The organism is Acinetobacter sp. SH024, from assembly GCF_000163635.1.
Lineage (GTDB): Bacteria > Pseudomonadota > Gammaproteobacteria > Pseudomonadales > Moraxellaceae > Acinetobacter > Acinetobacter pittii.
Map to the genome: position 1 here is coordinate 233,009 of NZ_GG753604.1, position 41,704 is coordinate 274,712.

Genomic DNA, 41,704 nt, shown 5'->3' on the forward strand with positions numbered 1-41,704 from the left:
ATTTATTATCGGGTGTATGGTGGCATGGTCGGCAGCCAATACGGTTTTTGAAATTCTGACCGTCAAAAAGTATGCTTCAATTGATGATATTTTATTATTATTTATTTACTTAGAGCTTGGAGCAATGGTTGGAATTTACTTTAAAACCAATCACATGCCTGTACGATTTCTTATTTATGTCGCGATTACGGCCTTAACCCGTCTACTCATTTCAGATATTCAACATGATCATAAAGCGGATATCGATCAAGTCATTATTACGGGCTCAATTTTGATTTTAGCCTTATCTATTTTAGTCGTTCGATTTGCTTCATGGCACTACCCATCAGTGATGAAAGAGAAACATGCAAAAACTTCTAATAATTTGAAAACCCCTCAACCGCAAGATGACGAGTTGGCATAAAAAAGGCCTCAATATCGAGGCCTTTCTATTTTTACATTTAACGAACTCGGTAAATGTTATGTCTTGAGTCTACTAATAAGTATTGATTAGGGGTTTTAACCCAGTGGTATCCACGTGGTGGCGCGTATAAACGGTGCGCTCTCCAGTCCGAAACATAATAACGGCTATGGCGATATTGGGTAGGAATACGTTCACCACGTTTAAAAGCAACATAGTTACCATAATGCTTACCACGATCAGCATTTGACCAAACTGGTGCTCGGTGATCATTACGATAATCATGACGGCGGTCATCACGATGCTCATATCGATCATAGTTTTTGCCATGGTCATTGTTCCAACGGTGTCCAGAATCGGCCATCGCGGTAGCTGATATACCTAACATTAATGTTGAAAGTACAAGAACGATTGGCTTTTTCATGGCCTATTTCCTTTTAATCTTGATATGAAGCTAGATTAAAAGAGACTCAAGGAGAAACCATGAATAAAACCGCTTTGATTGCTAAACTTTGTAATGACTATAAAGAAAATATGAAGAATCTGTATCTGTGCTACCATTAGCATTTTTCAAACTAGGTCAATTGCTGTGTCTGAAATCAGTTTTGAGCGTCTTCATCAATTTTTTTGCAAAGTTCCAAGTGTACAAGAAGCCCGTATTATGGCTCATGGAGCAGATGGCGAACATGCTTGGTGGTTTAAGTTCAGTATTGACGTAGAGCATGCGCTTGCATGGCAAACAGTTCAAGAACTAGGTCATGTTTTAAATTATCTATCGACGAATGAACGCCTACCCACATTATTCTTTCCTGTTTCACCACCACCTTATATGAACGGTGAAGCGAAAGACTTTTTATCATGGATTATTCAATGTAATCATCCTGAATTCTCTCCGGATGTGGTTTGTGATTGGCTTGAAGCGCGTTTGCCGAATCCTGTTGACGATGAGTCGCAGTGGAAAATTAAGACGGATTTGAGTGAAATAGAAAAGTTAGATGATAAAGCGTTGGATCAATTGATTCCGCCAGCGCCTTAAAATATTCAAAGTTTTATTTTCTATTTTTAATTAGCACGACAGGGTCTTACCGCTTTAATTTCTATTTGTAGTAGCTAATTCGTTACTTTGGTTTCGCCCAAAGTAACCAAAAGCATTTGTCATCCACAAAACCTGTTCACTGTTTTCGCTTATCTAATTTTATTGCAAAAACAATTTAATCTCAGATTTTGGGCAGGTTGTGGATGACTCTAGGCACAAGCCATTTTTGGAAAACTCCAAAGATAGTGATTAAAAAGTCGATAACCCTGACCATTCCATAAAACGATAAATCCAATACTTCACTTTAGACTCATCTGCATACTTCGCGTAATCCACGCTCATCTGTCTATCTTTTAGGTTTGACCACGAGGTATTGAAGTAATCTTGCGCATCTTTAAAAACTTGATCTTGAACTTTGCCAATGACCAACATATCCGTTTCAAGGTTGTAATTTTTTAAATTACGGGCCGTAAAGTTGGCGGATCCTACAATCAACTCAGCGTGTTGGGCGTTATATTTCAAGATCATTTTGCTATGGTTCTGCTCGCCATGAGTATCACACCAACGGATTGGAATACCGACAGCATGCAACTCTGAAGCCACCTGACGGTTTGGAATACCATTCTTTTGTCGACCAAATGCATCTTTATTTGGATCAAGTAAAACACGAACAATAACACCTCGTTCTTGAGCACTTTTTAGAGCTTTAATAATCTTACGTTCAGACAAATAGAACATACTTAAATCAAGATGTTCTTTAGGTTTAGCCGTATTAATTAATTTTAATACAGCTTCATAGATTGCGCCTTCAGTTAACACCTGCACTTGAGGCTTGCTAACGTCTTTTTCAAAGTCACCTAAAATGAGCGATGGAGAGCTACTGCCTGACATTTGTGCAACGGCAGCTTCAGTTTGGAGAACATCAGCAGCTGTTGCCCCTGTTACAACCAACGCGACATTAGAGTGTCTAGAACTACCATCGTGTGGATTTGCTGAGGTCACCAATGACTTCCAACCAGCATCGGTATCGACCACAACAGTCTTACGGTGATTGGCCTTAAAATTAAATAAGTTTAGATAGCTGCGCAGTGTAATTTTTTCATCACCGAATGGATTCGGTAACCAGCCCTTTTCAGGGTTATTACCAATATTTTGACAGCAGATGTACCAGAAGCCTGACCAGAATGGGTTAGAAGCTCGTAAAGGGGCTAAATTCGTTTCAATCACATCAACACCTGCCTGACGTAACTGACGGTAGTGTTCAGGGCTGATACCACCATAAACCGAGTTAATCGGGTCGGTAATCATAACGATCTGAATTTGGCGGTTCTGTCTTTTCTTACTTACTAATGCATCGGTTAGCTCTTGCATTAATGGTCTTTGCTTGAGTTTTGAGTCACCCACTTCTGAATTAAACAAGAACATATCCACCACAATCGTGGTTTTTGCCTCATCAATCATTTTCAAAATTTCATCAAAAATATGCTGGTCAACCTGCTGTTGTCCTTTTGCATCAAGATAAGTTTTGTCTGCTAAAAATTTGACATCGGCATGTCTAAGCTTGCCACTAAAGTTAATCCCTTGTGGTAATGGTTTTACTGTGTGGTAAATCGCTGATGCAAGATATGCAATAGCAACAACGCAAAGTAATACCGCCATATAACGACGCCCTGACCAATTTATTTTTTGATGAATTCGTTGAAAAATACGCATAAAAAAGACCTAACTTGATGCTTTCAAATTAGGTCTTTTGGATTGATTTTTCAAGTTTAGTTTCGTGTTAAAACCTTAGAAACTAAAATCAACACCTACAGTAAAATTACGTCCAACTTGTGGAATATTTGATAAGAATGAAGCATGTTGATAAACCGTGTCATCCAACAAGTTATTTGCTTTCATATAAACACGATAATCTGTTTTTGCACCATATTGTCCAGAGTATGCCACGCCAAGATTAAGCATGTTATAGCCTTCTGTTTCGGTCTCGTAAGCTGCGATCTTATCTTGGTTAAAGACATGATAGTACTCGGCAGAACCACTAAAACCATCGCCAAAGTCTGCATCAACTTTAGTACCTAAACGTCCCGCTGGAATACGTGGAGCGTTACCCTCTGCATCAATTTTACCGCGTACATAGTCACCGAAAGCACTGATCTTGTACATTGGGGTAATTTGATAACCAATTTCACCCTCTGCACCATAGAAACGAGCTTTATCTTGAGTATATTGAACTAAACGGAAGTCTTTATAACGGTCAAGGGTTTGCGCATAGATGTAGTCATCAAACCAGTTATGGTAAACATGAAGATGGTAATCAAGTTTGTTATTATCAAAATGCAAACCTAACTCAACATTATTCGATTTTTCCTTACTGAGTTGATCATTTCCTAACTCATAAGTATTTGTCGCAAAGTGCCCACCATTTGCATATAACTCTTGAGCTAAAGGTAAACGTTCCTGATGTGAAGCGACAAAAGAAAGTTTATAGTTCGGTGCAAACTCCCAATTTGCAGCACCTGCGTAAGAAAATGCCGAGCCATCAAAATCCTGTTTAGAATTATCGTCTACATCAATTTCTTGCTGATCTGCACGGGCAGAAAGCTCAAAATGTACGTCTTTCCATTGTTTATGTTCTAAAGCAAATACGCTCCACTTTTTGGTAGTGGTCGGGGCCATAAATGCTTCTTCACCAGTTAAATCTAATTTCTGTTGACCTAACTGTGCGCCAATTACCCCTTCCCAACTTGCAATCGGGTTATGTACTAACTCAATGCGTCCATCATAGCCTTTGTTTTGGAATCGGGTTGCAATTGCGCCCTCTTCAATTTCATCATGCTGATAGTCAGTATAGCTTGCTTGCGCACGTAACTTTTGGAAGCCTGCAAATGGATCATTTAACTCAGTTTTAAAATCATAACGCTCAGATTTTAAGTCAATCCATGGGCCGCCGTGTTCGTGCTCATGTTCTTCATGTTCATGATCGTGAGCTTCTTCACCCTCTTCATGTTCATGGTCTCCACAATGCAAATGCGGTCTTCCACCTAGATGAGCGCTACAACTTTCATATTCATGGCTATGCCCCGGTAAGCCATATTGATCCCGACGGTTGCTATAAGAAATACCCGTATAACCACGGTCATAAATCCAAGACAAACCAACGTTAACTGAATCACCCTGCGCAAAGGTATTGTCTACACGGCGCTCTTTTTCACCTTCATGAATATAATTGGGCGCAATATAATTATTCGCATCACGAGTTAACCCCTCAACACGTAAAGCAACTTGGCTGCCCAAGCCAACAGTTACGCCAACACTCGCTAGTTTTTCATCACTTCCAGTGTTGTAACGTAAGCCAACTTGTCCTTCATAACCATTTTCAGGCATTTGCGTAGGGATCTTGTTATCAATGACGTTAACTAAACCACCGACAGTCCCCGCACCAAACAATAAAGTTGAAGGGCCGCGAATAACTTCGACTTGTTTCGCAAGCACAGGATCTACAGTGACGGCGTGGTCAGGAGACAACGTCGATACATCAATATTTTCTGATGAATTTTGAAGAACTTTAACACGTGGTCCATCTTGTCCACGGATGACTGGACGGCTCGAACCAGCCCCAAACTGATTCGCGTAAATTCCCACTTCACTACTGAGTGCATCCCCAATGGTAGCAGCGCCTTGCGACAGATGCTTTTGATCAACCACAGTATCTGCAACAGCAAAATCTTGTGACGTTTGCTCAAGTGGATGAGCCTTAATTCGAATGGTTTCTAGCTTTTCAACATTTTCACTTTCTGCTGCAAACGAAGGTACGGATATGACAGCTAAAATGGATAAGGTCAAAATATTTTTATAGAACAACATGAGGTGATTCTCTGATCGCTACGCCTTTTTGTTTTGTTATATTATAACATTTCAGTCTTTTTGCAATAAAAAACATTTCCAATCGGCTGATTCGTTAGACTGGGCAATTAAATGATGTGAGTAATCTCTGTTTTATAATGCCTTTTACAATCTCTCATGCCGTTATAGCTCCTCCTCTTTCAAAGCTTAGCCGAAACACTTTACCAGTTGCAGCTCTAGCAATTGGAAGTATGACACCCGATCTTTACCGCTTATTTACAATGCAGTCAGGGATGTTGACACATCAATGGAAAGGACTTTTCTACCCAAATCTTGCATTAGGATTATTATTCTGTGCTATTTGGTATTTACTTTACCGGCCTGTAATTTATCGTTTTTTGGGCATTCAACATGATCTTGACCTCCACTCTTTAAAACGTATGTTTTTATTTTTGATTGGAACATTACTCGCGCTTATTTTAGGGATTGCCACTCATTTAATTTGGGATGGCCTAACACACTCAGACTTTCGGACTTTTATATTTAAAGATGTATTAGCGACCACAGTTCATCTTTTGGGACACCCTTATCCCTTACATCGTCTTTTACAGCTAGGCTCCTCTGCTCTTGCTTTACCTTTTATTGTTTGGATGTGTGTTCACTATTATCAGCGCTATAAACAACACTGGAAAGTAAGTAAAAAAATTAAAATTTTTGCATGGTGTCTGTTGATTTTATCTACATTGTTAGGCCTATTTTCTTTTTGGGATTATGCCCGCTACATTCCTCATGAAGTTTGGCATGCCGATACCTATTATTTCACTGGTCGTTCTATTAATGAATTCATGCAAGGTTGGTTAAGTACTTTTAGCTTAGGATGCTTACTATTCTTGGTTTTAGATCGACAACAAAGAATGGGATGAATAACTAAAATCGCTGCCAAATTGCTCATTTTCAGGTTAATTTCTGCGGTTTTTTGATCTAGTTCTTGTGACAAACCATCCAACAAGGCATAATCGAAAACTTACTTTTTTGACGGTGCGCGGTTTACGCATCCGTCCTTTCAGCCAATATAGTTTGGATAATCTTCATCATGATGCGAACTCATTACTGTGGCTCTTTAACTGAAGCCCAAATCGACCAGACCGTTACACTATGCGGTTGGGTACATCGTCGCCGTGACCATGGCGGTGTTATTTTCCTTGATATGCGTGACCGTGATGGTCTCGTTCAAGTGGTTATTGACCCAGATACTCCAGAAGCATTTGCAACAGCAGATAAAGCACGTTCTGAATATGTATTAAAAATTACAGGTCGTGTTCGTCGCCGTTATGAAGGTACTGAAAACCAAAATATGGTGAGTGGTCAAATCGAAGTTTTAGGCAAAGAAATCGAAGTTCTTGCTGCTTCTGAAACTCCGCCATTCCCGTTAAATGATGACACCATTAACGTGTCAGAAGAACACCGTTTAAAATATCGTTTCTTGGACATCCGTCGTCCCGAAATGTTAGATCGCTTACGTTTCCGTTCTAAAGTAACTAACTTGATCCGTAATTATTTAGACGATCACGGTTTCTTAGACGTTGAAACTCCGATTTTAACTCGTGCAACTCCTGAAGGTGCGCGTGACTATTTAGTCCCAAGTCGTGTACAAAATGGTAGCTTCTACGCACTTCCACAATCACCGCAATTGTTTAAACAATTATTGATGGTGGGTGGTATTGATCGTTACTACCAAATCGCGAAATGTTTCCGTGATGAAGACTTACGTGCTGACCGTCAGCCAGAATTCACTCAAATCGACATTGAAACATCGTTCTTAAACGACGATGAAATCATGGATTTGATGGAAGGCATGACTGTTAAATTATTTAACGACTTGCTTGGCGTAAAATTTGAAAAATTCCGCCGTATGCCATATAGCGAAGCAATGCGTGACTATGCATCTGACAAACCAGATTTGCGTATTCCGTTGAAACTCGTTGACGTTGCAGACTTAATGCAAGAAGTAGAGTTCAAAGTATTCGCTGGTCCTGCAAAAGATCCTAAAGGTCGTATTGTTGCTTTACGTGTTCCTGGTGCAGCTTCATTGCCACGTAGTGCAATCGATGAATACACTAAATTCGTTGGCATCTATGGTGCTAAAGGTTTAGCGTACATTAAAGTTAATGAACTCGCTAAAGGAATTGAAGGTCTTCAATCTCCAATCGTGAAATTCATTGAACCGATTGTACTTGAACTGTTGGAACGTGTTGGCGCACAAGATGGCGATATCGTATTCTTCGGTGCTGATAAAGCTAAAGTTGTAAATGACGCAATGGGTGCGCTTCGTGTCAAGATTGGTCACGATTTGAATCTTTCAACTTGTGAGTGGGCTCCACTTTGGGTTGTTGACTTCCCAATGTTTGAAGAAACTGACGATGGTAAATGGACTTCTGTTCACCACCCATTCACACTACCTAAATCTAGCGTAGAAGACGTGAAGAGCAATCCAGGTGAAGCACTTTCTGTTGCTTACGACATGGTATTGAATGGTACTGAAGTTGGCGGTGGTTCACTTCGTATTTACACATTAGAAATGCAAAAAGCGATTTTTGAAGCGCTTGGTATTTCTGATGAAGAAGCAGAAGAGAAATTCAGCTTCTTACTTAACGCGCTTCGTTATGGTGCTCCTCCTCACGGTGGTTTGGCATTTGGTCTTGACCGTTTAGTTATGCTTATGACTGGCGCGACTTCAATTCGTGACGTTATTGCGTTCCCGAAAACTAAGACTGCTGAATGTCCACTTACTCAAGCACCTGCTCCTGTTGAAGCAAACCAGCTTCGTGACTTGGGTATCCGCCTACGTGAAAAGCCAAAAACTGAAGAATCTAAATAATTTTTAGATTTTCTCAATAAGAAACCCTGCTTATGCAGGGTTTCTTATTAGACAGTATTAAACAAACATTCAATTTTCATAAGCTATGCTTTGCGAAAAAGCACGTCAGTGGCATAATAGGCTGCTTTTAATTAAGAGGTCAGCTTTATGGCTATGCGCCCTGATGTACGTCGACATGCTTTAGTCGTGATTGTATTCTCCCTCGCACAATGGTTTTTCATGCGCTATATTCTTGCAAATGAATTATTTAACATGACTACAAATCAACGTATTTTATTTTTCTGTGTAAGTAGCTTGGTTGGTGCATTGCTCATTTTTGTTGCATTGATTTATATGGTTTTAAAAGGAAATGCGGACAAAGAGTAATGCAAAAGAAATTACTCATTCTTGGTAAACGTGGGGGTATATTGCAATGGTTCGAAAATATTCTTGCCACTTCTCACCGACACCCTAATTATGTGATTCAAGGCTTTGCTTTAAATCACAATAATACCTGTGAACGATTTCTTAAGAAAATTTTACCAAATAAAGATATATATACAGCTAATTTACTAAAGAAAAAGTTACAAACATTTCAGCCCGATCTAATATTGATTGCCGATCTCTTTTATTTTAATGATTATCTACTAGAAGTTTTAGCTGACTTTCCATGCAAAAAAGCTCATTGGATCGGAGATTTTTTTGATTCAAGGCTAAAAAAAACAAAAGAAATTATTGACTTATACTGCTTTACCGACTTCAGTTTTATTAAAGATGCTAAAGATATAGGATTAGATCATTCAATCTACCTTCCACTAGCTTACAATCCTGAAATCTTTTTTCCGAAGGATGAACAAAAAAATGACAGACTTTTATTTGTAGGAGCTTGGTCTCCTGACAGACAAGAACTAATTGAACGAATTCCGCTCCCAATTACTATTTATGGTAAAGGCTGGAATAATCTTGTAAAAAATGACAGTATTATTCATCCACATAATATTAGTCTACCCAATGTCGCTGAACTTTACCGTAAACATAAGTATGTTCTTAACCTCATTAATAAAGTAAATATACGACAAGGCATGAATATGCGTTGTTTTGAAGCACCTGCTTGCGGTTGCATTTTAGTCAGTGAATATGTAAAAGATCTTGAATTTGCATTCAGCATAGAAAATGAAATTATAACTTTTTCAGACCCTTCCGAACTGCAAAGCAAACTCAAAGAAAATTCTATTAATCCCTTACTAGCAATGGACAAGGTTCAACGAGATCATACCTATAAAAATAGGATAGATACGATTGTTGACCTATTGCTTTAAGAGTATCGTTACCAGTATTCATGTTATAGGTTCTACTCAGTGTTTGTTAGTATCATTGTCCCAAGTTATAATCATGCTCAATATTTAGAAGAAAGAATTAATAGTATTCTTAATCAAAGCTATTCACAATTTGAATTAATCCTTTTAGATGATTTGTCACCAGATCATAGCGCTAAAATTTTAGAAAAATACCGAAAACATCCTAAAGTTTCTCATTGCATTATCAATGAAAAAAATTCAGGCTCCACCTTCTACCAATGGAACAAAGGGATGCATTTAGCGAAAGGAGAGCTGATCTGGATTGCTGAATCCGATGATATAGCAGATCCTCGTTTTTTAGAAAAATTAGTACCACAGTTTGAGAAAAACCACAATTTAGTACTGGCGTATAGCCAATCATATCGAATGAACGCTAAAGGAGAAATAACTGGTTCTTGGAAAGATTTTACAGATCAAGTAGACCCAAAACTTTTCGAAAACAACTTTGAAATGAAAGGGCTTGAATATATAGAAAAATTTTTAAATACTCAAAATACTATTCCTAATGCGAGTGGGGTTATTTTCAAAAAACAAACTTACTTTGATGTGGGAGGGGCTAACCCGAGCTTACGCTTCATTGGCGATTGGGAAATTTGGGCAAAGATCGTAACACAAGGCGATATTTTTTTTACTCATGAATGTTTAAACTATTTTCGTTATCATAATACAAGCGTTATTGCGCAGGCAAAAAAGAAAAAAGATCATTTTGAAGTTAGACGTCAAGTCATTTTGTTCCGCCAAAGCATGTCACAGTTTTTAAAAGCCTATTCCCATCAACGTCCAGAAGCGAATAAGGCTTATCAAATTAACCAAAGATGTCTATCAAAAGAATTAAGAAAAAATGCTTCTTTAGCTATTCGTCGTCGTTATTATAATCGGATTATGCCAACCTGTATAACAGCGCTGGAGACTTTACCTTTCTACATTGTACCTATTTATATTCTAAAACTACTTATACAACTTATTTTATCAATTTGCTTCGTTGCTCCTTATAAAGCATTATTAAAGCAAACAAAATAAAAAAGAGGAGATTCCTGCTCTTTTTATTTTTTAAATTTATCTAGAATTTGATATATTGAATGATCAAGTTGGCGATTATTAAAAAATAAAATCTAAATATTTAGTTTATTTTCCCAAAATATTATTCAATTTTCGAGTCATCTCTCCCGTATGGTCTTGTACTTTTAATTTTTGGACAGCCTCAACAATTTGATGAGCATCTAAAAAATTTAATAAATATAACCACCGCTGTTGAGCTAAGGAGTTTAATTGTTGTTTGATAGCCACATCCTGTACTGCAACTTCATCATAAAGTACTAGCAATTTGCTTCCGGACATAATAACCTCTGCAACCATCGAGGTTGAGTCTGGGCTCGCTAAAATCCAATCAGCTGCTTTAATGTAGTCTTTAATATCACAACTTTGCCCTTGTGCAACCCATGTTAGCAAGTCATTTGCCTGAAAAATATCGTACTGTTCAGTAAGCTCTTGTAACTCTTTTTCGAAATTAACTGACGTTCTACGCGATGTCGTAACTAATAATCTCGCTGTTGGATATTGCAACCGAATCTGTTGTAAAACAGTTGCCCATTGTACAGCATCACCGATTTTGACTGTTTTGGTATTCGCACCAATTAGAACTGCTATCACTAATTCAGCACTGTGAATTCCTAAATGCTCACGTGCCTGATCACGTGTCAAAGGCAAAGCACACATTTTATTAGGTGCAACTGGGTAGTAAAAGTAATGTGGCAATGTAGCTTGTTGATCATGAATGGTAAATACCACATCGAATAAATCAGCACGAATTCCTCGTAATGAACTCGCTACTAAATTTTTAATGGCTTGATTATTGCGTAAATGTTGTTTTAACAACAAATTGGCGAGCAAGGTATTTCCCCCCGCTGATACAATATATGCAACTTGTTTCTGTTCTAACGACTTGATAGTTTTCATATCAAGGAAATAGCATAACCAATGAGTATTTATTGAAAAATTGGACAGAAACTTAAGAACACGGTATAACCATTTCTTAGGTAAATTTAGTTGAATCCATTCCACTTGATAGTTTTTCTGTTGATTCAATAGCTGAACCATTCCCTGAGTTTGAGTTTCGTGACCAGGTTTACCATCTGTCAATGCAAGAATAAAATCCTTTTGTTGTGTCATCAATACATAATCCTATACTGAAAACAGTGACTGATATACTTGTACTGTATGATCAATCATTTTCGTGAAAGTAAGTTGTTCTTGTGCTAGTACATAAGCAGTTTTAAAACTACTCTCTGGATCAGATATTTTTAAATAATTTTGGATGAGCTGCTGTAAAGCCAATATATTATTAGGTTCACATAAAAATTCTGTGGGAATAAATTCAGACATCATCCCGACATTTGTACCAATAACTGGTCGCTCAAGCAACAAGGTCTCAGCAAGTGTATAAGGACCGCCTTCACGTAAAGATGAAACAATTAAGGCTTCATGTTCCGCAATCAATGGATGAATATTATTACTATAACCATATAGCTTAACACGATCAGCTAACTGATATTCTTTAATCAATTTTTCCAGTCTGTCCCGTTCTTCACCATCACCAATAATAGTTAATTCACAAGGAATGTTCTGCCAAGCGGCTAATAAAAGATTAAAACCTTTCACTTCATTTAAACGGCCTATTGCAATAAATTTTCTATTCTTTACAAATGGTTGAGCAGTTATATTTAAGGAAATCCCATTATAAACCACACTTACTTTATGTGGTTGCCCTACTATTTGTGCAAGACGTTTACTTACACAAATAATATGATCAAATGCCAAATAGGTTTTAATATTCTTTTTTGCACCATGCATGGTTACAACACATGGAAAATTCAAACTATTCAATATACCTTGTAAAAGTTTTGCTGTTTTCGAAGCATGAGCATGTAGCACTTGTGGCTCTGTCGTCAATATTAATTTTTTAAGCCGATATTTTGTCCATGGGTTATAACGGCTACCACTCATGTCGAAAGCCACAAAGTTCACCGCACTTTTCACCTGACTTTTATATTTCTGATGTGCAATTAAAGATACTTCATGTGATTGTGACAAACCAGCAGCCAACTCAAGTACATGCTTTTCTAGTCCCCCTTCCTCATCACTCGCCATTACAAGAGTAATTTTCATGCTTATCCCTCACGCTTACCAAGCTTTAAACGGAGCTTGACAGCAAATAATGAATCTTTACCACTGATTTTAATACGTTGTAGTTGAAAAAAGTCTGGCTGTTCGCCTTCAATTCCTTCTACAGTCGTTACAGCATTGCTATACCCTGACTGTTTTACCAGTTTGACATCGCGGTCTGAATAAATCCCAAATGGATATGCAAAACTGGTCACGGGTTTGCAAATTAATTGCTCAAGTTGTTGCTTTGAGTCAGTCAATTCTCTTAAACAATCGGCATCACTGAGTTTATTTAAATTGGCATGCGTCAATGTATGTGAACCAATTTCAATCAGCCCACTGTCTGCGAGTTGCTTGACTTGGGCATCATTCAACTTAGCTTCACGCATAAGTTCACCACTATTGTGATGTTCTTTTTTATAAGTTGACCAATCTCTATCATGACGGTCAACCACCACATAAACTGTTGCTTTTGCTTGATATTTTTCTAAAATTGGATAGGCATTTTGTAAGTTATCTAAATAACCATCATCAAATGTAATTGCTATTGTTTTAGCAGGGTGTTCCCCCCAACCATTTTGTAACTCTTGCATAGTTACAAAATGGAATCCTTGTGATTTCATCCAGGCAATCTGCTTTTCAAATTCAGCGGGTTTCACACGAAGTTTATTAAATTTAGCACCATCAATATGGTTTCTGACCATGTGATACATCAATATACGAGGCTGATTCCAACTTATTTTCGGCTTCCACCAAGCATACTTATAACTTAATACGAAGATAAGCAGAACCAATAAAATCAGTATATATAGCACAATCTCAAACTCATTATTTTGCTAAAAGATATGTTGCCACACGGTCTGCTTCTTTAAAAGCATAAGGTTGTGGTAACTGTACAACATAAGTCTGCTGTGAGATTAATTTTGATTCTAACATTTGGTCAACTGAGTGCGTAATCCGGTCGTCTTTCAAACGGTCCATTGCCATCACCCCGACTCGACAACCCGCGGTAAGCGCCTCAAAAATCATAGAGACGCTGTCTTCTGTCACCCAAACTGCTTCCGCTTTTTGCATTTCTTCGAAAATCCAGCCTTGGGGTGTTTGATCAACTGGAAATATGTGTAAATGCTGGGCAAAACTTTGTTGCCTTAAAATATCGACAAACTCTGCTGGGGTTCGACGTGAAGTGGTCAGAATAATTTCAGCATCTGGATTATTCTCAACAATTTTTTGAACACTGGTTAATACTTTATTTTGGTTCCATTGATGTCGTTTAGATGAACCACCTAAAGCGATTAAAACTCTCGCGGTTTGATGACGATTTTCATTACGGATAGGATTTAATGCACCACGCGTGACAATCACATGGTTATCGGCGTGAATACCATCATGCTCCGGAATAACAGCATAATCAAAGCAACCAATAGGTAAACTCGGCTTCATTAAAATAATCGTTTTAGCCTTTTTAAAAATTCTACCGAGCAACAAAACACGAAAATGTGTGTGGCTTCCCACGCCAAATACAAAATCAGGCGCTTGTTTAAATAAGGAATTTTTCGAAGAGAAGAGTGCCTGAATTAAGGAAATAATAGGTAAATCAGAAATTAGGACCTCTTCAAAAGTTGTTTCTGGCTGTTGTCTTTGCATTGCCTGAAACAAGCCTAATGCTTGTGAGCGGTGCCCTGCCTTACCATCAGACACATAGACAATATGCATAGAAGCTCCCTAAGCCAAAAAATAAAAAAGGCGAAACCGAAGTTCGCCTTTTTATGTTAACGGATTAACTTATTTTACGTAAGTTAACCAGTGTTCATATTTCGGATTTCTACCTTGAACCGCATCAAAGTAAGTTTTTTGGATTTCAGTGGTAATTGGACCACGGGTACCCGAACCGATTGGACGGTCATCGTATTCACGAATTGGTGTTACTTCAGCAGCAGTACCTGTGAAGAATGCTTCGTCTGCAATATAGAATTCGTCACGTGTAATACGGCGCTCAACAACTTGGTAACCAAGATCTCTAGCGATTGCCATCACAGTTTGACGTGTAATACCATCAAGCGCACCACCAGCGATATCTGGAGTGTGTAAAACGCCATCTTTAATCAAGAATACGTTTTCACCTGAACCTTGGCATACATAACCTTGTGGGTCCATTAACATTGCTTCATCGTAACCTGAGTGTGCAACTTCTTGGTGAGCAAGAATTGACAACGTGTAGTTACCAGATGCTTTTGCTTTACACATAGTCACGTTTGGATGATGGTGAGTAAATGATGAAGTTTTAACGCGAATACCTTTCGCCATCGCTTCATCACCAAGGTATGCACCCCACGCCCACGCAGCAACAGCAGCATGAATCGTGTTATTTGTTGCTGCAATACCTAGTTTCTCTGAACCGATCCAGATCAACGGACGTAAATAGCAAGAAGCTAATTTATTTTCACGAACAACATCGATTTGTGCTTGTTCAAGCGTGGCTTGATCATACGGCACTTTCATTTGATAAATTTTTGCTGAATTTAACAAACGTTTTGTGTGGTCTTGAAGACGGAAAATGGCAGTACCTTTAGGAGTTTCATAAGCACGAACACCTTCAAATACGCCCATACTGTAGTGTAATGTATGGGTTAAAACGTGAATCTTTGCATCACGCCAATCAATTAATTTTCCATCTTGCCAAATAAAACCATCACGATCAGCCAAATTCATGGAACACTCCAAATTGTTATAAAATCATTCACTATCCAACTCAACCGAGGCGGTTGGGTCTATTAATCTTTGCCATAAATTGCAAACGACCGCACGGGTACTACGCCAGTCCGCTGCGCTGACTTGCATGGATTGATTTGCAAGGGCTAAGCGGTGGCTTTCGGCACGTTCACTAAGATAGGCTCGAATTAATGCTGTGGCATCTTCACTGGATAAGCAGTCTGCTTTAGCAGCATCTTCTAATATTCTTACATTATCAGAATAATGGGCGAGATCGGGTTTCGTCCCGCTCCATGCAAGTACAGCATACTGTGCCATAAATTCGATATCGACGATACCACCTGCGTCCTGTTTTAAATGAAAAATACCATGTTTTTTTTGTTCAGAAGACGAACCTAGGTGGTCTTTCATTTTCTGACGCATTTTCAACACTTCCTCACGAACATAAGCCTCATCTCTAGATTGAGTCAATATCTCGCGTCGAAATATTTCAAATTTCTGGCAAAGCACCTCATCACCTGCAATAGAGCGGGCACGTACTAATGCCTGATGTTCCCAAAGCCATGCACTTTTCAACTGATAGTGTTCATAGGCTTTCAGACTCGTTACCAATAAACCTGCCTCTCCTGAAGGTCTTAAGCGTGTATCAATTTCATAGACACGGCCATCTAGCGTTTGCGTAGTCATCAAAGACATAAACTTTTGAGCAACACGCATAGCAAATTCAAAACCACTAATTGACTTGGTTCCATCCGTATCAGATTGTTCATCTAGATAATGAATAAAGACAAGGTCTAAGTCAGAACCATAGCCAAGCTCAATGCCACCCACCTTGCCATAACCAATAACAGCAAAAGCTTTATAGTCGAGTGAGCAGCGTTTTCCATCAACATCGCAAGGGTAACCATGACGTTTTGCTACTGTTTGATAAGCTAAATTAAGTGTTGCATTAACACTAACTTCAGCAATATCAGTTAATGCATCGGAAACCTTCATGAGAGGGCTCTCAGCTAAGACATCACTTGCAGCAACAGTGAGTACATTGCTCTTTTTAAACAGGCGAAGCACCCGCATTTGGTCTTCGACCTGATCAATCTCAATACGAAGCAACTGCTGACGTAATGAATCTTCTAAGTCCTTACGTTTTGGTAACTCAAAATCCATCGATAAGAACTCATCCAGCAGTACTGGATATTGCGTTAGCTCTTCACAAATCCACGGACTCACCGTCGCCATTTTCACTAAGCGTTGCAATGCGCCTTTACTTTCAATCAACATCACCAAATACACTGTTCGACGCATGACCGATTCAATCAGTGGCATTAAGCGCAACAGTGCAGTTTGTGGTTGTTCAGACTGTAAGATCGCTTCGATTAAATGAGGCCAAAACGTTTTTAAACGCTGCACAGCATTTGAAGGAAGTTTTTTAAGTGCATGACCATGCCAAAACTCATGAATCAGATTTTTCGCATTGTCATCTAACACTTCATCTAACTGCTGCTCTAACTGCCCAAAATTTTCAGTTGCTGCATTAGAGCTGGTATCTTCAATCAGTTGCTTAAATTGAACTTTTACTTTTTGACGTTTTTCATTAAGAACATCGAGAAACTCATTCCAGCTCGTAAAACCCAAAGTATCTATAATGCGTTGTCTTAGATCTAATTCTTCCGGCAATAACTGAGTTTGTTGATCGTTTAGAGCTTGAATTGCATGTTCAACACGGCGTAAGAATAGGTAAGCATCTTCAAGCTCTAATACAGCTTGTTTTTCTAATAAGCCAGCTTCCCCAATGTGCTCAAGACTGACTAAACATTGACGGTCTTGTAACTCACGTTTAGACCCGCCATAAATAAGTTGAAATACCTGAACAATAAACTCAATTTCGCGAATACCACCCGCCCCAAGTTTAATATCATCCTCAATATGACGACGTAACACTTCACGCTCAATCATCGCTTTCATGTCACGCATAGCAGCAAAAGCGGTGTAATCGACATAACGGCGGAATACAAAAGGACGTGTCATTTCTAACAAATCCTGCCCTTCTTTACCTCCAGTCACTACACGCGCTTTAATCCATGCATAACGCTCCCACTCACGGCCATGTTGACTTAAATATTTTTCTAAAGCGGCATGACTAATCGCTAATGCCGAACCATCCCCCCAAGGGCGCAAGCGCATGTCGACTCGAAACACAAAACCATCGGCAGTAATGTGTTCAAGCAAATAAATGAGTTTTTGTCCCCACAAAATACAGAACTGCTGTACATCAATACATTTGCGACCGTTGGTTTCACCTTGCTCATCAAAGGCAAAAATTAAGTCGATATCACTCGACAGATTAAGCTCTTGAGCACCAAGCTTACCCATGGCAACAACAATCAAATCTTGAACTTTGCCAGAGTAACTCACAGGTTCACCATGTTTCGCCACAAGTGCGACACGTGCAAAATCTTTTGCAGCACAGATACTGACATCTGCAAAATCAGAAAGTTCGCGAGTGAGTGTGACAACATCGGTCAGCTGGTTGGCATCCTGCCAGATCCAGCGGAACATTAAACGGCTACGTAAAATGCGCATTCCGCGCATCCAAGACGTTTCGTCACCAATTCCATCTAATGTAGTTTGTACAAATTGATAAATCTGTTCAGTCGAGAGCGGTGCAGTAAATTGATCTATTTGATAATCTTGTTCTAAAACAGCTTGATGCAAGCCTAAAACTTGTTCTGCGTACTGACTCGCACGCAATGTTTTTTGTAACTGCTCCGCATTCATATAAAAAGCTCTTTTCCTCGTACTCTGTTTTTAGTTATAGCAGTTCGAGTAGTGTTAGGAAAAGGGATTAGACTAATTTTGCTTCTGATGAAGAATGATGTTCGGTATGAACCTCATGACTTTCTTGAACTGAAGGTAATTGAACCTTAAATGTCGTTCCCACCCCTTCTTTGGAACTAACAGTAATTTGCCCCTGATTAATCTCGACAAAACGCTTGCAAAGACTCAAACCTAAGCCAGCCCCTTTTTCCCCCGCAGTGCCTTTAAAGCTAGCAGTAATACGTGGATGGAATAAATTTGCCATTTGTTGCTCGGTCATACCCAAACCTGTATCTCGAACTGTGATTTCTACATTTGTATCCACTTGTCGAGCTTCAATAAAGACTTTGCCCGATCCATCGACGTCGGTAAATTTCAGCGCGTTTGACACCAAGTTTTGAATTACAGAGGTCATCATATTGATATCGGCGTAGATATTTAAATCATCTGGAACGCCATTAACCAGTTCAATATTTTTCTTTAAAGCTAAAGTGTGCAGTACATCGCAAACGATATTGCTGACTTGTCTAAGCTTAAAGTTAATCGGGTGATAGACAAAACGCCCTCCCTCGGCCATCGCCCATGTCAGCAAACTTTCAAGCAAGTTATAGGTCGATTGTGAGGTGTCGTATAAATAATCTGCAATATTTTGAATACTAGATTCATCTAAAGTTTCTCGCTCTTTGGCGAGTACCTCAGAAAATCCAAGCAATCCATGAAACGGTGCACGTAAGTCATGTGAGATAATCGAGAAAAATTTTGTCTTACTCGAATTAATCGCTACCTGTTGTTCATAGAGCTCGTTTAACTCTTCATAGTTAAACTTCAACTCGACTTGCTGCATAAAAGTAGAACAATAATCGAGCAATAATTGAATATCATCATCTTCAAATGTTGCAGCATCGTCATCAAAAAAGACAGCAAAGCCCATCGAGGTTTTATCAGGGTGTAAAAGATGCACAGCCAATGCCCTGCTGCACTCAATATTTAATTCTTTTAAATAGTTGATTAAATTTTGATATGAGGGATGTAAGTGATTAATAGTCTGTTGTTTGGCGAAGCACTGTTTTAAATGCTTTGATGGTTTAAATGAAATGGCGGTCATGCCTTCAGGGCAACGGTGCCAAAAGTAGGGTTCCTGATTAAAAGTCAATAAGGCTTTTTTACAATTCAAAAGACGAAGACTAAACCGGAAAAATTGCTCGATGTAGTTCTGCTCGGCATTTAATCCAAGCAACAGGGATATCCTACAAGCACTTAACTGCTCAACCTGATTTAGTTCTAAACGTTGGAATGTCATTGCCCGCCTCACAGATTATGTCGTTTTTGGTCGGAACCGCTCTCAAGAAATGTACTTATAATCATTATGATCTACTACAAACTTTAACACAGTACATTAAAAGAGCAACGTTCTTTTCAAAATAGAAATGTGAAGTTTCAATTAAAGGTTTTCAGATACATAAAGTGGGTATGCTTGAGAAAAATACAACAAATATTTGAAGGTAGACAGTTGTAAGATGTTAGAAATGCGAGTTCATAATATTATTAAAAGATGGACAAAAATATTAGTTGAATAAGAGTTTAGATTCTTGCTCAGTTTCGCTTTTATCAAAGATGTTTGGTATTTAAAGAAGAACTTCTTAAGCTTAAAAAATGAAAGATTTTTATAAGCTCTAAATTTATAGCTAGAAATTCGAGTCCGACCCCCGGGATCAAATACTCATTTCATAATTTCTTAAGCTCTATCCACTTTTTTATACCTTTATGCCCAACTAAAAACCCCTAAGCCGTTAGCTTAGGGGTTTTCGTAGAATCTTACGATTCTGAATCTTGGTCCCGAGGGTCGGACTCGAACCGACACGTCATCTCTGACAGCGGATTTTGAGTCCGCCGCGTCTACCAATTTCACCACCTCGGGAGAGGAAGTATGTTTGTGTTGCGTATATTAGCGCGTTTGTAAAACTTGTCAAACCCTAAGTGAATATTATCGTTCACTTTTAGATCATTTAAACATTTTTCATGATTTAGATCAGAAGCACAGCCATAAAAAAGCGAAAAAGTTTATACTAGGCCCAATTTTTGTGGTGTTTTTTCTCAAATATGCAACTGTCTGACTTTTCCTTTGAATTACCTGATGAACTTATTGCTCGTTATCCTCTCGAATCACGTAGTGCTTCGCGGTTGTTGCAACTAGACTCAAAGGGTCAATATCACGATCACATGTTCACAGACATTATCGATCTGTTCGAAGAGGGTGATTTGTTGGTGCTTAATGACACCAAGGTCATGAAAGCTCGACTTAAAGGAAAACGCTCTACAGGCGGTGCTATTGAGATTTTGGTTGAGCGTATGCTGAACCACACCACGGCGTATTGTCATATCAAATCGAGTAACTCACCTAAAGCAGGTGCGGAGCTTTTTGTTGGTGCAGATAATATTCCTGTGATTGTACGTGGCCGTCACGAAAATTTATTTGTGGTTGAGTTTTCACAGCCGATCTTGCCTGTACTTGAGCAATATGGTCAGTTGCCTATTCCGCCTTACTTTAACCGTGAAGCAGAAGAAATTGACACTGAACGCTATCAAACGGTTTTCCATAATCCCGAAAAAATTGCCAGTGTTGCCGCTCCTACTGCGAGCTTGCACTTTGACGAAGAGTTACTAGCAAAGTTAGAGCAAAAAAATGTTCAAAAATCTTTTGTGACTTTACACGTCGGTGCTGGCACATTTATGCCTGTTCGTACTGATGACATTACCAATCATGTCATGCACAGTGAATGGTGTGATGTTCCTCAAGAAACTATTGATTTAATTTTGGCGACTAAAGCACGCGGCAATAAAGTGATTGCCATTGGTACAACCGCGACACGTGCTTTAGAAAGCGCAGCTCAAGCTCATGGCGGTAAAATTGCAGCTTGGACGGGCGACACACAAATCTTTATCTATCCAGGTTATGAGTTCTGCATCGTAGACCGTTTAATTACTAACTTCCATTTACCAGAGTCTACCCTGCTCATGTTGGTATCAGCGCTATCAAATAGAGACAACATTTTAGCTGCCTACGAACATGCAGTTAAAAGCCGCTATCGTTTCTTTAGCTATGGCGATGCAATGCTGATTGATAAGCTAAAAGTTTAAAAATTAAATTCTGATCGATATTGTTAATTATCTATACACATCTTCTATCATAAGGATGCAAATATTTACCAATATCGATTAGCTTTTCCAAGTCGATTATAATTTTTATAAGCCTGAATTTTAGATATTCCCTTCATTAAAATATCTATGCCATAAAACCTATTCTTAGTTTCTCCCATCTTTTTATATAACAGCTACATTTAGTAGTAGAACTACGTCGCAGAATCAAGGAAAATAGCCCTCTTTTTAGCAGCGAACTGTTTCTTCGCCTCTGCTCGTGTTCAGGATTTTTAGATGAAGTTTGAAAAATTAGGTCAGTCGGGGCGCGCCCGTCGTGGTCGTTTAACTTTAGAACATGGTGTTGTTGAAACACCTGTTTTTATGCCAGTGGGGACTTACGGTACAGTCAAAGGCATGTTACCTCGTGACATCGAAGACATTCAGGCACAAATTATTTTAGGAAATACATTCCATTTATATTTGCGTCCGGGTCTTGAAGTGATTAAAGAACACGGCGGTTTGCATGACTTTATTAAATGGAATAAGCCAATTTTGACTGACTCTGGCGGTTTCCAGGTTTTTAGTCTTGGCGCAATGCGCAAAATCAAAGAGGAAGGTGTTACTTTCCGCTCACCGATTGATGGTTCAAAAGTATTTTTATCACCTGAAATTTCTATGGAAATTCAGCAGGTCTTGAACTCTGACATCGTTATGATTTTTGATGAGTGTACGCCTTACCCTGCAACACATGAAGAAGCTCAAAAATCATTGCAGCTTTCTTTACGCTGGGCAAAACGTTGTAAAACCCATCATCATGATGAGCTCAAAAATCACAATGCGTTATTTGGCATTATTCAAGGTGGCATGTATGAAGACTTACGCGATGAGTCTTTAAATGGCCTTTTAGAAATCGGCTTTGACGGTTACGCAATTGGCGGTTTATCTGTAGGTGAACCTAAAGAAGAGATGATCAAAGTTTTAGATTATCTACCGAATAAAATGCCACATGACAAACCTCGTTATTTGATGGGCGTTGGTAAACCAGAAGATATCGTTGAAGCGGTGCGCCGCGGTGTCGATATGTTTGACTGTGTAATGCCGACTCGTAATGCGCGAAACGGTCATTATTTTGTCACTGATGGTCTGGTACGTATTCGTAATAGTAAATATCGCCATGACCAGAGCCCGCTCGATCCACATTGCGATTGCTACACTTGTAAGAACTTTACCCGTGCTTATCTATTCCACCTTGAAAAATGTGGAGAAATGTTGGCATCTATGCTCGGTACTATTCATAACTTACGTTATTACCAACGTTTGACTGAAGGTATGCGTGATGCATTAGACAATGGCACATTTGATGAATTTGTTCAGGACTTTTATACCCGTCGTGGTTTAGAAGTTCCACCATGTCCGGTTGATGAATAAGCCAGATTTGCGCTCAACCTCAAGACAAGGTAAATTGCAAAACGAATTAGGATTATGTCAGTTATCTGACTCATATTTTTAACTTTAGGAAATCAAAATGAGCTTTTTAATTTCTGCTGCTCATGCAGCACCGGCAGCTGGCCCAACTAACGGTATTTTGCCAAACATCTTGATGATTGTCGTATTCGTTGCAATCTTTTATTTCTTAATTTGGCGCCCTCAAGCAAAACGTGCTAAAGAACACCGTTCTTTGATCGAGAGCTTAGGTGTTGGTAGTGAAGTTGTTTTCGCTGGCGGTTTAATGGGCAAAGTAACCAAAATTGAAGGTGACTATGCAGTTGTTGAACTTAGCCGTGGTGTAGAAGTAAAAATTCAGCGTGCCAGCGTAATTTCAGTATTACCTGAAGGCACTCTAAATAACCTTTAATCATAAAACAGTCGTGCTTTAGCACGGCTTTTTCATTTAAGAAGAAAGCGAATGCGTTACCCTGCATGGAAATATTTACTGATTCTGGTTGTTCTGGTAATCAGTACATTATACGCACTGCCTAGTCTATATCCGGATGAGCCCGCTGTTCAAATTTCCGGTGCCAAAGCTGGTACCCAAATTGATCAAAGTGTGGTGAAAAAAGCAGAGCAAATTTTAAAAACAGCAAATATTGCGAGCCATGACAATACTTTTACAAATAATGCTGCCCTATTGCGTGTCAGTTCATCTGAAGCGCAGTTAAAGGCAAAAGAAGTATTACGTCGTGACTTAGGTGATGAATATGTTGTCGCCCTAAACCTTGCACCAACCACACCGGAATGGCTGCAAAAGATTGGGGCAAAACCAATGAAACTTGGTTTGGACTTACGTGGTGGTGTCCACTTCTTGCTTGAAGTAGATATGGACAAAGCCGTTGCCCAACGTATGGAAACCTCTGCCACCGATTTGCGTCGTCAGTTCCGTGAAAACAAGATCAAATTTAACAGTCTTGCATTAACAAATAATGTGATCACTGTTCAATTTGCTGACAATGCTGACCGTGATGTAGCAATGGATTTTTTACGTCGTAATGGGAATGAATATACCCAACAGGCATTAGCAAGCTCTACAGGTTCTACTTTAAAGCTTACTTATACCGATGTACGTCGCCAAGAAATTCAGTCATATGCGGTAAATCAGAACTTAACAACATTACGTAATCGTATTAACGAACTTGGTGTTGCAGAAGCATTGGTACAAAGTCAGGGTAGCAACCGTATTGTTGTTGAATTACCGGGTGTACAAGATACAGCTGAAGCTAAACGTGTTTTAGGACGTACTGCGAACCTCGAATTCCGTTTAGTTTCTGACTTAAATGATCAATATATCGATCCATATACGGGTAAATATAATGGTCAACCTTTACCTCCGGGTACAGAAGTATTTGCTTATGAGTCTTTAGATAGCGGTCGTCAGCTCTTGTTGCAACGTAACCGAATCTTGACTGGTGAGCGTGTTCAAAATGCAAGCTCTGGCTTTAGTCAGGACTCTGGCGGTGCCGAAGTAAATATCACGCTCGACAGCGCTGGCGGTAAGCTAATGTCCGATGCAACCCGTAATGCAGTTGGTAAACGCATGGCGGTATTGTTCATCGAGAACAAGCAAAAAATTAACTATGTCACAGATCCAAAAACTGGTGCACAAACAGAAGTTCGTACGCCATACACTGAGTCTGTAGTCATTAACGCTGCAACAGTTCAAGCTGTTTTAGGTTCGACTTTCCGTATTACCGGTTTAAGTTCTCCTCAAGAAGCATCTGAACTTGCATTAATGCTTCGTGCTGGTGCTTTAGCTGCGCCAATGTACTTTGTTGAAGAGCGTGTAGTAGGTCCAAGCCTTGGTCAAGAAAACATTGATAAAGGTGTATTGTCTACTCAAATCGGCTTCTTGCTCGTTGCAATCTGGATGGTGGTTTTCTTCCGCGTATTCGGTTTAATCGCGAACTTTGCTCTTGTGTTTAACTTGGCAATGATTTTAACCGTGATGTCATGGATTGGAGCTTCCCTCACCTTACCGGGTATTGCCGGTATCGTTATTACCATTGGTATGGCGGTCGATGCGAACGTATTGATATGTGAGCGTATCCGAGAAGAAATGCTCTGGGGGGCCTCACCCAAACAGGCCATTGTGGCCGGTTATGATCGAGCCTATAACACCATTTTTGACTCGAACTTAACCACGTTCCTTGTTGCATTCATTCTGTTTGCAATTGGTACAGGCCCAATCAAAGGTTTCGCCGTGACATTAATGATCGGTATTATTTGTTCGATGTTTACTGCAATTACAGTAACTCGTGCAATCGTACAAATCATTTATGGTAAACGCCGTAATTTGAAAAAGTTGAGCATTTAAGGAGATCAATGATGACTAAAGTGACTCAACAAGATTCAAAACAATATGGTCGTCCGGATGATGCAAAAATCATCCCGTTCATGAAGATTGCCAAACCTGCAGCGATCTTCTCGATCCTGATTACTTTGGCAAGTATTTTCTTTATTGCGACTAAAGGTCTTAACCTCGGTTTGGACTTTACAGGTGGTGTTTCAGCTGAGCTTAACTATGCTCAACCAGCCAATCAGTCTGAAGTTATTCAGGCACTCGATAAAGCGGGTTTTAAAGATGCTGTAGTACAAACCTTAGGCAGTAATAAAGACTTACTTGTGCGCATGCCAGTACAAGAAGTTAAGGTTGAAGACCTTAGTAATGCGATTACTAAAGCAGTGCAGTTACCAAATAATGCTGCCGAAGTTCATAAAGTGGACTCTGTTGGTGGTCAAGTTGGTAATGAACTCTATGTCCGTTCTGCTGGTGCAGTTGCACTTGCCCTTATCTTAATGTTGATCTACGTAACCATCCGCTTTGAGTTTAAACTCGCGATGGGTGCCGTAATGTCTTTATTCCATGACATCATCATTATTATTGGTGCTTTTGCATTATTCCAATGGCCATTTGACCTTACAGTGTTAGCTGCGGTACTTGCTGTTATTGGTTTCTCGCTTAACGATAACATCGTAGTGTCAGACCGTATCCGTGAAAATTTCCGTAAGATTCGCGGTGCGACTCCTCGTGAAATCGTCGATATTGCGTTAACAGAGACTTTACGTCGTACCATTCATACCTCAATGACATTATTACTTGTTGTACTTGCAATGATGTTCTTAGGTGGTGATGGTCTACACTGGTTCTCTGTGGCAATGTTTGTTGGTGTATTTGTCGGTACTTATTCTTCGATTTATATCGGTACTGCATTTGCATTATGGCGTGGTCTTAACCGTCAAGACTTCATCGTTCAGGTTAAACCTGAATTTGAGGATGAAATTCCTTAAGTTGTCTAAAACAAGACAAATAAAAAACCGCGATTCATTCGCGGTTTTTTATTTGATTCAAAAATTATTTACGGCGTAATGCATCCGAAATAGCTTCAACCAATTGTTGAGAAATTTCCTGTTTAGATGCTTTCTCCAACTCCCGCTTTTTCATGTGATAGCTTTCAGCAAAGAAAACTGTCATCGCATTCTCATCGGAAGCAAATCCAATATCAGCACGTGATACATCGTTACACGCAATCATGTCTAATTTTTTAGCAACAAGTTTACCTGCCGCATATTCTTCAACATTTTGCGTTTCGGCTGCAAAGCCCACCATAAATGGACGTTTTTCCTGACCTGCGATTGTTGCCACAATATCTGGATTTTTAACCAGGGAAACATTCAACTCATCCCCTGCTTTTTTAATTTTATGCTCAGCAACTTCTGCTACGCGATAGTCTGCAACTGCCGCAGTCGCAATAAAAATATCGCAGCCTGTTTCTAGTGAACTCATACTGACGTCAAGCATTTGTCGTGCTGAGGCAACATTTACACGTTGAACACCATTAGGCGTATCTAAACTTACAGGTCCCGCAATCAGAGTCACTTGCGCGCCAGCAGCATAACAAGCAGCGGCTAAAGCAAAGCCCATTTTGCCAGTACTATGGTTTGAGATATAACGGACAGGATCAATCGCTTCACGTGTCGGCCCAGCAGTAATAACTACTCGCTTACCTGCCAACAGTCCAAATTTCTCAGCGATGGCACGTTGAGCTTGATGGAAATAGCCAGCGACTTGGCGAGCAATTTCTTCTGGCTCAGGCATACGGCCTAAGCCAACATCACCACAAGCCTGCTCACCCGCATCCGGCATGATCACATGTACGCCATCTTCGACCAAGGTTTGCAAATTACGTTGAGTTGCTTTAGCCGCCCACATTTGCTGATTCATCGCCGGAGCTACCCAAACAGGAGATTTTGTTGCCAAAAAAACTGTACTGAGTAAATCATCTGCCAAACCATTCGCAAATTTAGCCAATGTGTCACAACTTGCAGGTGCGACTAGTAATAAATCAGCCCAACGTGCTAATTCAATATGTCCCATACCCGCTTCAGCCGCAGGGTCTAAAAGTTCAGTATGAACAGGATTACCAGAAAGAGCCTGAAAAGTTAGTGGTGTAATAAATGCCTGAGCACCATGTGTCATCACCACTCGCACGTCAAAGCCATAATCTTTGAGACGGCGGACTAAGATGGCACTTTTATAGGCAGCAATTCCGCCAGTAACAGCTAAAACAATGTTTTTATGAGGAATAACGCTTAGATCAAAGCTCACGAACAGGATACCTTTCTGTTGCAGTGGCGCTCACAATAGCATTAAATACGCGCAGACCCAAGATTGATTGGGCAAACAAAATAAAATTTTAAGCGAATAATGTTGGGGAATATGAATACTTCTATTAAAAATTGGCCTGAACAAGAACGGCCAAGAGAACGGTTATTACAACAAGGTCCACAAAGTTTATCAGATGCTGAGCTACTCGCGATTTTTCTTCGCTCAGGTTCACGGCAATATTCAGCAGTCGAGTTATCTCGTTTACTCATTCAGCACTTCGGTAATCTTAATGCCGTGTTTGATGCCTCATTTAGTGAGTTAACTCAATTTAATGGCATTGGGGCAACGAAATATTCACAATTACTGGCAGTCAAAGAACTTGGACGGCGTTATCTCGATCATCACTTCCAGACAAATAATCTCAGCCTTCATTCATCAGATTTAGTTTTGGATTATCTGCGCTATGAATTAAAAGGCGAAAAACAAGAAGTCTTTGCTGTTTTGTGCCTAGATCCCGAATTAAGAAAGCTTCATTTTAAAAAGCTATTCTTTGGTTCAGTTCAGCATTGCCCAGTTTCGGTCAATCAAACCTTACGCTATGCCTTACAGCAACATGCTTGCCAGCTCGTTATTGCACACAATCATCCATTTGGTTCAGCGCAACCATCTTCCCAAGATATTGCCTTAACTCAGCAACTTGAACAGGCTTGTCAGCTTGTCGAAATTCGTTTGCTTGACCATTTTATTATCTCACCAGAAGGGAGCTTTTCCTTTGCTGAACAACAACTGCTCAACCCAACAACAATATCAGTTCAATGATATTGACAAAGTACCACTAAGCCTAGAAGATCAAAACAAAAATAGCGATGTTTAAAATAAAATGATTGTTCGGGAACAGCCTAGTATTTTCAAAGTATTATTCTCTTGGCGAGGCACAATTTTACCCAAAATTTTGCCATCCCTAGGCGTTGTGATGCTGATCTCGGCAATCATTGGTGGAGTAGAATACATCAATCTTTATCGCTTTCCAGAGATTCCTTTGGTTGGCTTCACACTCATTGGTGTCGTACTTTCGATCTTCCTAGGATTTAAAAATACTGCGTGTTATGACCGTTGGTGGGAGGCCCGAAAATTATGGGGCGTTCTAATCGCAACTTCACGCCATTTTGACCGTGACTGCCGTATTTTAACTCAAGCTCGCCGTGAGCGTGTTATTCAACATGTGATTGTTTTTGCTAATGTATTACGTGACCGTTTACGTCGTCAGACGGCGAACCCAACTGAGTTGATTCAAACCAGTGGTATGAGTCAGCAAGCACTCACTCAACTCTACCAACAAAATAATGCCCCTCAGTACACGCTCAGTCTCATTCACTGGGAATTGTTGCAGGCACTTAAAGAAGGCGAAATTTCTGACATCATTTATGCACAAATGAATAAGAATGTTGCCGACTTAAGTGTCGTACAAACTGGCTGTGACCGAATTGCCAATACACCCATTCCATTTGCCTATTCGGTTTTGCTTAACCGTACAGTTTATTTTTTCTGTTTTATGTTGCCATTTAGTCTGGGTTCATTGCTTGGATTAGCAACACCTTTACTCGTCGGAATTTTGGCATACACATTTTTGGGTCTGGATGCTCTAAGCTCTGAAATTGAAGAGCCTTTCGGTACGCAAAGTAATGATTTACCGCTAGATGCAATGGTACGTAGTATCGAGATTGAATTATTAGGGACTCTCGGTAAACCAACACCTCCTCCAATTCAAGCTCAAGATAACAACTTACTCTGAGCTCGATTAAACAAAACGTTCCCAAATCCCATGCTGCTTATCAGTGGGTTTAGGTGTATTTCCTAGTTTAATCCATGGCATATTTTCACCATGAAAATCACTGCCAATTGAAACTGCCAACTGATATTGTTCAATCATTCGATCAATCATCTGGCGAGTAGATAGAGGTTCCATTGGTGGAGGTAACTCAATTGCGTCTCCACCTAAAGTTGCGAATAATTCAATTAAATAACGAACGTTAGTTGCAGATAAATCATAACGGGTCGGGTGTGCTAATACTGCGAAGCCTTTACTTTGATGAATCACATCAATCGTTTCTTTTAAGCTTAGTCCTTCAAACTTTACAAAAGCACGTTTTCCTTCTTTTAAGAAACGATCAAATGCTTGTTGAGGACGAGTCACGACATTTTTCTCGACTAATGTTTTAGCAATGTGAGTTCTTGTTATCCTATCCGCCTGATGTTCTACTTTAGCAAGAACATCATCATAAATCTGAAAACCAATACATTTTTCTAATAGCTCACAAATCACTTTAGCTCTTTGCGCCCTAATTCTTTTTTGTTGTTCTAATGCTTCTAAAATTGGTGCTTCATCTTGCATATTTAAAGCAACAATATGTACACCATAACTCTTCTTAGTGGTTGGGCGCGACCACTGACTAGAAATCTCTGCACCAGAAATAATATTTAAATCATGGCCTTGTGCAGCAATTTTTGCACGCTGCAACCCATCCATTGTATCGTGGTCAGTCAAAGCCAACGTATGCAAGTTCACATCTATAGCAGCTTGCACCAGCAATTCCGGAGACAAAGTTCCATCAGAAATATTGCTATGTGTATGTAAATCTATGCCTTGCATCTTTTATACTATGCCATTCGCCAAACCTGATCAGATACTCTAACATGAAAGCACTTCTGGACTTTGTTCCATTAATTATTTTCTTCTATTTATATAAAACAGTTGATCCAACTGACACCCAGCATCCTTTACTGAAACTGATCGGGTCTGCTGGTGGTGCCGATAATAATAATATTCTTGTAGCGACGACTGGCTTAATTATTTCAATGCTTGTGGTATATGGTGCCCTATTCGTTTTCCAAAAATTCCGTCTTGATAAACAACAGTGGTTTGTATTGTTTATGACTGTCATTTTTGGTGGCATCACCCTCATGTTAAGTGACGATTTCTATATTCGTCTTAAAGCTGCGATTTTAAATTTAGTTTTTGCAGGCGCATTCTTGGTTTCACCTTGGTTTGGTAAAGACCGTAAACCACTCATTCAACGCTTATTTGACCCGATTTTAGATTTGAGTGAAAAAGGTTGGAAAAACCTCAATTTTGCTTGGGCTGCGATGTTTGTCGTGATGTCTTGTCTCCATGTATTCTTCGCGTTTTTATTTCACGGTGGAAAATATTGGGGCGAATTTACTGCATTTGGTGACATGATCGTGATGTTTTCATTTATCATTATTCAGTTCATTATTTTACGCAAACATTTTAAGTCACCAGACGCTTAAAGTGCTTCCAGATTGATTATAGAGATACGATTACATGCCTTTTTTTGTTCTAAGCTGTACCGATAATGAAGGAACTTTAGAAAAACGCTTGGCAGTACGCCCTCAGCATATCGAACGTCTACAAAAACTCGATGATGAAGGCCGCCTTGTTACAGCGGGTGCTATGCCAAAAGATCCTAATGATCCGCAAGCAGGCTTCTATGGTAGCACCATGATTGTTGAATTCGACAGTCGCGAAGCATTAGATGAATGGTTAAAAGAAGAACCATTTGTTAAAGAAGGCATTTATGCTCACGTTGATGTAAAACCGTTTAATAAAGCATTTCCAAAAGGGTAATCGCATGCAGCTTGCAATCAAAAGCTTTCTTGGCTTGTGTTTGATTTGTTCAACTGCTGGAGCAGTTGAACCTGCTGCGACACCAGCAACTCCTTCTCCAAGTGCGCCTTCAGCTCAAGCCGCTAAACCAGCTCCAACATCTGTAACTGGGATCAAGACAGCAGCAACGGCCGCACCAACTGCAACACAACCACTTACAGCAGAACAGCTCGCAAAGAACAAGCAACAGCAAGACGCAAAAATCAAAGCCTTAGTTCAAGATCAAGCATCTCGCTTAAAGCAGTTAGAGCATGCCAACCTTGAAGCATTGGCTCAGAACCAAGAGTTACAGCTAAAAAATGATAATCTCTCTGTTCAGGTTCAAGTCTTACAAAGTGAACGAAGTGCGCAAATGTTTTTATATGGTGCTGTTACCTTAGCGGGTGGTGTATTGCTAGGTTTCTTTATTGCTAGTTATATTCATACAAAACGTCGACGCCAGTGGTAATACCAAGCGATCTATTAAATTCAATGAACGTATCAAACCGTATCCAAACAGCAGAGCTGGACTGGGAATTTGTCGATGGTATCGAGATTCCCATTTCTAAACAATTTGGTGATGTCTACTTTTCTAAAGATAATGGCCTATTTGAAACACGACATGTTTTTCTAAATGGTAACGACTTATCAGAACGATTAGCCAATCTAAAAGATTTTGAATATTTCAGTGTAGGAGAAACCGGTTTTGGTACAGGTTTAAATATTCTTGCACTCTGGCAACTTTGGCAACAAGTTCGCCCTAATAATCAAAGCCATTTACACGCAATTAGCGTAGAAAAATTTCCGTTAAGTAAAGCTGATCTCATTCGCGCTTTAAATGTCTGGGATGAGCTTAAACCACTTGCAGAGCAGTTAATTGAACAATATCCCCTGCCTATTGCCGGATGTCATCGTTTAACTTTCCCTAAAGAACGTTTTAGCATCGATTTATGGCTTGGAGATGCGCAAGAAATTTTCCCAAGCATGGCTAAAACTAAAGCTGTGAATGCCTGGTTTTTAGATGGCTTTGCACCGTCTTGCAACCCAGACATGTGGGAACAGAATGTTTTAAACAATATTGTCCGTCTTTCAGGTTATGGCACTACATTTGCCTCTTTTAGTGTTGCTGGCATTCTAAAACGTGGACTCAAAGCACATGGTATTGATATTTCTCGTCCACGTGGTTTTGGCCATAAACGAGAAATGCTCAAAGCAGTCTGGAATCTGCCTGAATCTGATGAAGGTTCCACAGAATTAGGGCAAACTCACGCATTGGCTACAGAGCAACAGCATATTGCGATTATAGGGGCTGGTGTAGCAGGTTTAAGCACGGCGTGGGCATTTGCAACACGTGGCCACCAAGTGACCTTATACGAGCAAAACAATGCATTATCGGGTGCCTCTGGAAACCCTTTGGCATTACTTAATCCGAAACTATGCCCAATTGAACAAAGTCATGAACACCTCATGACCTTAAGTTGGCAACATGCTTTAAATTTTTATAAAAATTTTAATGCATTCCGTCCACTTCAAATTCAACAAATTGCATTGAAAAATGCAGAAGAACTTCTCGATTTGGTAAATCAGTATCCAGCAGAAGTTGTTACCCACTCAACGAACTTACTTGAAACTGATTATTCAAGCATATTACTAACTGAGGCTGGTTCCGTTTCACCACATCAATTACGTGATGAAATTTTGCAGCATCCATATATCAATCTCAAAATTGCCCATGTCACAGCACTTGTTTCTTCTGAAAATAAAGTTCAATTGCAAACCAATAATCAAATTATTGCAGAAGCAGATCACGTCGTTGTGTGCTGTGCTCGAGAAAGTGCTGCCTTATTTGACAGCTATCCGCAGTTAAAACCAATACGTGGACAAGTGAGCTGGGTTGATAATACGTTTGCTCCTCTGTCTTTAAATGAAGCTTATAGCTATGGCGGCTATTGCATGCAACTTGATGCCTCACAGATGATTTTAGGCGCGTCTTTCTACCCAAATCGTGAAGATCAAGATGTACTTCCCGAAGACCATGTGCATAACTTTGAATTAATCCACAGTGTATTCCCTGAATATGCTGAAAAGTTACCATCACCTTCGGCATGGCAAGGGCGTGCATCTATACGGGCACAAAGCTTGGATTATTTTCCTCTAGTTGGAAAAATGCAGGACAATAGCCGAATTGCTACTTTTGCTGGGCTTGGCTCTAAAGGCTTCTTATTCGCCCCGCTATGCAGTGAAATCTTAGTTGCTCAAATATTAGGAGAAGCTTGTCCAGTACCAGACCGCCTATTACAAAAATTGAATCCTCAACGGTTCCAAAAGAAAGTGAAACCTAAAAAGCCTTATTTTAAACCGCAATAATTCATTTCAATAAAAAAGCACCCGAAGGTGCTTTTTTTATGCGCCCTGCTCTAGAGGCAAGCCAGCATCACGAGCTGCACGTGTCCCGCCCATCAGCACGACATATTCACGCGAGGCATCCAATCCTTCTAGTTTCTCAGCTGCACGAGGAGCTTTGCTACCACCACCACATAAAATATAAATCGGCTGACCCGCAGAGACCTGGTTCAAAATATCAGCATTCAAATCATTAATTGGGCGATTCACCGCACCTTTAACATGCCCTTCTGCATAAGCATTAGTATCACGGACATCCCAGATAACAGCATTTTCTGGGAATTCAAATGTTGTAATTTCTTGTTTACGGATCATTGTGCACTCCTTTGATGTAAACAACACTTGGCAAATGAAGAAAACCCTCTTAGCATCTCAAATATTCTTTCACTTTGTAAAGGCCTAAACTATGCCTTCTTTCGATATTGTCTCTGAATTAGAGTTATTTGAAGTTAATCATGCTGTACAAAACACACAAAAAGAGATTGCAACACGCTTTGACTTCCGTGGTCACGATGTTTCTATCGAATTAAATGAAAAAAATAAAGAAATCAAAATCAGTACCGAAAGTGATTTCCAGTGTGAACAAGTTTATAACATGTTAGAAAATCATTTTTATAAACGTAAAATTGATGTTCAAGCACTTGATCCACAAAAAGCTGCGGCTTCTGGCAAAAACTTTGTACAAGTGATTAAACTTAAAGATGGTCTTGACTCTGATACTGCAAAAAAAATTAATAAAGCCATTAAAGAAAGTGGCGTTAAAGTGCAATCTTCTATTCAAGGCGACAAAATTCGTGTAACTGATAAAAAGCGTGACACCTTACAACAAGTCATGACTTTTTTACGTGAACAACAATTCGGTGTGCCATTACAGTTTAATAACTTTAAAGATTAATATCTTGTCGGCCATTTAAAGCTAAGGTAATCCCATGTCTCAATCCAACCGTCTATCAAAACTGGTAAAAGCAACTTCAAAATTCCCTAAAGGCATTCGGAGCACGCTTTGGAGCAAGGCGTTTGGTCGTATCGTACCAATGGTGGGTACAGCAAATATCCGCTATCTGGAAGTAGACTCAAACCACGTTACTGTCCGTTTAGATAACCAAAAAAATATGCAAAATCATATTAAAGGAGTGCATGCCGCGGCTATGGCTCTTTTAGCAGAAACTGCAACAGGTTTTCTAACTGGTTTACATATTCCTGATAATCGTATTTTATTAATCAAATCATTACATGTAGATTATTTAAAAGTGGTTGAAGGCGGTTTGACTGCTACAGCAACATTGTCTGCTGAACAACAAAAGTTTATTGCAGATAATGAGAAAGGCGAACTTGTGATTCCTGTTACTGTGATTGATGACGCAGGCAATGAACCAATTCAATGCCAAATGCTCTGGGCATGGTTACCTAAACGTAAGAAATAATAACTAATCTAAAGTATTTTTAGACGGTTATTTACCTCAAGATATAAAACTAATATTTTGTATCTTGAGGTTAAAAATGAAAAAAATATTAATTCTTTCCTCTTTATTTACCAGTTTAATATTTACAACAATAACGGCTCACGCGACTGAACCCAGCATTAAAACCAGTAAAGCAACTTCGGCTAAATCAGAAGCTATTGATAAAGTAAGTGCTCAAAACAAAAGAATAGTGACCGACTTTTATGAAGGTGTCTTTTTAAAACATAAAGTCAAAGAATATGCAGACCGCTATATTGGTCAACAATACATTCAGCACAATCCTAATGTGCCAGATGGTAAAGCACCTTTCGTTAATTTCTTCACTGAAAAATTCCAAAAGAATCCTCAAGCTAAAAATGAGATTAAACGTGCGATTGCTGAAGGCAATCTTGTCGTTTTACATGTCCATTCGACTGAAAATGAAAAAGATCGAGGAAGAGCAATTGTTGATATATTCCGTGTTGAAAATGGAAAAATCGTAGAGCATTGGGATGTGATACAAAATATTCCTGAGCAAAGCAAAAATACAAATACGATGTTTTAATTTCTAAAAACTAGTTTTTCTTTTGAATAAAAATTAAAGCCTGAATACTAAGATTCAGGCTTTCTGATTCTTATTGAGTTTCCAAAAACTTCTGTTTCGCTTCTTCAGGTATTTGACGCTTATTACCTTTTACATCTACTGCTACAAAGGTAAAAACTCCTTCAGTAATGCGTATTGGTTCACGAGAGTCATCATGACTATCCCAAACTTCAATTTGCATCTGAATAGAAGTATTTCCAACTTTTAAGATCTTGGTATAGCAGCTAATGACAAAGCCAACTTTTACCGGAACCAAAAAGGTCATTTGATTAATAGAAATCGTAGCACAGCGACCACGACTGAAACGTTCTGCGTGAATTGCTCCAGCCAAGTCCATTTGTGACACAATCCATCCACCAAATACATCACCACTCCAGTTTGTATCTGCTGGCATGGCAATCGTTTGTAAGGATAAAATTCCTTCTGGTTTGGTATAAGCTTCTGACACCTTAGCTCCCGAAATTCGTTTGAAGTTGTTGATCGAGCCACTGTTGCAATTCAGACGCACGTAATGCACCGCTAATACGCGCGACCTCTGTCGTTTTATTCATTAAGACAAGTGTCGGAATACTTCTCACATGAAAAGCTTGGCTCAAGCGAGGAGATTCTTCGGTATCAATCTTGGCAAAGATAACGCCTGGATTCTGTTTTGCGACCTGCGCAAAATGTGGAGCCATCATTTTACAAGGTCCACACCATTCTGCCCATAAGTCTATAAGAATAGGTAGATCACTATTCGTGATGTAGTTACTAAAATTTTGCTCATTTAGCTCAATAGGTGCAAGCGGTAGTAATGGCTGATGACATTGCCCACAGCTTGGTTGCTCCGGAAGTTTTTCTTCCGGAACTCGGTTTTTAGCACCACACGATGCACATACAATAATCATTTACATCACTCCTATATGCTGATGTAAAAATTCTAATTGGGTTGTCACTGCTTTTTCAAACCATGAACCGTGATAGATATCAAAATGTTTCATATCCCATTCATGATAACTCACAAAAGGCGCAATATTTGTCGCAGCTTCACGGCTTGACTCAATAGGAATAAGTGAATCTTTTTGAGCAGCAATAAATAAAACAGGAATATTAATCTGGCGCACAACTTGGATTGGACGGTATCGCATCAGATTAAAAAAGACACGAGCAGGAACTTCCCCACTCCAATAATAATCAGGATTTACAATCGATAAATAGCCATAATAACTATCTGCGGTAGGCATAAAGCATAGGTTATGTTGATCAACAACAGGTAACCTCTTTGGATTAAGCCCCATCTTTGATCCCATATAATCCTGACTCGAAAGCTTTAATGCTTGGGGATAACGCTGTAAAGGATAGAGCTTGGCAGTTTCGGCGCCATCTACGTAGGGAATTTGTACTAAAACTGCTTGAATATTCTTTAACTCAGAAGCTAGGCTTAGTGCATATCCCCCACTTAAAGAAGTTCCCCAAAGCACAATCCTTCGGTTATCTACAAGTTTACAAGTCGAAGCATACTGAATCACTGTCTTCCAATCTTCTAATTGTGAATTGATGGAGACCATTTCTCTAGGCTTACCAGTACTACCGCCCCAATATCTGTAATCAAACAAAATAACAGCGTAACCTGCTTGTGCAAATCGCTGGGCATACTGAATGAGTTTAAATTGACGCAATCCGGCAAAACCATGCGCCATGATAATTACCGCAGTTTTATTATTTGTTTTTGGAATATAAAAGTCAGCTGCGATCATTTCCTGATCACATGGAACATATAAAGGCTCAACCGTATAAGCGTGCATATGTGCTCCGTGGCATTATAGTCGAAGTAATGAATTTACAAAAAACATCCTGATCGCCTTTTAAAAATCTAGAGCTGTTCTATGACATAAGTTTTATCTATGTAGGAACAACATTTTAGTGTCTTGTATCTCAGGTTAAGCTTAATGCTATGATACAGCATAAGAGGTTTTGTTAAATTTTGGAGTGACGAAATGTCAGATAATGTTGGTTTCGCAGGTCAAATTGGTCCAGAACACGTTGGCCAAGTTGTAGAAAAAGGATTTAAATCTATTATTAATAACCGACCAGATATGGAAGGCGGCCCAGAACAACCTACAAGCGCTCAGATTGAAGAAGCAGCACGTCAAGTAGGCTTAGACTATGTTTATCAACCTGTTGTAGCTGGACAAATTACTGAGCTAGATGTACGTACTTTTGCTAATCATTATAATGAATTGCCAAAACCTGTGCTGATGTTCTGCCGCACAGGAAACCGTTCAAACAACCTATATCAATTAGCAAAACAAATGGACTTATTAGACGACTAAGTTTAAAAAATTGGTACTCTTTAAAACCCTATTTTCTTCTTTAAAGTAGGGTTTTGATAAATTATTTTGCATATCTCTGCACGAACTCAACAGAACTAAAAATAATATTAATTTAGAGTATTTATATCTTTTGATTCATTTATTAATTTTCTATGAATAAATTTATTTTCGTTCTTTTAAGCTGTTTAATCATTAGCGCATGCTCCTCAATGCAAGTAAAACCTACTGTAGGAGTAACGATGGGTACACGCATTTAATCAGTTACTCTGCCTATAAATATCATGAGCAACCTCATGAAATATATGTTATTTTATAAACCTAAAAAATTATTTTAAATAACTTATCATTTTAATGGGGATAATCATGAAACTTACTCAAGGAGTATGTGGAGTTACTTTGGCTGCTTTTTTGACAGCTTGTGGTGGGGGTGGCAATGATGGTTACTATAATCAAAATTCAAATTCTAGTTCTACAACAACACCAACCACTCCATCACCAGATCAGGAGTTAGCGACCTCAGTTTTAAATAATGTAAAACAAGAAGGTAAATATCTATTTGGTGCCTATGATCTTAATGATGAAAAGCTATCAAAAGGTTACATTGATCATGCACTAGATACCTTCGCTCAAGGACCACTTAAGTTAACCTTAGATATTCGAAAAGTAGATCTTACCCAGTACTCCGATCACTATCGTGATAAATGTTTTATCAAGAGTACTACAGACTACCGCGCCTGCTATGTATTTAAAGGGGAAGAAATAAAAACTTTACTCACTGGATATAATGATTGGGATTTTGATATTACAGCAGACGACTTGAAGAACATTAAACTGGCAAACGACAATATATCTCCAAACTTACAGGACTATCAATCAAATACCAGAATTTATATTTTTGAAAATGAAAATAATGATAAAAACTTTCAAGATGTAACTATTACAGGTGCGTTTGCTTATCCTTTCCAACAGTCATGGGGACTTGAACAAACCAAGCAAAAAAGATTCGTATTAATTAATGCTGCCACAAGTGATTATAAAATTACGACAACCGCTCTAGTTCAAGATCCAGAGACTGGCCAACCAACTGAAAAAGAAGTAACCACGGGTGCAATGAGTGTCTATAAAGATAATACATCAATTGATGGTGATCTCTATGTAGTTCAAGGTGGTTCTGGTTTCAACGTACTCATTAATGACAATCCTAATGTCCCTTTTGCAGAGCCAATTTCATTTGTTGTGAACTCAACTCCTGGTAATACGAACAATGCGACATATAAAGTAATGGCTAATAATCACCAAATATTGAGCCTACCAAGTATTACTAGCCTTGAAGGAAGCCGAGTTGAAAATGAATCACCAACAACGAATGCACAGAAATTTAATGGCAGTATTTATTTAGAAGGACCAAATATTTTTACTTTCAAACAAAGCTTGAATGGAACTACATTAGACTTTAAGCATGTTATTAATGGGGTAAGCATTGAAGGTCAGTCTATTAATCAAAATGGGACTGTTTCAACAACCCTAAAAACACCTTTTATGCAAAAATTTACATTTTAAAGCTAAATAATTAGGATGAAACCCTCTGTTTAAGAGGGTTTTTCTATATATTCTAAATATCTATTAAAATAGCTTAATGACAATGTTCGATATTATTATCATTGGCGCAGGTACTGCTGGTATTAGCGCATATAAAGAAGCCGTTAAACATACCAACAATATTTTAATTATAAATGATGGACCATGGGATACCACTTGTGCTCGTGTAGGCTGTATGCCAAGTAAAGTTCTCATCTCTACAGCAAACCGTATGTTTGACATTCAAAATGCTCAAGAGGTTGCTTTAGACGTATCTGCAAATATTAATACTAATCAAGTGATGCAGCATGTACAAAATTTACGTGATAGATTTACACAAGCAACTTTAAAAGATTTAGATCAATGGCCGACTGAGCATAAAATTTCTGGCAAAGCACATTTTATTGATGCACAAACTGTAGAAGTTAACGGAAAACAGTACAAATCAAAAAGTTTTATTCTGGCGGTTGGTTCAACTCCTAATTATGATCAAATTTGGAAGCAAGAATTAGGAAACCGGCTTATAACAACAGACCAAATATTTGAGTTAAAAACACTTCCTAAATCTATTGCTGTAATTGGTAGTGGTGTGGTCGCTCTTGAGATTGCACAAGCTATGCATCGTCTAGGTGTAGAAACAACAATCTTCGCTCGCAGTAAACGAATTGGAATCCTAACTAGTTCTAGAGTTCAACAGCTTGCTCAAAAAGAGCTAGGAAAAGAATTAACAATTCTATTCGAGACTTTACCGAGTGAAGTTAAATGCAGTAAGGAAAACGCTGTATTAACTTACCAATTTGATGAAACAGAGAAAACTCTCGAAGTTGAATATGTTTTAGCTGCAACCGGCCGTACAAGTTTAATTGATACTTTAAAACTAGAAAATATTGATAATTCATTCAAAGATATTAAGTTATTACCTGTAAATGCTAAAACTAAGCAGCTACATACATATCCAATTTTTGTTGTCGGTGACGCTTACACCTCAACACCACTACAACATGAAGCAGCTCATGAAGGTAAAAAAGTTGTTTATAACTGCTTAAATTATCCGCAGGTAAACTCAGTTAAGACACTTACTCCATTAGGAATTGTCTTTAGCCATCCTGAAATGGCGATCGTAGGTCAAAGTTATAAGCAATTAAAAGATGAAGGTATAGATTTTATTACAGGCGAAGCCTCTTATGAACGACAAGGAAGAGCTATAGTTCTTGGAAAAAATAAAGGTGCTATTGAAGTTTATATAGAACGAAAAAGCCAAAAGCTTCTAGGTGCTGAGCTATTTACAGAAGCAACTGAACATATGGCCCATTTATTAAGCTGGATAATCGGTGAAGAATTAACGCTAAATGATATTCTGGAGAAACCCTTTTATCATCCGACTTTAGAAGAAGGTCTTCGCACTGCTCTAAAGCATGCGCGTAGACAACTGAAATAATCGATTTTAGAAGAGCTCTTTATTAATAAAAATTGGCTCTTCTCTACTTCACATTGCTTTAATTAATTCATTTGATGGGAAATAACCGCAACTAATGAAGCATTCTTTTCAGATGAACTAGTATATATCCATGTTTCTAAAGCCTTCCCATTTTTAGAAATAATATAATTTGTTGTGGTCAAATTCTTATCTTTATATACTTCTTTTTTATAAGTTAGGCCCGTAGATTCTGGAGGTAGCCAGCTTTCTAAATTCTTCTGAATTTCAGTTGAATTTCCTTTATTTATAAATAATGAACATACGCCATTATCGAGTTGAGTAATAACAAATTTTCCTTCAGAGGAACTTATCATCCATGCATGACCATTATAATCTTTTAAAACATGTGCAGCATATTCATTAGGCATTTGGATAAATCCCATATTTTTTGCTTGTTTATTTATTAATTCAGGATTTCCTCTAGAACTTACACAAATATTTAAAAAGGCTTTTGTACTATACAAACTTTTCACAGTTTCATTAGCATATATAGAACTACAACTGAGTGTTATAGCCAATATAAAGGAAAATATTTTAAATTCTGAAAATTTCATTATTAATACTCTTGTTATCATTTTAAATAATGTGATTTATATCATAATTCATTCTAAAGTTAGTCGGGGATTTAGATTTTTTTATCGCGATAAAGAAACACCCCCATTCGTTAGAACGGGGGTGTTTAGAATAATGAGCTGGCGATGACTTACTCTCACATGGGTAACCCCACACTACCATCAGCGCTAAGAGGTTTCACTTCTGAGTTCGGGAAGGGATCAGGTGGTTCACTCTTGCTATGGTCGCCAG

At 38.9% G+C, this 41,704-nt stretch carries 41 protein-coding genes, 1 tRNA gene and 1 rRNA gene (1 of these 43 only partly in view); 24 read left to right on the forward strand and 19 right to left on the reverse strand.

Going from position 1 to position 41,704, the window contains the following annotated elements:
- A protein-coding gene (locus HMPREF0013_RS22120; protein WP_002116490.1) for a phosphate-starvation-inducible protein PsiE crosses the window boundary here: on the forward strand, window positions 1–403 show its 3' portion. The gene continues 80 nt to the left of window position 1, outside the view; 403 of the gene's 483 nt are visible here — the last part of the coding sequence; its start codon lies beyond the left edge, outside the window; the stop codon is at window positions 401–403.
- A gap of 37 nt (window positions 404–440) precedes the next feature.
- Here the strand turns inward: HMPREF0013_RS22120 and HMPREF0013_RS22125 are convergent, their stop codons facing one another.
- Window positions 441–824, reverse strand: coding sequence for an RcnB family protein (locus tag HMPREF0013_RS22125; protein WP_005804715.1), 384 nt, complete (start codon window positions 822–824; stop codon window positions 441–443).
- A 165-nt stretch (window positions 825–989) separates the two neighbouring features.
- Here HMPREF0013_RS22125 and HMPREF0013_RS22130 point away from each other — a divergent pair, with 165 nt between their 5' ends.
- Window positions 990–1,436, forward strand: a complete 447-nt coding sequence (locus tag HMPREF0013_RS22130; RefSeq protein WP_002116392.1) for a hypothetical protein — start codon at window positions 990–992, stop codon at window positions 1,434–1,436.
- 249 nt (window positions 1,437–1,685) lie between these two features.
- Here HMPREF0013_RS22130 and HMPREF0013_RS22135 read toward each other — a convergent pair whose 3' ends face one another.
- Both HMPREF0013_RS22135 and znuD read right to left on the reverse strand, forming a co-directional pair.
- Window positions 1,686–3,149 carry a phospholipase D family protein gene (locus HMPREF0013_RS22135; RefSeq protein WP_005804716.1) on the reverse strand — a complete coding sequence of 488 codons (1,464 nt, stop codon included), beginning with the start codon at window positions 3,147–3,149 and terminating at the stop codon, window positions 1,686–1,688.
- A gap of 75 nt (window positions 3,150–3,224) precedes the next feature.
- On the reverse strand, window positions 3,225–5,300 hold the full coding sequence (znuD, locus tag HMPREF0013_RS22140) for a zinc piracy TonB-dependent receptor ZnuD (protein WP_005804717.1): 2,076 nt from the start codon (window positions 5,298–5,300) through the stop codon (window positions 3,225–3,227).
- A 137-nt stretch (window positions 5,301–5,437) separates the two neighbouring features.
- Between znuD and HMPREF0013_RS22145 the strand changes: the two genes are divergently transcribed.
- The 5 genes from HMPREF0013_RS22145 (at window position 5,438) to HMPREF0013_RS22165 (ending at window position 10,514) form a co-directional block, all read left to right on the forward strand.
- Window positions 5,438–6,202, forward strand: a complete 765-nt coding sequence (locus tag HMPREF0013_RS22145) for a DUF4184 family protein (protein WP_005804718.1) — start codon at window positions 5,438–5,440, stop codon at window positions 6,200–6,202.
- A gap of 170 nt (window positions 6,203–6,372) precedes the next feature.
- Window positions 6,373–8,157: an aspartate--tRNA ligase gene (aspS, locus tag HMPREF0013_RS22150; RefSeq protein ID WP_002116046.1), complete on the forward strand. Its 1,785-nt coding sequence runs from the start codon at window positions 6,373–6,375 to the stop codon at window positions 8,155–8,157.
- A 147-nt stretch (window positions 8,158–8,304) separates the two neighbouring features.
- Window positions 8,305–8,523, forward strand: a complete 219-nt coding sequence (locus tag HMPREF0013_RS22155; protein ID WP_002116556.1) for a hypothetical protein — start codon at window positions 8,305–8,307, stop codon at window positions 8,521–8,523.
- Window positions 8,523–9,455 (forward strand): CgeB family protein, encoded by a 933-nt coding sequence (locus HMPREF0013_RS22160; RefSeq protein WP_002116205.1) that lies wholly within the window; start codon window positions 8,523–8,525, stop codon window positions 9,453–9,455. Before HMPREF0013_RS22155 ends, HMPREF0013_RS22160 begins: the two co-directional genes overlap by 1 nt.
- A 39-nt stretch (window positions 9,456–9,494) precedes the next feature.
- Complete coding sequence (locus HMPREF0013_RS22165; protein WP_005804720.1) at window positions 9,495–10,514, forward strand: glycosyltransferase; 1,020 nt, start codon at window positions 9,495–9,497, stop codon at window positions 10,512–10,514.
- 105 nt (window positions 10,515–10,619) lie between these two features.
- Here the strand turns inward: HMPREF0013_RS22165 and HMPREF0013_RS22170 are convergent, their stop codons facing one another.
- From HMPREF0013_RS22170 to HMPREF0013_RS22205, 8 genes are all read right to left on the reverse strand, one after another.
- Window positions 10,620–11,663, reverse strand: coding sequence for an ELM1/GtrOC1 family putative glycosyltransferase (locus HMPREF0013_RS22170; protein WP_005064198.1), 1,044 nt, complete (start codon window positions 11,661–11,663; stop codon window positions 10,620–10,622).
- A gap of 12 nt (window positions 11,664–11,675) precedes the next feature.
- A complete protein-coding gene (locus tag HMPREF0013_RS22175; RefSeq protein WP_005804721.1) occupies window positions 11,676–12,659 on the reverse strand; it encodes a glycosyltransferase in 984 nt (327 codons plus the stop codon).
- A gap of 2 nt (window positions 12,660–12,661) precedes the next feature.
- The gene (locus tag HMPREF0013_RS22180) at window positions 12,662–13,471 is read right to left on the reverse strand and encodes a polysaccharide deacetylase family protein (protein ID WP_005064195.1); all 810 of its coding nucleotides are present in this window, start codon (window positions 13,469–13,471) and stop codon (window positions 12,662–12,664) included.
- 13 nt (window positions 13,472–13,484) lie between these two features.
- Complete coding sequence (locus tag HMPREF0013_RS22185; protein WP_002116427.1) at window positions 13,485–14,372, reverse strand: mitochondrial fission ELM1 family protein; 888 nt, start codon at window positions 14,370–14,372, stop codon at window positions 13,485–13,487.
- A 69-nt stretch (window positions 14,373–14,441) separates the two neighbouring features.
- A complete protein-coding gene (locus HMPREF0013_RS22190; protein WP_005804722.1) occupies window positions 14,442–15,368 on the reverse strand; it encodes a branched-chain amino acid transaminase in 927 nt (308 codons plus the stop codon).
- Between the two features lie 24 nt (window positions 15,369–15,392).
- On the reverse strand, window positions 15,393–18,143 hold the full coding sequence (glnE, locus tag HMPREF0013_RS22195; RefSeq protein WP_005804723.1) for a bifunctional [glutamate--ammonia ligase]-adenylyl-L-tyrosine phosphorylase/[glutamate--ammonia-ligase] adenylyltransferase: 2,751 nt from the start codon (window positions 18,141–18,143) through the stop codon (window positions 15,393–15,395).
- 67 nt (window positions 18,144–18,210) lie between these two features.
- Window positions 18,211–19,482 (reverse strand): sensor histidine kinase, encoded by a 1,272-nt coding sequence (locus tag HMPREF0013_RS22200; RefSeq protein ID WP_017400287.1) that lies wholly within the window; start codon window positions 19,480–19,482, stop codon window positions 18,211–18,213.
- A 531-nt stretch (window positions 19,483–20,013) separates the two neighbouring features.
- Window positions 20,014–20,100 (reverse strand) — tRNA-Leu (locus tag HMPREF0013_RS22205).
- Between the two features lie 182 nt (window positions 20,101–20,282).
- Between HMPREF0013_RS22205 and queA the strand changes: the two genes are divergently transcribed.
- The 5 genes from queA to secF all read left to right on the forward strand — a co-directional run bounded on the left by queA (window position 20,283) and on the right by secF (window position 26,102).
- Window positions 20,283–21,320: a tRNA preQ1(34) S-adenosylmethionine ribosyltransferase-isomerase QueA gene (queA, locus tag HMPREF0013_RS22210; protein ID WP_005804725.1), complete on the forward strand. Its 1,038-nt coding sequence runs from the start codon at window positions 20,283–20,285 to the stop codon at window positions 21,318–21,320.
- A 294-nt stretch (window positions 21,321–21,614) separates the two neighbouring features.
- On the forward strand, window positions 21,615–22,748 hold the full coding sequence (gene tgt / locus HMPREF0013_RS22215; protein ID WP_005804726.1) for a tRNA guanosine(34) transglycosylase Tgt: 1,134 nt from the start codon (window positions 21,615–21,617) through the stop codon (window positions 22,746–22,748).
- Between the two features lie 97 nt (window positions 22,749–22,845).
- A complete protein-coding gene (gene yajC / locus HMPREF0013_RS22220) occupies window positions 22,846–23,175 on the forward strand; it encodes a preprotein translocase subunit YajC (protein WP_002116168.1) in 330 nt (109 codons plus the stop codon).
- Window positions 23,176–23,226: 51 nt separating this feature from the next.
- On the forward strand, window positions 23,227–25,128 hold the full coding sequence (gene secD, locus HMPREF0013_RS22225; protein WP_005804727.1) for a protein translocase subunit SecD: 1,902 nt from the start codon (window positions 23,227–23,229) through the stop codon (window positions 25,126–25,128).
- Window positions 25,129–25,136: 8 nt separating this feature from the next.
- Window positions 25,137–26,102, forward strand: coding sequence for a protein translocase subunit SecF (gene secF / locus HMPREF0013_RS22230; RefSeq protein WP_005804728.1), 966 nt, complete (start codon window positions 25,137–25,139; stop codon window positions 26,100–26,102).
- Window positions 26,103–26,166: 64 nt separating this feature from the next.
- Here the strand turns inward: secF and coaBC are convergent, their stop codons facing one another.
- Window positions 26,167–27,420, reverse strand: coding sequence for a bifunctional phosphopantothenoylcysteine decarboxylase/phosphopantothenate--cysteine ligase CoaBC (gene coaBC / locus HMPREF0013_RS22235; RefSeq protein ID WP_002116235.1), 1,254 nt, complete (start codon window positions 27,418–27,420; stop codon window positions 26,167–26,169).
- Between the two features lie 99 nt (window positions 27,421–27,519).
- Between coaBC and radC the strand changes: the two genes are divergently transcribed.
- Together radC and HMPREF0013_RS22245 are read left to right on the forward strand one after the other, a co-directional pair.
- A complete protein-coding gene (gene radC / locus HMPREF0013_RS22240) occupies window positions 27,520–28,239 on the forward strand; it encodes a RadC family protein (protein WP_078210298.1) in 720 nt (239 codons plus the stop codon).
- A gap of 61 nt (window positions 28,240–28,300) precedes the next feature.
- Window positions 28,301–29,212: a bestrophin family protein gene (locus HMPREF0013_RS22245; RefSeq protein ID WP_005064169.1), complete on the forward strand. Its 912-nt coding sequence runs from the start codon at window positions 28,301–28,303 to the stop codon at window positions 29,210–29,212.
- Window positions 29,213–29,218: 6 nt separating this feature from the next.
- Here the strand turns inward: HMPREF0013_RS22245 and HMPREF0013_RS22250 are convergent, their stop codons facing one another.
- Window positions 29,219–30,070: a PHP domain-containing protein gene (locus HMPREF0013_RS22250; RefSeq protein ID WP_005804732.1), complete on the reverse strand. Its 852-nt coding sequence runs from the start codon at window positions 30,068–30,070 to the stop codon at window positions 29,219–29,221.
- A gap of 44 nt (window positions 30,071–30,114) precedes the next feature.
- On the opposite strand from HMPREF0013_RS22250, the gene HMPREF0013_RS22255 reads away from it, so the two are divergent.
- Genes HMPREF0013_RS22255 through mnmC form a run of 4 tightly spaced genes read left to right on the forward strand, consistent with a single transcriptional unit; the run spans window position 30,115 to window position 33,451 of the window.
- Window positions 30,115–30,729 (forward strand): septation protein IspZ, encoded by a 615-nt coding sequence (locus HMPREF0013_RS22255; protein ID WP_005064166.1) that lies wholly within the window; start codon window positions 30,115–30,117, stop codon window positions 30,727–30,729.
- A gap of 34 nt (window positions 30,730–30,763) precedes the next feature.
- Window positions 30,764–31,066: a YciI family protein gene (locus HMPREF0013_RS22260; protein WP_005804733.1), complete on the forward strand. Its 303-nt coding sequence runs from the start codon at window positions 30,764–30,766 to the stop codon at window positions 31,064–31,066.
- A 4-nt stretch (window positions 31,067–31,070) separates the two neighbouring features.
- Window positions 31,071–31,553 (forward strand): hypothetical protein, encoded by a 483-nt coding sequence (locus tag HMPREF0013_RS22265; protein WP_005804734.1) that lies wholly within the window; start codon window positions 31,071–31,073, stop codon window positions 31,551–31,553.
- Window positions 31,554–31,576: 23 nt separating this feature from the next.
- A complete protein-coding gene (gene mnmC, locus HMPREF0013_RS22270) occupies window positions 31,577–33,451 on the forward strand; it encodes an FAD-dependent 5-carboxymethylaminomethyl-2-thiouridine(34) oxidoreductase MnmC (protein ID WP_005804735.1) in 1,875 nt (624 codons plus the stop codon).
- 36 nt (window positions 33,452–33,487) lie between these two features.
- Here the strand turns inward: mnmC and HMPREF0013_RS0105770 are convergent, their stop codons facing one another.
- Complete coding sequence (locus HMPREF0013_RS0105770) at window positions 33,488–33,802, reverse strand: rhodanese-like domain-containing protein (RefSeq protein ID WP_002116171.1); 315 nt, start codon at window positions 33,800–33,802, stop codon at window positions 33,488–33,490.
- Window positions 33,803–33,893: 91 nt separating this feature from the next.
- Here HMPREF0013_RS0105770 and HMPREF0013_RS22275 point away from each other — a divergent pair, with 91 nt between their 5' ends.
- The 3 genes from HMPREF0013_RS22275 (at window position 33,894) to HMPREF0013_RS22285 (ending at window position 35,494) form a co-directional block, all read left to right on the forward strand.
- Window positions 33,894–34,382, forward strand: coding sequence for a YajQ family cyclic di-GMP-binding protein (locus HMPREF0013_RS22275; protein WP_002051423.1), 489 nt, complete (start codon window positions 33,894–33,896; stop codon window positions 34,380–34,382).
- A 34-nt stretch (window positions 34,383–34,416) separates the two neighbouring features.
- Window positions 34,417–34,911, forward strand: coding sequence for a DUF4442 domain-containing protein (locus HMPREF0013_RS22280; RefSeq protein ID WP_005804736.1), 495 nt, complete (start codon window positions 34,417–34,419; stop codon window positions 34,909–34,911).
- A gap of 76 nt (window positions 34,912–34,987) precedes the next feature.
- Window positions 34,988–35,494, forward strand: a complete 507-nt coding sequence (locus HMPREF0013_RS22285) for an ester cyclase (protein WP_017400288.1) — start codon at window positions 34,988–34,990, stop codon at window positions 35,492–35,494.
- A gap of 70 nt (window positions 35,495–35,564) precedes the next feature.
- On the opposite strand, the gene HMPREF0013_RS22290 is transcribed toward HMPREF0013_RS22285, so the two are convergent.
- The 3 genes from HMPREF0013_RS22290 to HMPREF0013_RS22300 are packed head-to-tail and all read right to left on the reverse strand — an operon-like array spanning window position 35,565 to window position 37,317.
- Window positions 35,565–35,981, reverse strand: coding sequence for an acyl-CoA thioesterase (locus HMPREF0013_RS22290; protein WP_002116010.1), 417 nt, complete (start codon window positions 35,979–35,981; stop codon window positions 35,565–35,567).
- Between the two features lies 1 nt (window position 35,982).
- Window positions 35,983–36,420 (reverse strand): thioredoxin TrxC, encoded by a 438-nt coding sequence (gene trxC, locus HMPREF0013_RS22295; RefSeq protein WP_005804738.1) that lies wholly within the window; start codon window positions 36,418–36,420, stop codon window positions 35,983–35,985.
- Entirely contained in the window at window positions 36,421–37,317 is an 897-nt protein-coding gene (locus HMPREF0013_RS22300) for an alpha/beta hydrolase (RefSeq protein WP_005804739.1), read from the reverse strand. It lies immediately after the preceding gene.
- Window positions 37,318–37,509: 192 nt separating this feature from the next.
- Between HMPREF0013_RS22300 and HMPREF0013_RS22305 the strand changes: the two genes are divergently transcribed.
- The 3 genes from HMPREF0013_RS22305 to HMPREF0013_RS22315 all read left to right on the forward strand — a co-directional run bounded on the left by HMPREF0013_RS22305 (window position 37,510) and on the right by HMPREF0013_RS22315 (window position 40,861).
- On the forward strand, window positions 37,510–37,845 hold the full coding sequence (locus HMPREF0013_RS22305; protein WP_002116083.1) for a TIGR01244 family sulfur transferase: 336 nt from the start codon (window positions 37,510–37,512) through the stop codon (window positions 37,843–37,845).
- A 363-nt stretch (window positions 37,846–38,208) separates the two neighbouring features.
- Window positions 38,209–39,405, forward strand: a complete 1,197-nt coding sequence (locus tag HMPREF0013_RS22310) for a hypothetical protein (RefSeq protein WP_025464196.1) — start codon at window positions 38,209–38,211, stop codon at window positions 39,403–39,405.
- A gap of 82 nt (window positions 39,406–39,487) precedes the next feature.
- Window positions 39,488–40,861: a dihydrolipoyl dehydrogenase gene (locus HMPREF0013_RS22315; protein ID WP_005804741.1), complete on the forward strand. Its 1,374-nt coding sequence runs from the start codon at window positions 39,488–39,490 to the stop codon at window positions 40,859–40,861.
- Window positions 40,862–40,923: 62 nt separating this feature from the next.
- Here HMPREF0013_RS22315 and HMPREF0013_RS25490 read toward each other — a convergent pair whose 3' ends face one another.
- Window positions 40,924–41,454, reverse strand: a complete 531-nt coding sequence (locus HMPREF0013_RS25490; RefSeq protein ID WP_005804742.1) for an NMCC_0638 family (lipo)protein — start codon at window positions 41,452–41,454, stop codon at window positions 40,924–40,926.
- Window positions 41,455–41,590: 136 nt separating this feature from the next.
- Window positions 41,591–41,704, reverse strand: a 5S ribosomal RNA gene (rrf, locus tag HMPREF0013_RS22325); the annotation flags it as partial.

What these genes read in the sequence shown, in the direction of transcription:
- HMPREF0013_RS22125 (WP_005804715.1), bottom strand. Translation starts at nt 824, where the DNA reads ATGAAAAAGCCAATCGTTCTTGTACTTTCAACATTAATGTTAGGTATA.
- HMPREF0013_RS22135 (WP_005804716.1), bottom strand. Translation starts at nt 3,149, where the DNA reads ATGCGTATTTTTCAACGAATTCATCAAAAAATAAATTGGTCAGGGCGT.
- znuD (WP_005804717.1), bottom strand. Translation starts at nt 5,300, where the DNA reads ATGTTGTTCTATAAAAATATTTTGACCTTATCCATTTTAGCTGTCATA.
- HMPREF0013_RS22145 (WP_005804718.1), top strand. Translation starts at nt 5,438, where the DNA reads ATGCCTTTTACAATCTCTCATGCCGTTATAGCTCCTCCTCTTTCAAAG.
- aspS (WP_002116046.1), top strand. Translation starts at nt 6,373, where the DNA reads ATGATGCGAACTCATTACTGTGGCTCTTTAACTGAAGCCCAAATCGAC.
- HMPREF0013_RS22155 (WP_002116556.1), top strand. Translation starts at nt 8,305, where the DNA reads ATGGCTATGCGCCCTGATGTACGTCGACATGCTTTAGTCGTGATTGTA.
- HMPREF0013_RS22160 (WP_002116205.1), top strand. Translation starts at nt 8,523, where the DNA reads ATGCAAAAGAAATTACTCATTCTTGGTAAACGTGGGGGTATATTGCAA.
- HMPREF0013_RS22170 (WP_005064198.1), bottom strand. Translation starts at nt 11,663, where the DNA reads ATGACACAACAAAAGGATTTTATTCTTGCATTGACAGATGGTAAACCT.
- HMPREF0013_RS22175 (WP_005804721.1), bottom strand. Translation starts at nt 12,659, where the DNA reads ATGAAAATTACTCTTGTAATGGCGAGTGATGAGGAAGGGGGACTAGAA.
- HMPREF0013_RS22185 (WP_002116427.1), bottom strand. Translation starts at nt 14,372, where the DNA reads ATGCATATTGTCTATGTGTCTGATGGTAAGGCAGGGCACCGCTCACAA.
- HMPREF0013_RS22190 (WP_005804722.1), bottom strand. Translation starts at nt 15,368, where the DNA reads ATGAATTTGGCTGATCGTGATGGTTTTATTTGGCAAGATGGAAAATTA.
- glnE (WP_005804723.1), bottom strand. Translation starts at nt 18,143, where the DNA reads ATGAATGCGGAGCAGTTACAAAAAACATTGCGTGCGAGTCAGTACGCA.
- HMPREF0013_RS22200 (WP_017400287.1), bottom strand. Translation starts at nt 19,482, where the DNA reads ATGACATTCCAACGTTTAGAACTAAATCAGGTTGAGCAGTTAAGTGCT.
- queA (WP_005804725.1), top strand. Translation starts at nt 20,283, where the DNA reads ATGCAACTGTCTGACTTTTCCTTTGAATTACCTGATGAACTTATTGCT.
- tgt (WP_005804726.1), top strand. Translation starts at nt 21,615, where the DNA reads ATGAAGTTTGAAAAATTAGGTCAGTCGGGGCGCGCCCGTCGTGGTCGT.
- yajC (WP_002116168.1), top strand. Translation starts at nt 22,846, where the DNA reads ATGAGCTTTTTAATTTCTGCTGCTCATGCAGCACCGGCAGCTGGCCCA.
- secD (WP_005804727.1), top strand. Translation starts at nt 23,227, where the DNA reads ATGCGTTACCCTGCATGGAAATATTTACTGATTCTGGTTGTTCTGGTA.
- secF (WP_005804728.1), top strand. Translation starts at nt 25,137, where the DNA reads ATGATGACTAAAGTGACTCAACAAGATTCAAAACAATATGGTCGTCCG.
- radC (WP_078210298.1), top strand. Translation starts at nt 27,520, where the DNA reads ATGTTGGGGAATATGAATACTTCTATTAAAAATTGGCCTGAACAAGAA.
- HMPREF0013_RS22245 (WP_005064169.1), top strand. Translation starts at nt 28,301, where the DNA reads ATGATTGTTCGGGAACAGCCTAGTATTTTCAAAGTATTATTCTCTTGG.
- HMPREF0013_RS22250 (WP_005804732.1), bottom strand. Translation starts at nt 30,070, where the DNA reads ATGCAAGGCATAGATTTACATACACATAGCAATATTTCTGATGGAACT.
- HMPREF0013_RS22255 (WP_005064166.1), top strand. Translation starts at nt 30,115, where the DNA reads ATGAAAGCACTTCTGGACTTTGTTCCATTAATTATTTTCTTCTATTTA.
- HMPREF0013_RS22260 (WP_005804733.1), top strand. Translation starts at nt 30,764, where the DNA reads ATGCCTTTTTTTGTTCTAAGCTGTACCGATAATGAAGGAACTTTAGAA.
- HMPREF0013_RS22265 (WP_005804734.1), top strand. Translation starts at nt 31,071, where the DNA reads ATGCAGCTTGCAATCAAAAGCTTTCTTGGCTTGTGTTTGATTTGTTCA.
- mnmC (WP_005804735.1), top strand. Translation starts at nt 31,577, where the DNA reads ATGAACGTATCAAACCGTATCCAAACAGCAGAGCTGGACTGGGAATTT.
- HMPREF0013_RS0105770 (WP_002116171.1), bottom strand. Translation starts at nt 33,802, where the DNA reads ATGATCCGTAAACAAGAAATTACAACATTTGAATTCCCAGAAAATGCT.
- HMPREF0013_RS22275 (WP_002051423.1), top strand. Translation starts at nt 33,894, where the DNA reads ATGCCTTCTTTCGATATTGTCTCTGAATTAGAGTTATTTGAAGTTAAT.
- HMPREF0013_RS22280 (WP_005804736.1), top strand. Translation starts at nt 34,417, where the DNA reads ATGTCTCAATCCAACCGTCTATCAAAACTGGTAAAAGCAACTTCAAAA.
- HMPREF0013_RS22285 (WP_017400288.1), top strand. Translation starts at nt 34,988, where the DNA reads ATGAAAAAAATATTAATTCTTTCCTCTTTATTTACCAGTTTAATATTT.
- trxC (WP_005804738.1), bottom strand. Translation starts at nt 36,420, where the DNA reads ATGATTATTGTATGTGCATCGTGTGGTGCTAAAAACCGAGTTCCGGAA.
- HMPREF0013_RS22300 (WP_005804739.1), bottom strand. Translation starts at nt 37,317, where the DNA reads ATGCACGCTTATACGGTTGAGCCTTTATATGTTCCATGTGATCAGGAA.
- HMPREF0013_RS22305 (WP_002116083.1), top strand. Translation starts at nt 37,510, where the DNA reads ATGTCAGATAATGTTGGTTTCGCAGGTCAAATTGGTCCAGAACACGTT.
- HMPREF0013_RS22310 (WP_025464196.1), top strand. Translation starts at nt 38,209, where the DNA reads ATGAAACTTACTCAAGGAGTATGTGGAGTTACTTTGGCTGCTTTTTTG.
- HMPREF0013_RS22315 (WP_005804741.1), top strand. Translation starts at nt 39,488, where the DNA reads ATGTTCGATATTATTATCATTGGCGCAGGTACTGCTGGTATTAGCGCA.
- HMPREF0013_RS25490 (WP_005804742.1), bottom strand. Translation starts at nt 41,454, where the DNA reads ATGAAATTTTCAGAATTTAAAATATTTTCCTTTATATTGGCTATAACA.